The organism is Kandleria sp. (assembly GCF_017934775.1).
Lineage (GTDB): Bacteria > Bacillota_I > Bacilli_A > Erysipelotrichales > Coprobacillaceae > Kandleria > Kandleria vitulina.
The window spans coordinates 1-45538 of the sequence record NZ_JAGBIX010000008.1; the positions used below are offsets into that span (position 1 = coordinate 1).

Genomic DNA, 45538 nt, shown 5'->3' on the forward strand with positions numbered 1-45538 from the left:
ATAAGTCTGAAATGCGCTATAATTTTTATGGTTTAATGTTGTAGTTTTCATAATTACATTATACCAAAAAATGCGTCGGATTTATCCGGCGCATTTTATTTTTGAAAACTAATCCAGATTATCTATCCGGGTCAGCCCCTTATTCAATGTTATCAATCATATTCAACAGCAATTCTTTGTTGTAATCACCATCAATCAATAATTCATTATAACAGTTATAATAATATTCTAAATCTTCATCTGCTTCTTTTTTTGTTTCAAATAAAGCATAAGCATTTTCATCATCGTCACCATCCTGGTATTCTTCTTCAATCAAGGCATAGCGATACATCTGTTCACCAAAGGTGATAAGCTTTCTTAAAGAATTGTTATAGGCAGTGATGTTTTCTTCCAATAGATAATTACGACATTCTTCTTTTATTTCATTGATATCTAAGATGTCTTCTTCAAAAGGATATTCACTATATCCTTCATAGTCATTAAGTTCTTTTAATTGACTTGCGACTTCTTCAAAATGAGAAAGAGTATTGTCATAGAGTTCTACTTCCTCTTCATCTAGTGGAAATGATGAATATGTCAAAGATGCAATGAGCTCATTAATAGAAAAAATGGTTGCAAGATGTGCAGAATCATACTGTTCTAAAAAAGCATGCCCATAGATTGTCGCAATCTTTCCTGTCATTTCATATGCTTCCTTAAGCTGAATGGCAGTAAGTTTTTTTGATCTTATGGCTGTTTCTAGAAAACTTACAAACTGATTTCTAACATCCAATGCCATCTCTAAATAAACCATTTTTATTTTCCTGATGCAGGCGCCATCAAGGCACGAAGTGAAGAAATAGGCATTGTCTGAATAATGACATGACCTGGTCCTGTAATGACTGTATTAAAGAAGCCTTCTCCTCCAAGCATCTTGTTCTTTAAACCTTTGACAGTCTGGATGTCCATTGAACATGTGGCATCCATTGCTGCTAGATAACCACTATCAATGATAATCTGCTGACCTGGTTCAAGATCATATTCAATAGCTGAACCATCAATTTCCATAAACAATAATCCAGGTCCAGTATATTTGCTCATAATGAATCCTTCTCCACCGAATAATCCAGTAGACAAACGACGAGCTAAGAATGTTTCTCTTGCTACGCTATCTGTACTTGCTAAAAATGATGACTTCTGTAAAATGATGGACTGTCCAGGAGCAAGTTCAAGTGCTCTGATTTCACCTGCAAATGATGAAGAAAAAGCAATCATGCCATCATTTTGGGCAGTATATCTATTTAAGAATAAAGTTTCTCCAGAAAAAGCACGTCCTAAAGCCTTCCCAAGTCCTCCATTGCTTGTTGTTTCCATGTTGATGCCTGGTGACATATATGCCATTGCTCCCGCATCACTCAACATTGTTTCTCCTCTTTGAAGCTGCAATTCAACAACTGGAAATGGCTTTCCCTTAATTTCATATCTCATTGTCTATTCCTCCTCTTATAAATTAAGTTGCTCTAACGCTTTAGCTATACCATCCTGATCGGGATCATCAAATTGATATTGAGCAAGCTTTTTCAATTTATCCGATGCTTTCTTTGACACGACACCAATGTGACAAAGATCTATCATCTGATAATCGTTCATAGAATCTCCAAAAGCAATCGTATCTTCAACGCTTCCACCTAATTCATCAAGTACTCTTTTAATGCCATCGGCTTTTGTGCAATCTTTAAGAATGATTTCTCCATCAATGATTTCACTTCCCTTTTTAGAGAATGTTACGACATTAAAATGATCGACAAGATATTTCACTATGTCCAAGAATAAGTAACGATCCGTTGCTACAAAAGCAATCTTAGTTACCCCCGTTTCACTCACATTAAATGCGCTCATTGGCAAACGGTTTTCTTTTTGTCTTCTCACTTCAAAATATCTTTTCATTTCAGGATTATCGCCAAATTCCTTTTGATGTCTTGCATCAAAGTACTCATTAATTCCCGGTGTCTGATAAATAGCGTTTTCTGTTTCCAATGCAAAACGTACCTTATGGTTCATAAAGAGTGTCATAACTTCCTGTAGGACAGTTGTATCCATATAGTTCTTAAAGATATACTTCCCATTAACACTTACAAATCCACCTGCACTTGCAATAAAGCCATCAGCAGGTACACGTTCAAGATTCCCACCTACAATGGATACAGGGGCACGTCCTGTACATATAAATATCTTATGACCTTTCTTTTTTATTTTTTGCATTTCTTCAATCGTTCTTTCAGTAACGTAGCGTGATTTACCAAATAAGGTACCATCTACATCAAAAAACAGATACTTCATGTTTTATCCTCCTATATTCCCATTATACAAAAAATATGCTTTTTATTCACTTATTATCATTTTTTAAAAAAAACCAATTACAAAACGTAATTGGTTTATAATGTTTCTTCTACAATATTAGGCTTTTTAACAGTCTGACTTGTTAAATGATAAGCTGAAATAATCTCCTCTCTCAACTCATCACTCAATCCTGTATTGGTATAGACTGAAAGCAGTGATTCTCCTTGTTTGACATAATCTCCAATTTTCTTATGTAGAACAAGTCCCACTGAATGATCAATGACATCATCAACAGTAGCACGTCCTCCACCAAGTTTCATGGAAACAAGACCAAGTGTCAATGCTTCTAGATCTTCAATATATCCTTCTTTAGAAGAAGTCACTTCAATGACTTCTTTTACTTCTTTAAATTTACTTGGATCAGTAATGTAAGAACCATCTCCACCTTGTGCTTCAACCATCTTCTTAAAGACATTTAATGCACTCTTATCTTCAATGACTTTATGAAGCATCTCTTTCGCTTCTACTCTTGAAGAGGCCACATGTGCCATCATAAGCATTGTTTCTCCTTCTTCAAAACATAAGGATGTAAAATCTTCTGGTCCTTCTCCATTTAAAGTAGCGATAGCTTCCTTGACTTCCAAAGCATTGCCAATCGCATTTCCTAATGGCTGATTCATATTAGAAATAGTCGCTCTTGTATCTTTGCCAAGATGTTTTCCTATTTCAATCATTGTTTTAGCAAGAACTCTTGCATCTTCGATTGTTTTCATGAAGGCACCATCACCATATTTTACATCTAGCAAAATGCCATCAGCGCCCGCTGCAAGTTTCTTTGACATAATAGAAGAAGCAATAAGAGGAATAGAATTCACTGTTCCTGTTACATCTCTTAAGGCATACATCTTCTTGTCAGCTGGTACAAGACTGCCAGTCTGTCCAATGATAGAAAAATGCATTTCATTTACTTGCTCAATAAAATCTTTTTCTTCAATCGCAATACTTAATCCTGGGATAGATTCAAGCTTATCTAAAGTTCCTCCCGTATGGCCAAGTCCTCTACCGCTCATTTTAGCAACAGGGACTCCGCAGGCTGCCACCATTGGACCAACGGCTAATGATGTCTTGTCTCCTACTCCACCGGTTGAATGTTTATCAATCTTGATACCTTTTATTTCACTTAAGTCCAAGACATCACCACTATGCATCATTTCTAATGTCAATGTAGCAATTTCTTCAGCTGTCATTCCTTTAAAATAGACAGCCATCATCCAGGCACTCATCTGATAATCAGGAATGTCTCCTTTTACATAGCCATCAATAATGAAATGAATTTCATCTTTTGATAAAGCTTCTCCATTTTTCTTTTTTTCAATCAAGTCAACCATTCTCATATTATCACCTACTCAAATTTCTGGCCCACTTCAAAGATGCTTTTTCCGTTAAGGTAATCTTGTACACTCATACGTTTCTTTCCAGCTACCTGTAATTCAGTAATGAGATAGATTCCATCTTCCGCTTTCACACCAATGGCATCCTTAAATATTTTTACAATTGTACCATTGTCTTCTTGTCCATGATGTCTCATAGCATTTTCACACTGATGAATCTTACCACTCCATAATTTTACACGTGTACCCTGATAGGTAGTAAAGCATCCAGGCCATGGATTTAGTCCTCTCACTTTATTAAAAATATCTCTTGTGGAATGATTCCAATCCAGTCTTTCATCTTCTCTTGAAATAATTGGAGAAATAGTAACAAGTTCTGGATCTTGTGGAATTCTTTTATTTGTTCCTTCTAATATTGAAGGTAATGTCTCCTTTAACAGCTCTGCACCCATAACAGCCAAGCGATCATAAAGAACACCTACTGTATCTTCATCACTGATTGGTGTTTCACTTTGTGAGATAATATCTCCGGCATCCATTTTTTCTGCCATATACATAATTGTAACACCGGTCTTTTCATCATTTTCAATGATAGCACGATGTACTGGTGCCCCACCACGATGACGAGGCAACAATGAAGCATGCACATTGATACATCCTAATTCAGGGGCATCAAGTACTGCAGTTGGGACAATCTGTCCATAGGCAGCAGTGATGATAAGATCTGGTTTAAGATCTAATACACCCTGATAATCTTTCTTGATTCTTTCTGGCTGTACAACAGGAATATTATGTTCTAAAGCAACCGTCTTTACATCGCTTGGAGTAAGAATCTTTTTTCTTCCTACTGGACGATCTGGCTGTGTAACAACCCCGACAATATTATAGTTTTCCTTAATTAACATTTCTAAAACTTCTTTAGAAAAAGAAGCTGTACCCATAAATACAATTCTTTTATTCATATGACCCTCTCTTTCTGCACATTTCATTATAACATAAAGGTATTCTTTGAGAAGAGAATACGTGGAAATGAATATTTCTCAATGATATAATAAAAATAAAATTGAAAGGATGATGAAATTATGAATAATAGGCCTAGAAGTCGTGAAAAAAATGTAACGTCCGGAGGCGGTAATGCTTTTGAACGTACATCCTCACGCTCTTCTCTTCCCATTGGTGGAAAGAAATCACTGCCAGCCATTCTGATGGTTGTATTAGCCATGATACTAGGTGGCGGAGGTTTCTCTTTATCTTCTCTATTAGGTGGTACACAGCCCACTTACACTGACTCCTCTTCCACTACTTCATGGAGTCAAGGTGATGCTGATATGTCTAGCATCAATACAAATGTGGATCCCGCCTCTCGCAGCAAATATGCCAATATCATCGGTGGAGGACAGGACCAGGTAACAGTTATGGTCTATATGTGCGGTTCTGATCTTGAATCGAGAAGCGGTATGGCAACTAAGGATCTTCAGGAAATGGCAAATGCGACCTTAAGCAATAAGGTCAGATTGCTTGTCTATACCGGTGGGGCTTCACGTTGGCAAAACAATGTTGTGAGCAGCTCTACCAATCAGATCTATGAAGTCAAGAACGGTCAGTTCAGTCGTGTTGTTGATAATGATGGCAATCGCGCTATGAGTGATCCTGCTACATTAACACGTTTTATTAAATATGCCTCAACAAACTATAAAGCCAATCGCTATCAGCTGATCTTCTGGGATCATGGAGGAGGCTCTGTTTCTGGCTTTGGCTATGATGAAAAACATCAGCGTCCGGCTATGAATCTTGCAGAAATTGATTCAGCCTTAACTAATGCCAATGTGAAATTTGATTTCATTGGCTTTGATGCCTGTCTTATGGCTACTGTAGAAAATGCCCAGATGCTTTCTAAACATGCGGACTATCTTATTGGTTCTGAAGAAACAGAACCAGGTACAGGATGGTACTATACTGATTGGCTTACACGTCTTTCTACTAATTCATCTACAACTACATTAAATATTGGAAAAATGATTGCAGATGACTATATGAGTCATAATAAAGGCAACTATAATACAACATTATCCATTGTGGATCTCTCTGAATTATCTAAGACATTAACTTCCCCATTTAATGATTTTGCCAAGAGCATCAATTCAATGATGCAGACAGATAAAAAAACTGACGTCATGAATGCCCGTATGAAATCACGTGAGTTTGCCCAGGCCAATAGAATTGATCAGATTGATCTTAGTGATTTTGCTGGTCGTATTAATAATGATGAAGGCAGCAAGCTATCTTCTGTTATTAAAAGTGCAATCAAATATAATCGTACGAACATGATGAACGCCTATGGTCTTTCTATCTTCTTCCCACAAAGTCGTACCAACAAGATTGACAGCATGGTAGATACCTATTCCAAGATTGGCGTTAGCGATGAGTATTCAAAGGCCATCCAGAATGCTGGTACTCTTGTCAGTGCTGGACAGAGTGTCCAGGGTGGAGACAGCGGTTCCTTTGGACAATTGTTGCAAAGTCTTACTGGCAGTGAGACTTCTGGTCAATTGGCAATGCAAATGCTGACACAGATGCTAAGTGGACAGAATCTGAATATTTCTGGATTAAGCAATAAAAATACTAAATTTATTATGGAATCTACTTTATCTAAGGATAATTTAACGCAGTATGTGAAGTCCCATCAATTAGATAACAAGAAGCTTAACTGGGTCAATGAAGATGGCAAAAAGAAACTCAAGCTTTCTGAATCAGAATGGAAGATGATACAGAAGGTTGATCTTAATATCTTCTATAAGTACAATAATGGCTACTTTAATCTAGGAGAAGACAATATCTTCAAGTTTGATAATGATGGCAATATGATTGCTGATGAAGATGGTACATGGCTGGCAATTAACGGACAGGTTGTGCCTTATTATCATGTCTCTACGCAAGAGAAAGATGATGATTATACTATCATCGGATATGTGCCTTGTCGTATTAATGGAGTAAGAAACAACTTGATTCTTTCTTTTACTGATGAGAACCCTAAAGGAAAAATCATCGGTGCTTCTACAATCTATAATTCATCTACTACAGAAACGAATCCGAAGATAAATACAACGCTAAAACAAGGTGATCGTATTGATCTTCTTTGTGAATATATAGAAGGAAATAAAAAAAGCTTGAAAGTATTTGGCAATATGTTATCCTACTCAAAGGATATGAAAATATCCGATGTGAAAATAGGTGATAATAAGATGATTCGTACATATCATATTACTGATCTCTATAATCACTCTCATTACACGCAAAGCTATTAAAAAAAGCATGTATTTGGGAATCAAAAAAAGTATTGCATTCACATTATAATTTTGATAAAATACAAAAGCAAACGAAAGGACGAGGTGAATTAATATGGCAAACATGAAACAGCAGATTAAAAGATATAAAAATGCTGATAAGAAGCATGCAGTTAATGTAGCATTCAAGTCTTCTTTAAAAACTTCTATCAAGAAAACAGTTAATGCTATCGAAGCTGGCAACAAAGAAGAAGCAGTTGCATTATTCAACGCTACTGTAAGCAAATTAGATTCTTCAGTTTCTAAAGGCATCCATCATAAAAACTATGCTAGTAGACAGAAATCTAAATTACAGAAGAAAATCAACGCTCTTGGATAATTCCAAGAGTTTTTCTTTTTGACTCTTCTTTACCTCCATGTATACAATAGTATCAGGAGGTTTTTTTATGGAAAGACTAGATGTCCCAGTAAATGAGACTTGGGATCTTACACTGATTTATAAAAACAAGGATAAATTTTTTGAAGATGAAAAAAGAGCACAATCTCTTCTTTCTTCATTAAGAGAAAGAAAAGATTGTTTTACGAAGTCTAAAGAAGACTTCCACACCTTCTATGAAGATTATGTTACTCTTTCTCGTCTTTTATCTAAGATGTATGAGTATGCTCATCTTAATACTGATGTTGAACCTGGCAATCAGGATTATCAGCTATTGCTTTCACATATTTTGACTTTGTTTGATCAATTTGAGAATAATCTTGATTTTATGAATGTAGAGATCATTAAGAATAAAGAGGCAATTGAAAAATATCTAGAGGATAACTCTTTTGATCTTTATCGTTATCAAATTAAACAGATTCTTCGTGAAGAAAAGCATATGCTAAGTCAAGAGATGGAAACATTGCTTTCTAAGATGTCCCCTATTGCCAATACGGGAGAACAGATTTTTGATGCGCTTCGTCTTGAATATGAAGATGTGATTGTGGATGGTGAAAGAAAAACATTAAATAGTGCGACACTTAATGAATTTTTAAAGAACCCTTCTCAGGAAGTAAGAAAACAGGCTTATGAGAAGTTCTATAAGGAATATAAACGTTATGAGAATGTCTTTGCCTTAACGCTTGCTGATTGTATGAAGAAAGATGCATTCTATGCTGATGTGCGTCATTTTAATGATCCTCTTGACTATTCTTTATGGGATGATGATGTACCTAGAGAATTATTCTATAAGATCTTAGATAAAGCCAATAAGGACTATCGTCCTTTATTCCATCGTTATAATAAGCTTAAAAAAGAGTTGCTTAAATTAGATACTCTTTATAACTATGATTTATTTACTCCTTTAGTAAAGCCTAGTGTGAAACGTTATTCAATCGATGATTGTTTTCGTATTATTCTTGAAGTAACTTCTGTGTTTGGTGAAGAATATACTGATATTATCAAGAAAGCTCGTGATGAAAGATGGATTGATTATCATCCTACAAAAGGAAAAGCAACAGGTGCTTATTCTGCAGGATGCTATGATACGAAGCCTTATATTTTAACAAACTTTATCGGTGATTATGATTCACTTTCTACCTTGATTCATGAATTAGGTCACAGCTGTCATACTTATCTTTCTTGCAAGTACCAGGATCCTGCCAATAGTGATTATCGTATTTTTGTGGCAGAGGTGGCTTCTACTGTCAATGAAACTTTACTTATTAACCATATGATCAGCCATGCTAAAAGTGATGAAGAGAAAGCCTACTTCCTTTATGAATTCTTAGAAAACTGCGTTGGTCTTATTTTCCGTCAGCCAATGTATGCACAGTTTGAAGATACTCTTCATCAGTGGGCAAAAGATCATATTCCAATGAATGCTTCTAAGATTACTTCACTTTATGATAAAATAAATAAGGAATACTATGGAGAAGATGTAACCAATAATCAATATGTAGGTCATTCTTGCTTCTATATTCCTCATTTCTATTATAATTATTATGTCTATAAATATACGTTAGGCATGACTGTTGCTTTAGCAATTGTGTCTCGTATATTAAATCATGATTCTCAACAGGTTGAACAATACTTATCTTTCTTGAAATCAGGAGGATCTATGTCCCCTATTGATTTATTAAAGAAAGCTGGTGTTGATCCACTTGATGATAAGATCTATGATGATGCATTCCACTATTTCGAACATCTATTAAATATGTTTGAAGAGATTATGAAAAGAGGCGAAAAAGATGTTAAGGAATAAGACACGAAGTGTACGTGTAGGAAATTTAACAATCGGTGGCAATGATCATGTTGTCATCCAATCTATGTGCAATACGAAAACAAAAGATGTCAAGGCAACTGTTGAACAGATTAAACGTCTAGAAGATGCTGGATGTGAACTTGTAAGATTGGCTGTCTTTGATCAGACTGATGCTAAAGCAATTAAGAATATCAAGGAACAGGTTTCTATTCCCCTTGTTGCAGATATTCATTTTGATTATCGTTTAGCTCTTACAGCCATTGAATCTGGTATTGATAAGATTCGTATCAATCCTGGAAACATTGGGAATATTGACCATACAAGAGCTGTTGTAGAAGCCTGCAAAAAGAAACATATTCCCATTCGTATCGGTGTAAACAGCGGTTCTATTGAAAAAGATATTTTAAAAAAATATGGCAAGCCAACTGCAGAAGGCATGATTGAAAGTGCCATGAAGCATGTTCAGATTCTTGAAGATCTTGATTTCCATGATATTGTGATCTCATTGAAATCTTCTAATACATTAATGACTATTCAGGCCTATGAATTAGCAGCTAAGACTTTTGATTATCCTTTACATGTAGGTGTCACTGAAGCTGGAACTGCACTTGGTGGTACAATCAAGTCAGCTTTTGGTATTGGCAGCATTCTTTATCAGGGAATTGGCAATACGATCCGTGTTTCTTTAAGTGATGATCCAGTGGAAGAAATCAAGGTCGCTAAAACATTACTTAAAGAATTAGGTTTAGCAAAAAATGTTCCTACATTGGTATCTTGTCCAACATGTGGTCGTATTCAGTATGATATGATTCCTATTACAAGAGAGATTGAATCTTTCTTAAATGACATTCACGCTGATATAACAGTGGCTATCATGGGATGTGCAGTCAATGGTCCTGGGGAAGCAAAGAACGCTGATATCGCTATTGCTGGTGGTGTTGGTGAAGGTCTTTTAATTAAAAAAGGTGAAATTATTAGAAAAGTGAAACAAGAAGATATGGCAGAAGAACTTAAAAAAGAAATTCTTGCTATGGTAAAAGAGAAAGATTAATCTTTCTCTTTTTTAGTAATGTCCATTTTTTATTCGTATACATAAATTAGGAGGTGAAATTCTAACTATGAATTCTTATATTAGTGAAATCAACTATCATGACTTTCATGAATTATTAATAAGCAACCATATCCATGTTGATCAGTCTCTTGAACAAAGACTATTATCTGTTTTAAAAAATAATGTCTATGCCTTAGACAATGCGACTTATTCTTTTGTATTGGTGAAATATATGTCTAAGTTTACTCATCTTGAAAATGATTGTATACGTACTCTTATTTCTTCTATAAGAAAACAGTCATAGCAAGTACTATGACTGTTTTAATGTATCATTGAACGTGTTGTTTTCAAACATTTCAATTTCTTCTTTATAGGGTGCTTTACCATCAATATAAGGTGTTTCTAGGATCTTAGGAACATCTTTTAATCGTGGGTTATGAACAATCTTATTTAATGTTTCAAATCCGATTTCTCCATAGCCGATGTTTTCATGTCTATCTTTATGCGCACCTTGTACATTCTTTGAATCATTGATGTGAATTGCTAGTACACGATCTAATCCGATTGTTTCATCAACCATATCTAAGATATGATCAAAGTCTGTTAAATCGTATCCTGCATCATGAAGATGACATGTATCTAAACAGATTCCTAACTTATCACTAAGTTCTACATGTTCAATAATGTAGGCAAGCTGTTCAAATGTTGTACCAAGCTCTGACCCTTTTCCGGCCATTGTTTCAAGTAGAATTTTTACATTCTGATCTGGTGATAATACTTCATTTAATCCATCGATAATGGACTGTAGACCAGCTTCTTCCCCTGCTTTTACATGTGAACCAGGATGAAGAACTAAACGTGATGCTCCAATGGCTTCTACACGTTCAATTTCTGTCTTTAGAAAGCTTACTGCTAATTCATATGTTTCTTTCTTGATTGTATTAGCTAGATTAATAATATAGGGAGCATGAACGACCAGATTATCTAATGAGATATGATGTTCTTCCATCAAAGCTTTTGCTTCTTCTACTTTTAGTTCAGAAATAGGCTTTCTTCTTGTATTCTGAGGTGCACCAGTATAGAACATGAAGGTAGTCGCATTATAGGATAAAGCTTCTTTTACACTTCCTAAAAGCATATCTTTCCCCTTCATTCCTACGTGTGACCCAATTAATAATTTTGTCATTACCAGTTACCTTCTTCTGCTTTACGCTTTTCAATCTGCGCTTTTTTATAGCGTTCTTTTCTTTGACGTCTGATATCCTGCTGAATAATCTGTCTTTTCTGTTTACGATAAAGCTTTTCAATTTCTCTTTTTCTTTTCTTCTTATATCCTGGCTTAACTTTCTTAGGCTTCTTAATGATCTTCTGTACTTCTTTTTCTAATTCAGTAGGTTCATGTACACGCTTATTACGTTTATCTCTTTCACCCGCATCTACAAGTTTTCCACCTTTAATTTGTTTCATTTCAAAGTGAATATGTTTCTTTTCTAATGATTCAACCATTTCCTGGTTTGATGTATCATACATTGAGAAACATTCACCTGTATATTTACCACGTCCACAACGTCCTGAACGATGAATATAGAAATCTCTTTCAGTTGGGAATTCCATATTGATAACGTGAGATACACCATCAATATCTATACCACGAGCTGCAATATCTGTTGCGACAATATACTGATATTCATTGTTATGAATACGTCTCATCATCTGCTTACGTTCTCTTGGTTCAAGATCACCATGGATTTCTCCAATACGATAACCATCTTCACGTAAAGCTTTTGCGATTGCAGTAACTTCAGTTCTCTTGTTCGCAAAGATAATACAGATATAAGGATCAATCATTCCCATGATTGTCTTTAAGACATCATAGCGATCTCTATGTTTTGTTGGAATAAGATAATGCTTAACATTCGCAGAAGATGTCATTGACTGATTGATAGTAACCATCTCAGGATTTTTCATATATTTTCTTAAGAATGGTTTCATTGCTTCTGGAATTGTAGCTGAGAAAACAAGCATCTGTAAGTTTTCTTTCATTTTTCCAAGTACGATATCTAAGTCTTCAATATAACCGAATTCTAATGTCATATCTGCTTCATCAATGACAAAAATATCAGCAGTAGTGATCTTTAAGGCATTTTCATCAATAGCTAAATCCTTAATACGACCAGGTGTACCAATGATAATATGTGGCTGATTATTAAGTTTAGTAATAGTCTTCTGTTTATCACTTCCCCCAATAATCAAAGACACACGAAGATCCTTATTGAATCTTCTGAATTCTTTTGCATTCTGATAGATCTGCATAGCCAACTCTCTTGTTGGTGCTGCAACTACAGCCTGAATGCATTCTTTATTTGTATCAATTCTATCCATGATTGGCAATAAGAAAGCATGAGTCTTCCCTGTACCAGTCTGTGAAATACCTACTACATCTCTTCTTTTCTTTACAAGAGGAATAACCTTCTCCTGTATTTCTGTAGGTTTATTAAAGTTAATATGTTCAATTGTTTTATTAATATATTCTTTAAAAGAAAATTGATTGAAATTTGGCATATTTTTCGCCTCCTTTAGCTTATGAATTATAACATAAAACTTTAAAAGTGCAAAAAGATTTGTTACATTAAGAATATAAAAAGGAGATTTATAAAATGTTAGTGACTGGAATTATCCCTAGAGGATATTGTAAAGGTGTCGTTAGAGCCATCAATATTGCTAAAAAAGCTACAAAAGAAGTAGAAAAGAAACCTCTCTATATTCTTGGCATGATTGTTCATAATCAATATATCGTTAATGCCTTACGTGATTTAGGGGCCATTACCATTGAAGATAAAAACAAGACCAGAGAAGAGCTTCTTGATGAAATAGATGAAGGAACAGTTATCATCACTGCTCATGGAGCAGGTGATATTGTTACAGAGAAAGCCTTAAATAAAGGACTAGATGTTATCGATGCTTCTTGTCTTGATGTCATTAAGACCCATGATCTTATCAAAGCGAAGCTTAATGAAGGATTCGAGATTCTTTATATTGGTAAAGAACATCATCCTGAAGCAGAAGGTGCACTGCTTATTGATCCTTTACATATTCACCTTATTCAAAAGAAAGAAGACTTTGATCAGCTTGATCCTTCTAAAAAGTATTTATTGACGAATCAGACAACAATGTCATTATATGACATTTATGAATTAAGTGAATATGCAAAACAGAAACTTCCTCATGTAGAAATAGAACAGGAAATCTGTACTGCTACAAAAATCAGACAGGAAGCTATTAGAGATCTTCCTGATGATGTTGATCTTGTCATCATCGTTGGTGACCCTCATTCTAATAACACAAAGAAATTAGCCTCTATCTCAAGAGATCTCGCTCATAAGGATGTAAGAATGATTGGTTCAATTGAAGAACTTAATATTAATGATCTAAAAGGAAAGAAGCATGTAGCTGTCTCTTCTGGAGCCTCTACTCCTACTTCTCTTACTAATCAGATCATCAGCTATATTGAACAGTTTGATGAAAATGATCCTTCTACTTACCCACTACCAAAGATCGATTATGATAAAATTCTAAAATAGAAAAAGCGACAGAACGTCGCTTTTTCTTGTACATTTATTTCAAAAGGAATAAAATTGAAATAGGAGGGATTGTAATATGTTAGTCAAAAAAATTCTTTGTACATTTTTGTTTGCTTTTATGTGTTTTTCGACTGTTAACTCTGTTAATGCTGCTGGTAAAAATAAAATTCTCGTGGTAAAATCTCTTAGTAATTTTGAAGATGAAAGTTACGAACATGTCGCCTATTCTAAAAATGTAAGCAAAAAGAAAATCGCAAGTAGAGATAAGCGTATAAAGGGCATTTCCTACAATAATAAGACAAATACATTGACGCTTAAGAACTTTAAGGCAAAACGATATGGCTTATATATTGATGTATCACGCAATATGACAATCAAGCTGATTGGGAAATGTTCCATTAAAGATCTTGATATTTCAGGTATATATAATAAGCGTTATGTTGTTAAAGTAACAGCTTCTAAGAAAGCTACTTTGAAGTCGCAACATCTTCAGCTCGTTCAGTGTCGTCTTGCCCTTAAGAAGAAGGCCGTTATTAAAGTTCATAGTAAATCAAATTCAGCATCTATCGTTTCTTTAACGATGTCGCATGCTCAATCTAACATCATTGGGAAAATCAATGGCAAAAAGCCTTCTCGATTAATGAAGGTCTATACTGCTTATCGTGAAAATGACCCACATAAAGTAGATTTCTACGAACATTATTATAAAAAAAAGACAGCTACTATCACTAAATAGACAAACGAGGAGATTTAAATCTCCTCGTTTATTATTTTATAGATTGAATAAACGTATGTGTTATTCTTGCGGTAATGCCCCATATAACTTCTTTTTGAAATAAATAGAAGAGAATGTTGTCGGTCTTAGTCATCCATTTATATTCTTTTCCTCCTGGTATTAATTCAAAAGGAAAATGTTCTTCTGGAACAGTTGTTGTGGTAACAGAATATTTTTGTGGGACATTGCTTAATAAAAAGCCAACTGGAACTTTGAAGATATGGTGCACTTCATCACTAGAATAGGTATCATGATAATCATCAATAATACCAATAAATGGATAAATGACCATTCCTCTTGCCTCAATGGGATCCATCTGTGCAAGTATGTGAACTTGTTTCTTATCAATCAGAAGCTCTTCGCATACTTCACGTATACAGGCCTGTTTTCTTGTTTCTCCTTCATCTCTATGACCACCAGGGAAACATACATCACCAGGCTGATGTCTTAACTCATAAGATCTTACTTCATAAAGCAATGAATAATCATCATCATGCTTGATCAAAGGAATCATCACTACTGATTCTTTGGGACGATAATGACTTTGATGATCTCCCCAATTATTCTTGATAGTATCTATTAAATCCATCGCTATTCCTCACTATAGGAAACAAGGGTTCCATCATCATCGTATATAACTTTTGCCTGATGAAACTGATTGTCTTTTAGCCAATCTAAATAGTGATAATCGGCTGGCCATGAAGGGAGATCATAGAGTTCTTCATCCTTGATCCACTTGAGTTCTCCTTCATCGTTTCCATGAAGTTCCCCTTCAAAATGATGACTCTCATAGATGAACATCAGTTCATCTTCACCATTATGAAGACCAGGAAAAGTGACCATACCTACAAATCTGGCATCAATGATGTGATAGCCTGTTTCCTCAAATGTTTCTCTTATGGCACATTCAAAAGGGGATTCTCCCTTTTCCAGCTTTCCACCTACACCTATCCATTTGCCTTCATTGATGTCATTTTTCTTTTTTGTACGATGAAGCATCAATGTGTAGCCTTCTTTTCTTAGATAGATGGTTGTCGTAAGTATCATTATGCAAACCTGAAATAATCTGGAGAGGTACTGGTAATAATCTCAGCATCTATTTCTTCTTGTAGAAGTTCTTTTAGTTTTTCTACCATAATAACTTCTACATGATGACCAACATCAACTAAGACCATATCACAAATCGTACTATCTTCACCGGCATGATATTTAATATCTCCAGTAAGATAAGCATCCACATCAATATTGTGAATAAAGTCAGCGCCCGCACCGCCACACACTGCGACAGTGTGAATAGTTTCTTTATCTCCTGCAATGCGCACATAATCTAAGTGGAAAACATTTTTTACATGTTCTAGAAAGTCATTTAAAGACATTTCTTCTTGTAATTTACCGGCTTTTGCGATACCTGTTTCTTCACATTCACCAACTTCTATTAGTCCTAATTCTTCACATAGCCAATTGTTCATGGCTACTTTATCCAATGGTGTATGAGAACTGTAGATCACAAGATCATTCTTGATTGCTTCTTCTATACATGTACCAACATATCCAGATAAGTTAAGATCTAATCTTTTAAATAGAAAAGGATGATGTGTAATAAGCATATCGCATCCTTTTGCGATAGCTTCTCTAATTGTGCGTAAATCACAATCTAAAGCTATCATGATCTTATGAACTTCCTGTTCATAATGACCACATTGAAAACCACTTACATCCCATTCTTCCTGTAAAGATAATGGGAAATGTCTTTCCATGATTTCTACAATCTCTCCTGCTTTCATTCAATCACCTTCTTAATAAGATCAACCATATCTTTGACTTCCTGATACTTTTCATTGGTTTGAGGAAGTCCTTTTAAAATATTGCTTTGACTTACTAGCTGTTTTTGCCATTTTTCAATAAAGAGAGGGTCTTTCTTTTTCATAAGAACTGGTCCAAAGATCAGTTCTTCTTTAGTATAGGATACATCTTTTCCTTTTTCCACAATAATGATTTCATAGATATGATGTGCATCTTTTACGACATCTTCATCAATGATACGCATATCATGTTTCATTAAGTATTCTCTTAAAAGATCAATTGCGGTATTAGCCTGTAAAAAGAAACGTGCTGTTTCCATCTTTTCTGGATGACGATCTAAAATCTGTGTCATCAATAATCCACCCATACCACAGATTGATATCATGTCTACTTCTTTATCCACAATTGGTGCTAAACCATCACCTAATAATGGAATGACATGTCCTTCAACTTCTTCTTGTGCAATAGTTGCCATTGAACTATGAAGTGGGCCTTCCGCAACATCACATGCATAGGCATGTGAGATTGCTTTTTCTTTAAAAAGAAAACAAGGCAGATAGGCATGATCAGTGCCAATGTCTGCCAAGATATTTCCTTTTTTATAGTTTTTTATGCATTCTGCAATCTTTAGAAGTCGTTTTGATTTAAGTTTCATTAACGATCTAAGAAATCCTTTAGACGTTTAGAACGTGAAGGATGTTTTAACTTTCTTAAAGCTTTCGCTTCAATCTGTCTGATACGTTCACGTGTAACGTTAAATTCTTTACCCACTTCTTCTAGTGTTCTAGTACGTCCATCATCTAATCCGAAACGTAATCTTAGAACTTTTTCTTCTCTGTCTGTTAATTCAAGAAGAACTTCGTTTAATTCATCTTTTAACAATTCGTTAGATGCATAGTCATCTGGAGACATGGCACCTTCATCTTCGATAAAGTCTCCTAAATGAGAATCATCTTCTTCACCAATTGGTGTTTCAAGTGAAACTGGTTCAAGAGAAATCTTCTGAATTTCTCTTACTTTTTCTGGAGTCATACCTTCCATCTTACCAGCGATTTCTTCAGCAGTAGGTTCTCTACCTAATTCCTGAATAAGCTGTCTTTGAATTCTAGTAAGCTTATTGATTGTTTCTACCATGTGGACTGGAATACGAATAGTTCTTGCCTGATCCGCAATAGCTCTTGTGATAGCCTGTCTGATCCACCAAGTGGCATATGTAGAGAACTTGAATCCTTTTGTATAATCAAACTTTTCTACAGCCTTGATAAGACCCATGTTACCTTCCTGAATAAGATCAAGGAATAACATACCTCTACCTACATATCTCTTAGCGATAGAAACGACAAGACGTAAGTTGGCAGCTGCAAGTTTTTTCTTTGCTTCTTCTCCTACTTCTCCACCTTCAAGAATCTGTTTTGCTAAATCGATTTCCTGATCATGTGTTAATAAATCAACACGACCGATTTCTTTAAGATACATCTTGACTGGATCATTGATTTTAACATTAGAACCTAACTGGTTCATGTCATCATCTTTATCCTTATCATGCAACATGCTCATAGTGTCGCCCATATCAAGACTAGTACCAAAGTCTAGATCAGGTGTATCATCGTCATCATCGTCATCATCTAATCCTAAATCTAAAGATAATCCTTCTAAGCCGGCAAGATCATCGTCTCCACCGCCCATGATATCGTCTTCATCGATATCAAGATCATCTTCTGATAATAAGTCATTATCAGAGATAAATGATAATAACTCTTCTGATGTTTCATCATCTAATTCATATTTATCTAAAAATGCATCTAAATCATCCTGTGTCAACTGACCGCCTCTGATTTTTGCATTCTCTTTAATTAAATCTTTAAGATCTTCAAAAGTCATTGCCTGTGCTTTTTTCTTGGCCATTTTCAAGTCTCCTATTTATCTAAGTTAATCATTTCTTTAAGTATTTCTGCTTTTTGCTTTGGATCAAGAACATAGTGGAACTGCTCTTTGAGCTGTTCCTTCTTCATCTTCAATGCATTCTGAGAAATAATGCGTATATAATCATCAATTGCTTTCTCATCATAAGGAAGAGGAAGCTGTAATGTTGCAATTGTTGCCAACGTATGAATAAGTCTTTCCTGATCATGTCCGATGCGATCCATCAGATCCGCTTCATCCATGATGGCGTGATTTCTATAATAATCCACCACATAGCTTGCTAATACACGATAAGTATCATTGTACATAAAGCCGACTTTCTGTTCATACTTATCACTTACTGCCTTATCATTTAACATATAAAACAAAAGATTACGTTCAGCCTGATTATATTTGTCAAGAATACGTCTTGTATCTTTTACTTTAGTGACAATATCACCGAAGTCTACAACCGGTACTTCTTCACTCTTATGCTCAGCCATCAGTTCCCTGATTGTATTTTCTGGGAACTGTGATAAATCTGACAGCACCTTAATAAAGTGATCCTGTCCAGGCTTATCATTTAATTTAGCAATCTCTTTTGTAATACGATCCAGCAATGTACGTCGATCATTGTAATTGGCAAGATCCAGACGAGAGGATTCATATTTAATAAGGAACTCAAGATAAGTCTGTCTTCTGCCTAATGCTTCATCTAACCCATCCTGACCTTCACTTGTAAAGATTTCATCAGGGTCTCGTCCTTCTGGCAATGTGACAATCTGGACATCGAAGCCATTTTCCGAAAGGAACTGTGCTGTTTTTGCACTCGCTGCCTGCCCTGGGGCATCACCGTCAAGGCATACTACAATCGAGTGCGTCAAACGACCTAGCATGCGCAAATGCCCTTTCGTCAATGCGGTACCCATCAAGGCAATACAGTTGCCATGATTAGCACGCGTCATCGCAATGACATCCATAAATCCTTCATTAATATAGACAAAGCCTTCTTTTTTTACCATCTCTCTACAGCGATGATAATTGTAAAGGGTCTGTCCTTTTATAAAAATATCTGATTCCGGTGAATTCATGTATTTAGCGCCTTCTGCGCCATTTTTATAAATACGACCTGAGAATCCAATTATGCGTCCATTCTCATCATGCAATGGAAACATGATACGATCCTTGAAACGATCGTAATGACCTTGGGATTCTATAATCAGACCTGATTTCACCATATCTATTTCACTATATCCAAGCTTTTCAAAAGCGCTATGCAATACACCACGTTCTGGGGCATAGCCGATCTCAAATGTCTTGATCAGCTGTTCATCAAAGCCTCTTTGATGCAAGTAGTCTTTTGCGAGCGTTCCAGCTTTTGTGTTGAGATAGTAGCTATAGATTTTTTCTGCTTCAGTATGCATCTCATAAAGTGGCTTTAGCTCCTGCTTGATTGGGGCTTCTTTCTTTTCAAAAACATAGCCACCCATATCCACATGTCCCATCTCAGCCACCATCTTGACAGCTTCAAGATAAGATATATGCAAATACTCCTGAAGGAATGTAAATACATTTCCCCCGTTTCCACATACGAAACACTTATAGATCTGTTTTGACTGGGAAACAGACAAGGACGGATCATGGTCATCGTGAAACGGGCAAATTGCCATGTAGCCACTTCCTTTTTTATTTAAGGAAATATATTGTGAGATCACATCTACAATATCTACACTCTGTCTGATTTCATCGATTTTTTCACGAGGTATTCTCGCCATATCCGTCCTCCTCCATTAAAATTTCAATTTTTCTGCGATATATGATTTTAATTCAGAAATTGGTAAACGAACCTGTTCCATAGAATCACGATCACGTACAGTTACAGAACCATCTTCAGCTGTATCAAAGTCTACAGTTACACATAATGGTGTACCTATAGCATCCTGTCTTCTATAACGTTTACCGATTTTACCTGATAAATCGAATTCACAAGCGAAATCTTTTGAAAGATCCATGAATAATTTTTCAGCTTCATCCTTCTGTTTTTTGCTTAATGGCAATACCGCAACCTTAACTGGTGCTAAGGCAGGATGGAAATGCATTACAATTCTTGTATCATTTTCAAGCTGTTCTTCATCATATGCATCTGCAAGAACTGATAAGAATAAACGATCAGCACCTACTGATGGTTCAATAACATAAGGAACATACTTTTCATTAGTAGTTGGATCTAAGTAAGAAAGATCTTTCTTAGAATATTCCATATGTCTATTTAAATCGTAATCTGTTCTATCAGCGATACCCCAAAGTTCGCCCCATCCAAATGGATATTTGAATTCAATATCAGTTGTAGCCTTAGAGTAGAAAGATAACTCTTTCTGATCATGATCTCTAAAACGTAAGTTTTCTTCTTTTAATCCAATATCAGTTAAGAACTTCATACAGTTGCTTCTCCAATAATTGAACCATTCTAAATCAGTATCAGGTTTAGTAAAGAATTCTAATTCCATCTGTTCGAATTCTCTTGTTCTGAAGATGAAGTTACCAGGAGTAATTTCATTTCTGAATGATTTACCAATCTGACCAATACCAAATGGTACCTTCTTACGAGAAGATCTCTGTACATTCTTAAAGTTGACAAAAATACCCTGGGCAGTTTCAGGTCTTAAATAAACGGTGCTTTTAGCATCTCTTACAACACCCATTGATGTTTCAAACATTAATTCAAACTGTCTGATATCAGTGAAATCATGTCCACCACAATTAGGACATGCGATGTTATGTTCTTTAATGAACGCAGTCATTTCTGCAGGAGTCCATCCATCTGGATGAAGTTCTGGATCATAAGCTTCAATTAATTTATCAGCTCTATGTCTTGATTTACATTGTTTACAGTCAATAAGTGGATCATTGAAGTTACCAACATGTCCACTTGCTTGCCATACTCTTGGATTCATGAAGATGGCAGAATCAATACCGACATTGTATGGAGATTCCTGAATAAATCTCTTCCACCATGCCTGTTTGATATTATTCTTCAAATTAACCCCTAAAGGTCCATAATCCCAAGTATTAGCTAAACCGTCATAAATTTCAGATCCCTGGAATACGAATCCCTGTGATTTAGCATGTGCAATTAGTTTTTCCATATCTAAATTAGATGCCATAAGCCCTCCTATAATTGTTTAATAATACAAATGACCTAGCATCATAAATGCTAAGTCATTTCATTTAATTAATTCGAACCGATTGTACTCTTATAGTAGTATTTTGTCAACCAACTATAAGGGTGTTAGATGAAGGTTCTATCATTTAACCAGTTTCTTATTATCTTGTATACTTCTTCCTTATTAAGTTCCTTTAAAAGAACATGTCTTCCTTCTTTAATGATCTCCATAGACAAGTCTGTAATGCCAAGACTCTTATACATCTCATAGATTTCTTTAGTATCTTTTCCTTTATGTGTAATCGGATCTTCATCCCCTGAAAGAAGCAATATTGGAAGATAGGATGGTGTAGTGCGTAGTACATCAATCTGATTAGCCTGTCGATTGGTATCCACGAGATCTTTATACCCTTTTAATGTATAAGAAAAGTTAGAGAGCGTATCAACTTCAAAGCGTCTGATTTCTTTTTCATCATGAGTCATCCAAGCCAAAGGATCCCTACCTATTCCCTTAGAAAGATGTCTTCTTTCTTTACGAAGAAGTCTATCAGAATGATGCATAGGGCCCTTAAATCTTCGAACAATCTTATAACGCAAAGTGATAGAAAGCGGGAATGTAAAATTCTTTGGTTCCGATAGTAAGATCATACCTTGAATATAATCACCATAGCGACTTGCGAACACTTTTAATAAAGACGCCCCAAATCCTACACCGATACTGAAATATAAAGTATCACGATATCTATTAAATAACATCAGCTGGAGCTTGTGCATATCTTCAATGATACCTTCAAGCACATCTCCTTCACCAAAGTAGCCTTGTTCAAAATCAATGAGAGAACGTCCATGTCCAACAAGATCACTAACTACAACCACATATCCATTTTGTGATAAGTAATTTGCAAAATGAACATAGCTATGTGAGTTTTCAGAGACATCATGCCAGATCATCACAACACCTTTCACGCGAAGAATCACTTTTGGCTCATAAATTGTATAATGTATCCACGCGTGCATGCTTGATGCAAAAGACTCTTCCATGATCATCATGAACCCCTCCTTACTAATAATTTATTTTACAACATTATAACCCAAAGAAAAACAAATTGTTCGATTTTCAAACAATTTGTTTAACGAAAGTTTGTGTCTTAAGACGGATGCCTGCATATTCTTCTACATAATAAGAAAGAACCGGCATCAGCTTTGTGAGTTCCTCTTCTTCAATATGAAGCTTTCCAATCTCTTTCATCGGACATTTATAGATATGCCTTAAAGCCTTTAATGTCTGAATAGTAAAATCAGGAAGCTCATTTTCATTATGCATATGACAGACGAATCCACCATTGTTAATAGAAAATGATTCTACTTTCTTATTGCCACATATTGCACATCCATCTACTTCTAGATCAATACCGTTTCTTTTTAAAATAAAACAATTGATAAGCAGATATACTAATAAAAAGTGATAGCCCTGATCTAGTGCATCAAGAGTGTTCTTGATCATCATGAACATCTCTTCATCAGGATGATTCTCTTCTTCATAGCGATAAACATATTCAAGAAGATAATCAGCGACAATCTCACATTCAATCTGTTCCTTTATATGCCTGTAAAACTGCAATCCATTCCCTCTGATTAGCGCACTTATACCCTTTCGTGGTGTCAGCTCAAATTCACTAAGTGTAATAGATTGCACACTTGGTGCATTCTTGCTTGTCAATTTTCTGACACCTCTGGCATGGAGTGTCATTTTACCAAACTGCAAAGTGTAGACACTGACCAATTGTCCAGATTCTTTATAAGGCATTGCCTTTAAGACAATGCCTTGTGTTTTTTCACTATTATGAGTAGTCATCCTGATTATAGCCAAACTCTTTTAGATATTTTGCTTTATTGCGCCAATCTTTTTCAACCTTGACAAATAATTCAAGATTCACTTTTTTCCCTGAGAATCTCTTCATGTCTTTTCGTGCCTGTTGACGAATCTTCTTGATAAGACTTCCCTGTTTACCAATGATAATACCTTTCTGAGAAGGTCTATCTACAATAATCTGAGCCATGATATCAATAGAATCTTCATCTTCAATCCACTGTTCTACAACGATTGCGACATCATGAGGAACTTCATCATGAGTAAAGTATAAAATCTTTTCTCTGATAAACTCTGATAAAATAAACTGTTCTGGATGATCAGTGATCATTTCTTCTGGATAAATCATTCCACCCTCAGGAAGATCTTTCTTTAAAGTATTCATAAGATCATCAATATTAATACCTTTCAAGGCACTAATAGGAATAATTTCTTTAAATGGATACAACTGATTCCATTCAGTCAATTTCTTCATCATCTCTTCTTTAGAAAGAAGATCACATTTATTTAAAAGAAGATAGACGGGACATTCTGCTTCTCTCTTTAATCTTTCAATAATAAAGCGATCACCTTTTCCAATATGTTCATTTGCGGCTTCAATAAGCAAAATAACATCAGTTCCAGCCATTGAGCTTAAAGCTGTCGCATTCATAAACGATCCTAATCCATCCTGAGGTTTATGAATACCTGGTGTATCAAGGAAAATAATCTGTGCTTCATCGTCAGAATAAATTCCCTGCACTGTATTTCTTGTCGTCTGCGCTGTTGGCGAAGTGATAACAAGCTTTGTCTTCAATATATGATTGAGAAGTGTAGACTTCCCTACATTGGGCCTCCCAATGATACTTACAAATCCTGATTTATACATCTTACATATCCTTTTCTGTAAATGTTCGTGGTAATAGCTCTTTCATATTCGTCACTTCATAGCGATCTCTCGCTCCTAAAATGACTGGCGTATCTAGCTGCATCAATTCTCCAAGAACCTGTCGACAGGCTCCACATGGAGAAATTAATGTCGGTCCATCTCCAACAATAGCCAAGGCCTTAATATCTTCCTTATGATAACCTCGACAATAGGCCTGATAAACAGCATTTCTTTCTGCGCACATAGAAGAACCATAAGCCGCATTCTCAATATTGCATCCGCGAATGATTTCTCCATCATTTAAAAGCACTGCTGCTCCTACCTTAAAATGTGAATAAGGCGCATAGGCATTTTCTCTTCCTAAAAAAGCCTCATCCACAAGTTTTTGATAATCCATCTAGATTTCCTCCCTCGTCATATGGAGTTCTTTTAAAATTTCTTTCTGTAAAGTAAACATGACTTTTTCATCTTCTTCTTTCATATGATCATAACCTAAAAGATGAAGAAGTCCGTGTGTAAATAAGAAACACATTTCTCTTCTTAATGAATGACCATACTCTTCAGCCTGGCTTTTCGCATGATCCACTGAAATAAAGATATCCCCTAATTCTCTAGGCATACCTTCTACATAATATTGTTCACTATCTTCAAGTGCAAAACTGATAACATCAGTTGATCGATCAATTTGACGATAATCTCTATTGATTTCATGAATCTTCTGATCATCCACAAGGATTGCAGAAACCTCGATATCATCACTAATATGAAGATGATTCAATGTCCCTTCAATAATTGTAGAAAAATCTTTTTCATAGTTTTCATCAAATGATTCTACTTCATTAATATATGCGAAATCCACATTCATGCTTGACCACCCTTTACTACTATTCTCACTCGATTATAACATAATCATCATCACTATTCATTAAATTTCTTTGATGCGTCACAATCACAAATATCGCCTGTTTTTTATACGCTTTTATACGCTCAATCAGGCTTTTTGCCTGTTCTATTTCTAAACCAGAAAACAGCTCATCGAGAAGATAGACATCCGCATTCTTAAGCAGCGCTCTTGCAAGAATAACAAGGGTAGCTTCCCCTCTTGAAAAAGGTCTTCCATCCTGCTTTATTGGCATACTTAACTTTGTTAAATAATCACATCCAAGCACCTGAAATACCTCTTTAATTAAAGAGAGATCTTCACACATCAGATTCTCATAAAGAGTCCCGTTCATAAAGGCTTCTTTATTATCTACATATAAGACATGTTTCATTAAACTTGGCAGATAAATCTTTCTTAATGAAAGATCATTAATAAATATTTCTCCACTATAATGTCGATCAAATCCTGCCATAAGCTTTAATAATGTAGACTTTCCACATCCTGTCTTACCAAGCATAAAGAGAGAATGATCTATTTTTAAATCACGATGTTTGATCACATATTCTCCATAGCCATAGGAAAAAGAAACATTGGACAAGGTGATTTCCTGAACTCTATCAAGATGTTCACTGCCCATCTCTTCTTTACCCATAAACTCCTTATAGCGTTCATAAAGAAGCTGACACTGCTTATAGCTGCTCCATACACTTGCGATTCTAACTAGCGGTTCAACAAGCTGTCCATTGACTATGATATACATCATCAAGATTCCCATCGTGATGACTTTCATCTTATAAAACCACAATCCCAGTGAAAGAATACCAATCTGTGAGAGGACCATCATCATATTTAAAGAAAGACTCATAGCCATCTGGTCTTCTTCATAATCCTGACGCAAGGACTGATCTTGTTCATAATAATGCTCATATCTCTTCAACCATTTGATGCTTCCCATAAAACATTTCGCAACACGTCTTAATTGTAAATAATCAAAGAGCGCTTCACTATTATCATTATGTGCATGAAGACTAGCCTTATAGCTTTCTAATAAAGATGTATTCTTCATTTTCACATATATGCCAATCACAAAAAGTGAAATGACACTCACTAAAGTCAAGATAGGAGAAATGACTGATAATCCAACAAGAAGCAGAATAAGCATAATGGTATCACTATACATAATGCAACAGATTCGCACACATTCTTCACTTAAAGTGTAGAGATCAAAGAGTTTATCATGAATCATGCCGATAGAATAATAGAAGGCATCTTCAGGTAGATTCATCACGTTTCTTATACAAGAATAAACACAGTCCTTATCGATTGAACGTCTAAGATAGATACCTTTTTTCATATTAAAATAACGCATTAACTCCTTAATAACAGCCATAAATGCATATGTCCCAATAATAGCGCCACTAATAAATAAAGGGGTATTTCTTTTTAACATATCAATCATCATGGAGTAAAGATAGCTGACTAGATAAGTAAATATACTTATAAGAACACTGTACTTCACAATAACTCTGATTGTCTTTTTATAAAGACTTCTTAACTGCTTAAAGAATGTCTTAAATTGATGATCTTCATAATGATAATATCTTCCAATATGTTTAATATGAATAACACGTTCACTATAAAGAGCTTTAAGATCTTCTTTATTATAGACACTTATCCCTTTAGCAGGATCTCCAATGATATACGAGTCTCCCTTTATTTCATAAAGTACTACAAAGTGTCCTTGATCTTTTATAACAAAATGAAGAATACAAGGCATCGAAAGTTTCTTTTCAATATCTTCTAGTGATGCATGGTAGGCTGTTGCTTCAATATGATAAGACTTCAATGTTTCAATCAGTCCCTTAATGGTTGTTCCTGAAGCATCTACTCTTGCTTTCTTTTTCATCGTAATTGCATCTTCTTCAATGCCATAATATTTAAGTATCATCTTGATACAATACACACCACATGATGTTGCATCATCTTGCAGATAGATTGGGTATTTCTTCTTCATAGTGATTCCTCCTACCCATGTATTCACAAAATGATCTCTTTTTTCTAAAAAAAAGAGGCTGTTAAGCCTCAAATTCTTTTAATACTTTTCTGATGATTGTCATAGCAGCATCCACATGTTCTTTAGTAATAATAAGTGGTGGCAAGAAACGTAATACCTGAGGTCCAGCTGTGACAACGATCAATCCTTCTTTAATTAAAGCCTGATCCACTTTAGCTGCTGGTACATTTAATACAAGCCCCTGCATTAATCCAATACCTCTGTGTGATTCTACACATTTGAAGTCTTTTACAAGTTCATCAAACTGTGCAACTAAGTACTTTGATACTTCAGCTGCATTTTCTACAATCTTTTCTTCCTTAAGAATATCAAATACTGTAGATACAGCTCTTGTCACAAATGGATTTCCACCATATGTACTTCCGTGATCTCCTGGCTGCATAGCTTCTCCATAACGCTTATTTGCGACAAAGGCACCAACTGGTACACCACATCCGATACCTTTTGCTAAACAAACAATATCTGGAAGAATATCAAACTGGAAATAAGTCATAATAGTTCCAGTACGACCCATACCACACTGTACTTCATCTAAGATCAAACAGATATCTTCCTGATCACATAATGCTCTTAAGCCCTGCATGAATTCTTTTGTACAAGGATTAACGCCACCTTCACCTTGAACAGGTTCTACAATAATAGCAGCAGTTTTATCAGTAACTAATGCTTTTACACTATCTAAATCATTTAATGTGGCATATTTAACACCATCAATCAATGGTCCAAATGCTTCCTGATAATGTGGATTACCAGTCAACTTAACTGAACCAGTTGTACGTCCATGGAATGAATGGTGGAATGAGATAATTTCACTATCTGCTTTTCCTGTCTTTAAATAATAATACTTACGTGCAAGCTTTAAAGCCCCTTCAGTAGCCTCAGCTCCTGAGTTGCAGAAGAAGACTTTATCTAGGTGAGTAGCTTCTACTACTTTCTGGGCAGCTTCTACAGCTGGTACTGTATAGAAATAGTTAGAAACATGTGTTAATTTTTCAAGCTGATCTTTTAATGCGGCTACATAACGTGGATGATTATATCCTAATGAATTAACCCCAATCCCACTGTAGAAATCTAAATACTTATTACCTTCGGTATCATAAAGATAAACCCCTTCTCCATGATCCATGACTGGCAACATTCTTCCATAGGCATGAAGAAAATACTGTTCGCCTTTTTCATAATTTGTCATTTCTTAATCCCCCTTTTATTAAAAATAAGAGTAACAGTCTACGTTTTACTTGTAAAGTCCTCTAGTCTATTTTCTGTTTTCTTTTCATCATTACTAATACTCCAGCAAGTACAATTATGACTAGCACAATACCTGCTACAATCCCAGTATAATCTTCTTTCTCACACATAACATGAATACTTTTTACTTCTTTATTATTATATGCCAAATCAAGAAGATCCACCTTAACCTGCTTTCCATTCACTTTACCCACTGTCGATGTGGCAGAAGTTGGCATATTAACCACAATAGAAACTTCTCCTCCTAGTTTCTTAATAGATTTTAGCGACATATTAGGTAATCCGCTCTTTATAGAAGAAATAAGCGCATCTACAGGAATATCCACACTTATCTTTCCATCTTTTACCGTTGACTTAATTGACTTCGTCTTAATATTAGTAATAGACAACCCGTAGTATGTCTTATGATTAATCTCTTCCTTAATCTCCTTAACCGTTGCTTCTTCATTATTTCCAACCAAAGACTTTTTCATAGCACTAATTGCTTCATCTTTCGTCATATTTTGTGAAAGAAGCGCTTCTTCAGAAATCAATGACTTTAATGAAGCATCTACTTTACCATCTCCATCTACATTGACAACCATTTTATATTTAGCACATCCACAAAGCATAAACAGTGCCATAAATACCATTATTATCTTCTTCATAGCTAATCTCCTTTGCGCCTATTTTACCACGATTTCTTTTTATGTACAAAAAGCATAACTATATGCATGCTAATAAAACTAATTGTATTTTAGCAATCTCTTCTTCAAATAATGTTTTACCTAGCTCAAATGAACTGCCACATAAGATCATCTTGGCTGATCCACATAAACATAACCTTTCTATTCTTATATCAAAAAAAGACCACTGACTTGCCAGTAGTCTTTAAATTAAGAAATATCAATATCTCCTGCTTTAACTTCAATATCAATACGCTTAGCTGATCCTTCTTTTACATATCTCTTTGAATAAGATGTACCATTGACATCCAGATCACCAAATTTAACTTCTAGATTATAAGAATAATCTGAAAGATCTTCCTGACCTTTAATATCACAATCACCAGCCAAGAGATTACATTTAAGAGTTGTAAATAAAGTACGATCACAATCAATATCACCCGCACTGCTTTCAACCTTTATGTTTTGAATATTGCCTCGTGTAATATCAATATCTCCTGCTTTTGTATCTACAAACAGATTTTCTCCCTCACAATCTGCAATATCGATATCTCCCGCTTTTGTTTCTATCATCATATTTTTAGCTTTAATGGATTTAATATCAATATCACCTTGTTTACTGTTAAGAGTAATTGTATCTAAATCATCTTTGACAGTAATAGTAACAGCTAGTGCTCTTGCAAAGAAGAAACGTCTTTTCGAAGTATGTTCTTTAATAGTAAGACGACCATTAACCAAAGAAATCTCTGGCTTATATTTACTACGATAACTTACTTTATTCTCATTTCCTTTTTGAATAGTAACATCAAAGGCATCTCCATTTAATTCAATAGAATTCAATGTCCCCTCTAAAGATTGTGAGCCTTTCTTCGTAGGACCATCAAATGGTGTAAAATGACCTGTAAATCTCATGCTGCCAAAAACTATACATGCCAATGTAATTGTCCAAATGATCACAAGATAAACCTTTCTCATTATTCATCCTCTCCTTCAGTAAAGATTGCACGAATAAGAGCATTGATAACAGCCGCAATCGGCCAGATAATCCATGATCTATGCCATTCAAATGTAATAAAACTATAACTGATATAAAGACAAGTTACTGTTGTCCAATAAAGAGACATGATCTTTCTTACTGAAGGATTCTTATAAGAAGATTTCTTTTTCTTAACATTCTTCTTAAACAATTCATCATAAGCTCTTTTTTTAGCACCACTTATTATAATAAGACCAACTCCCACAGCTACAATAAACATGAAAATGGCAGCTGCCCAATCTGTATCAAATAAAATTGTTGGAACAAAACTTAGAACACATAACATAATACCACTTGCAAGAACAACAGCTTCAGTGTTTTTATATTCATTAAGCTCATCAGTCAATTTACGTCTTACTTCATCAGAAAGCTGAGCTGCTCCATTACTCATATCTGGCTTATCGATTCCAGACACAACAAATAAGCCAACACCTATTGCCCAAAATACAAACATCATTGCTGGACCTGTCGTATTCTCATTAAAAAGAATAGGAAAAATAAATGACATGATAATAAGAGTTACCCCTAAAGCAATCATGTATGTCCCACGAATTGAAGCACTCATAAAATGATCAATTTCTGCTTCATCATAATAATTAATTTGACCATCATCCTTAATACCAAGTGTCTCTTTTAATTCATCCATATTGCCAAATTCACTTATCACAATCGCAATAGCTTCATGTTCAGGCTTCCCTTCTTTTCTTAGTTCCTGAAACTTCTCTTCCATCATCTCGAGCATTTCTGCCTTTACATCTTCTACTGCCTGACTTTGTGGAAAACTGTTAAACGTTGTTTCTAGATAGTTTCTAATCGTATCCATTACTTATCCCTCTCTATAAAGTATTCAACTACTTCTTTTGTCAAAATCCACTCTTCACATTTTTCTTGATAATACTGTCTTCCTAGATCAGTAACACGATAATAAGTACGCCTCTTCCCATTTTCAGCATAGCCATCATATGATTCTACATAGCCATTCTTTTCCATTCGAGTCATCGCTGAATAAAGCGTTGTCTGCTTAATTACATATTTATCATGCGAATGTTGCTTAATCTTCTTGGAAATCTCATAAGCATAGGAAGGCTCCTGAATAAGGAAATACAAAATCATCGTATCATTATATCCACGAATAACATCACTACTAATATTTACCACGGGGTACCTCCTTAACTACAATATACTACGACTATCGTAATATGTCTATCGGAATATTTAAAAATATTTAATTTATTTTCTATCTTAATTCTAAGGCTTTTTTAACAATAAAAATATTTTCGTCAATTTTTTTCATTTTTCTCTTTACAAACCTACTCATATAAGATATAGTACTAATTGTCTTCGATGGCGGTTGTGGTGAAGTGGTTAACACACCGGATTGTGGCTCCGGCATGCGTGGGTTCGAACCCCATCAACCGCCCCATTTATTTTGGAGGCAAACACCATTTATAAAGGGTGTTCTGGATATATCAGAGGCTATCGCCGAACAAAAAAGACGACAAGATCATCATCCCATCGCCTTGTGATAGTCAATCGGATATGCTATATTAACATTGCGGGTATTTCAATCTTATGAAAATACCATCAATGTAATATATACATACGGTCTTATTCTATCTACTAAATAGGATGAGATCCATTTACGTGATGCTTGTATGCACCACGTTTTTTTGTTCCTGAATTACTATAACATATTATAGACCTTTTCATTTGTCTTTCAACACCATTTCATGAAAAAAATTCTGTTTTTTGTGCGATGGTGCTTTTTTTGACGAAAAATTCTACCTTTTTTGTTCTATACGGGCTGTTCTGTACTCTATCTTCCTGATTTCCTTGGCTATCGGATCAACAACAATCTTCCTTATACGCATCTCAGCATAGTGCTTCTTCTGCCTGTTCGTTTCGAGTCCAGCATACTTCTGTCCGCCTCCGCTCTTCATGGCCCGGAGCTTTTCCCTGAGCTCACAAGACCTCTCAGTAAGCGGCATGATGAGTTCAAGGTATTCTCTCTCGCTGAAGGAGCCGCTGATGTATCCTTCCCTGGCTCTCTGGATGCGCCCCTCGAGGGCGCTGATCGTGCTTCTGAGCGCCTTTTCTCTCTTTGCATCCTCTGCGTCCTTTCCCTCGTTCATCCCATGCTCGATGAAGTGCCTGTCGAGCGCTATCTGGGAGAACAGCTGTCCGCATGATGGACACTTGTAGTAGAAGTACTTCCTGTGGAACTTGTTGTATGCCATGGCGCACACCATGTCCTCATCGCAGAGGTCGCATCTGACGAGGCCGTCGAATATGTAGTCTGCGTTCTTGGCGGACTTCCTGCCGACTGTCTCCTGCGCCCTGGTGAACGTCTCATCTTCCACGATGGCGGGAATGGCGCCATCGTACTCCCTTCCCGCATATAGGTATCTTCCGGCATACCGTTCATTCTCTATGATATCCCTCACGACTCTTGTATCAAACCGTTTTCCGGGATCCATTGTTCCTGCTGCAGATGCAATCTCATGAAACGGGACTCCACTGCATGCCAGTTCAAAGATTTCCCTGACAACCGATGCTGTTCTATCGTCGATGACGAGACGCTTCTTGCCGTCTCTCGCATAGCCATATGGAGGCCTGCCTCCCGATGCGTACCTTCCGCCTTCCGCTATGCTTCTCAGCGAGTCTCTCGTTCTCTCCGATATCCTTTCTCTTTCATAGGAGTTGTTCAGGCTGGTGAGCCTGGTTCTGAACCTGTCGGTTGCCGTTTCCATTGAGACGTTCTCATACAGACATTTCAATGAGACGTTGTGTCTTTCCATGAGGCCAAGAAGACTCTCCGTGTCAAACATGTCTCTTGAGAGACGGCTCAGGTCATAGACATAGACCTCATCTAGGACATCTTTCCTGATGTCGCTGATCATTTTCTGCATTGCAGGCCTCTCCAGGGACTTTCCGGAAAATCCATCATCCACATAGAGGACTGTACTGATGCTCATGGTTCCCTTGCTTCCCTTTGTCGCCTCCCTTGTCAGCATATCTCTCTGCATGTCAAGCGAGACTCCAAGAGAGGCCTGCCTGTCCGTCGACACCCTGCAGTAGATTCCAATCTTCTTCATAAAAAAACCCCCTATCATCTGACAAGGAGTATTTTATCATTTTCATTTGCTGCCCGCCTTCTGCTTCCTTCTCCTGTTTCTTTCGATTGTCTGTCTTCGCAAGAGTTTTCTCATTCGCGCCTCGTTTGATTCTATCTTTTCGTATCTCTTCATGAGATTTCCGCGCGCCTTCTTGATGTCCTCGCATCGTCCCTCGAAGTCGAGGGATTCAGGAAACCTGTACAGCACGTAGGCGGTCGGTCTGTACGTGTCTATCATCTCGGATATGCTTCCTTCTGCAATGAAGTCGACTCTTCCAACGCCAAAGAACGACTTCCTGTAGCGTTCCGTCTTCCTCTGGTACTCGATGAGGACATAGTCGCCTTCTCTGACGCTGGCGAATGGGCAGATATAGTAATAGAGAGGCTGCGTGTCCTTTATCTTGGGGCGAATGCCCTTCTTGTGTCTTATCCCGACGATGCGCATCGTCGGCTTGGACTTCTTCTTTTCCATTAGCTTACCCCCTTTCTTTTCATTATATCATGTTTTTTTGCTTCTGGCGAAGTGAACGGACTGCTAATGAGGGTAATGTAAAGATAACTAATCGAATGATTAGATCTGACCAATATTGGCCAAATTCTGACCACCCGAATTGGAGAAAATTAAACCACCCAATTTGGGGAAATTTTCATTGACATCATTAGCAGCATTTCCTCATGTTCCACAGCTGTTCCAGTCTATCATCAATTCCTGTAGCATGTCTCCTGTCCATCCGTCAAGGTAGTACGAGTCTCCACCTGGACTCGTCCCTGATCCATGCCCCTGAAGGAAATGTAAGCTATACAGCTTACAGGTGCAGAAATCTTGAAAAAGGAGGAAAAAATATGGACAAGATGAAAAGCATACTGAGAGCTCTGTCAATAAAGTATGACGGAGACTTCTACAGAACACTCGAGGCACTCGAGAGAAAGGAAAGACTCGATGATGACGAGATAATAATTGCACTGAGTCTTCTCGGCGATGCGGACTACTCTTCAACGACAGTCATCGATGAAGACTATCCCCAGAGACTGAGGATGATAAACATTCCACCTATTGTCATCTATCATTCAGGAAGAATCGCAGAACATGACAGTGCTTGCATTGCGGTCGTCGGAGGGCTTGACCCTTCTCCTGAAGTCATGAAAGCGACAGAAATTCTTGTTTCACAGTTCATCGAGATGGGACATGTCATTGTGACTACATCAGATAAGGGCATCGCAGAGGTTGTCAGAAACACATGCATAGCCGAGAACGGACGTTGCATGGTCATTCTGGATGGAGGCATGGACATGTTCGACATGGACAGCAGACTCACGAAAATCAGTGAACATCCCGGAAAGGTTGAAACAAGCGACGAGAGAGAAGTATTCAGAAACAGACTCGTCATCGGACTTTCCGACAGGGTCTTCATAATCAATGAGGACAGTGCAGAGAGGACGGATATGATGACCTCTCTTGCCGAGGAACAGGAAAAGAACGTCTTTGTTGTCGAAAGCAGAGTTGTCACTATGACGCATGACGGAACTCACATGAAAGCTTCATGAATAGGCATAGCGAGGAGCAGGCATATCCTGCTCTCTCTTTTTCTGGCTCCTCTTCCTGCTGATGAAACGCTCAAGGCAATGATCTTTTCCAATGGCATGTCTCCTGTCCATCCGTCAAGGTAGTACAAGTCTCCACCTGGACTCGTCCCTGATCCATGCCCCTGAAGGAAATGTAAGCTATACAGCTTACAGTACAGAAAGCCTATGAAAAGGAGGAAATAATATGGGCAGAAAATACTATGACGATTTTGTGAAGGAACCTGTCGACAAAATGGCAAACTCAATCTCAAACATGACCTACTGCTATGAAAGAACAAGGGTTCCGAAGGAGCACTACAAGAAAATTCTGCAGAAGGAGATTGTAGAAATCATGAGCGAGGACACCAACATTGAGATGAATCTGCTGAGACCTTATCTTGACATGATTTCAGGCATGAAGAAGGAAAATGAGAAGTTCTTCTTCAAGGCTCTTCTCATTTCTGAGATGAAACTGAACATGAACAGGCTCAGCGCTGCTGACATTAACGGTCTTGACTTCGCATGGATGAGCCACACGCTGAACGGAAAGAAAAGTCTCCTCAGCGAAGACATCATCAGCAACTTCAAAAAAGGAGACATACAGAAAAGCGATGAAGATTAATGGGGTACAGGCTCAATGCCTGTACCCTTTTTTTCACGGAACGTGCATGCACCTGAACTCTCAGACGCATGCACTTCTCTTCCTGTTGATGAAACGCTCAAGGCCACGATCCTTTTCTCATGGCATGTCTCCTGTCCACCCGTCAAGGTAGTACGAGTCTCCACCTGGACTCGTCCCTGATCCATGCTCCTGAAGGAAATGTAAGCTATCTAGCTTACAGGTACAGAAAAATCTAGAAAAAGGAGGAAATGAAAAATGCTAGATTTAAAAAACTTTCAGAAAACAATGGAAAGGAGACTGACGGAGAGACTCCCAGCCAATGCGAGAGCGATAGCCACACATGTCAAGAAGAACAACGGAACCGTTCTTCACGGAATTACCGTCAGTCAAGAGGAAAGAGCGATTGCACCGAATATCTATCTTGAAGGCTTCTACGCAGACTACAGGAACGGAAGAGAACTGGACGACATCCTTGATGAGATTGAAAGGGAACTGAAAAGACTTTCGACTGTTCCGTCGGGGTTTGAGGAGATTGTAGAAAGATTCACGGACATTTCATTTGTAAGGGAACGAGTCATAATGGTGGCAGTAAACACCGAAAGAAATGAAAGTCTTCTTGCAGAGGTTCCACACAGGAATGTTGAAGACCTGTCTCTTATCTACAAGGTGGTCATTTCAATGGACGAGAACGGAACGGCAAGCATCACTGTCAGAAACGAGCACCTCGGCTTCTGGAAATTGACTCCGGATTCGCTCCATGAACTGGCAAGAGAGAATACCCCAAAAATCCTTCCGGCTCGTGTGAAGAGCATGAAGAACATGCTGCAGGGATTCATTGAAGACTTCGATAATGATTCTGCTGAATCCATGTACGTTATAACCAATACAAGCCAGAACTATGGTGCTGCAGTCATGTTCTATGATGATGTTCTTTCAGAAGTTGCTGAAACTCTTGGTGGCGACCTCGCAGTCATACCCTCTTCCATTCATGAGGTGCTTGCAGTAAGAATTGACAGGGTTCCACTGGAGATGCTTGAAGAAATCGTCCATGAAGTCAACACAACAGTTGTTGATGATGATGAAATACTGTCGGACAGCATCTACCGTTTTGATTCGGATACGAAGACACTTACCATGGAAAGCAGCAAAAAAAATAACTGATATATGGCTCAGAGGCAGGATATTTTCCTGCCTCTTTCTCTCCATGAAATCGGGCATGCACCTGAATCTTTCAGACGCATGCCATTTCTCCCATGCTGATATATGGCTCGGGATAATAATTTTTCCCGCCTGGCATGTGCTCCTCTTCCCGTCAAGGTAGTACAAGTCTCCACCTTGACGCATCGTGAAGCACATGCCCCTGAAGGAGATGCAGACACAAGTACTGCAGAAGAGGAGGACAGCATGAGAATAGTGACAGTTGACAAAGCAGTGGAAATTTGGGAAGAACTTTGGAAGGACATACGGAATGGACAGGTTACACAAGGCAGCATAGAGCATTATGCAAGCATCTGTGGATGGAGCAAAGCCAAATGCAGATTTATAAAAAGATGCCTTCTTCGCGATGACCTTTCAGCTTTCCTTATAGAAATTCTGCCGGATGAGTGCTTTGATAGGAACGAGTGCATTAAAGGCATTTAAATCCTGACTGACATATTCTGTATTAATATACAGTCTAAAAAGAAAAAAACCTCCCTTCTATCTAAGGGGAGGTTTTTATAGTCATCACTTAGATGTGAATAGTCTTAAAAATATCTGCATAAAAGTAAACCAATACATAGCATGAGAATGTTAACCCATTCTGTCCTATATTTGATCAAGGAAATTTAATCCACTCCATCGAGCAAAGAAGCCTACATTTTAGTAGTCCATTATAATCTCAACATTCTTAAGTTTCTGTTCATCTATATTGTTTTTCTTTTTAAGGCAATCCGCTATATAGCCAATCGACTCACTTTCTTTCACAAATCCCATCAGCTTTGTAGATATGCATCCTTTGCCCTCATCAACCACAAAACTATGTGTAGCTCTTAGATAGCCATAGGGCGCAGAGAGTTCCAATTCATCATTGATGATCAGGCCCCCACCTTCAAAAGCTTGCCGAAACATTTCCTCATAGCTATCGCAGACAACATCTTCATAGTGACGTGTATAGCGTTTGAAGCTATCGATGGAAACTGAACGTAGATGGATAAGCCTATTAGGGATTGTCTGCATACCTATATAGTCATAGATAGAGCAGACAGCCGAATCCTTCTTTATAAGTTCATTAGATAGGAATACCTCAGTATAGCGATTGATGAATTCAATGCATTCTGCAAAGTAGTACTTGAAACCTGCAGTCTTCATGTTACGCAGCAGCCGCTTCGCTACATTATAGACGATGAAGTCCTTATACTCTGTTTGCGCTTGCATGAGTTTCTCATAGGCTATAAAGATATCAAAGAGCCGCGGGTTCTTATAACTAGATGTTGTCGTATGACTATGCTTGAAATAATTGTAGAGACTTTCCTGCACATAGGAAATCTTCTGACAGTGACATATGATGATAGGAATTAAGGCAAGATCTTCATAGACCATCTTCTCATAATGATATTCTTGCCATAATTCACGTCTATAGATCTTATTCCAGGAATAGGCATTATTCTCCCCATAAGCAAGATATGTGCCAATGTCTATGCTAGATGCTGGCTCAGGTAGACTGATGACATCTTCTTCACGCTGCTCATCATCAAAGATCTTATGCACATCACAAACCACCATATCGCTATCATGAATGACAGCTTCTTCATAGAGGTGCTCGAACATATCTATTTCAACCCAGTCATCAGCATCCACAAAGCCAATATAGTCACCCGTAGCTTCTTCAATCCCACGATTTCTGGCCATGCCTTGCCCATTATTGGTTGTATGCAGAACTTTCAGGAAGTCATATTCCTCAGCATACTTGTCACATATCTCAGCTGTTTTATCAATACTGCCATCATTCACAACAATGATTTCTAAACCATCTCTCATTGTCTGATGGACAAGAGAATCGAGACATCGATGAATATTTTTCTCTTCATTATAGGCAGCCACAATTACAGATAGTTTCATAAGGCGCTCTCCTCTTCCAAACGAATTATATTAAAAATATTATTCTTCATGTCAACATCCATTATAAAAGGCCCTTCATTCTCTTCAAAGGTTAGGTATTTGATCACCACTAAACATTGCAGGCAACTTATCAATCCTACTCCAGCACCAAATGATGCTTTTTGTCTACAATCTGAAAGAGTCAATAACGAAAGTTATTGGCTCTTATTTTCTTTTATGTTTAGCAAGTTTTTCTAATGCATCCTTAGCTGCATGCTGTTCTGCTCGCTTTTTGCTTGTCCCTTTTCCTCTACCAAGAATAGTTTCTTCAGTCATTGCTTCAATTTCAAAGATTGGTGCATTGGCTGGTCCTGTTGCACTGACAAGACGATATTCTACAGACTTTCTTTCATCAGCCTGAATAAGTTCCTGAAGTCTTGTCTTGTAGTCTCTGATATCATCATAATCATCAAGATCTTTAACATGCTTAAAGACAGTTCTCTCTAATATCTTGATAACTTCATCTTTACCACAATCAAGATAGACAGCACCCACAAATGATTCAAAGATATCACATAGAACACTTGAACGTTTTCTTCCGCCAGTACGTTCTTCTCCTACACCAAGAAGAAGAAGGTCATCTAGTCCAAGTTCAACCGCAAAACGAGATAATGATTCTTCTCTTACAAGCTTACTACGCAATGTTGTTAGTGATCCTTCTGGATAAGAAGGAAACTTGTTAAAGATATAATCAGAAACATAAAGCTGTAAGACAGCATCACCCATGAACTCTAAACGTTCATAATCACGAATGTTTCTTGATGCTTCATTAGCATAGGATGAATGTGTGAAAGCTTCCTTATAAAGAGATAAACGCTTAAAAGGAATACCTTCTTTTTGCAAGAAATCTAATATTTTCACTTACTCCAATCCCTCTTTCATCTTTTCTACAACATCATTTTCTACCATTGTATAGGCAAGTTCCATCGCACTTCTAAATGCTTTAGCATCAGATCCACCATGCGCTTTTACGATAGCTTTAGTGAATCCCATCATTAAGGCTCCCCCTACTGATTTATAATCAAATTCTGATAGACTTGATTTTAATGAACCTTTTGCAAGAAGTGCCCCAATCTTGCTTAATGTAGAAGAAAGCAAGCCATTCTTGACAATCTTCATGACTGTAAGAGCTGTACCTTCCATTGATTTTAATGCGATATTGCCACTAAATCCATCTGTTACGACAACATCTACATCACCATCTAATAATTCTCTACCTTCAATATTGCCAACGAAGTTAAGTGATGAATCTTTAAGAAGCTTATAGGCTTCCTGATGCATTTCATCGCCCTTATGGTCTTCTGCACCAATGTTCAATAAGGCCACCTTTGGCTTATTAACACCTCTTACAAGTTCACTATATAAAGAACCCATAAGACCAAACTGCTTCAACTGTTCTGCAGTGTTTTCTGAGTTAGCACCTACATCTAGAAGACAAGTTCCTCTTTTATTTAAAGTAGGCAATGTGGCCATAAGACATGATTTTTCAACACCCGCAATTCTTTTTACAAAGAGCATCGCACCTGTATAGAAGGCACCTGTTGATCCACATGAGACAACCCCATCTACTTCATTATTACGTGCCATCATCAATGCCTTTACCATTGATGACTCTTTCTGTCTTCTTACACCAAGAGGACTATCTGTCATCTTAACAACATCTCTGGCATCTACAATTGTAATATTATCAAAAACACGCAATGCTTCTAATTCTTCTTTTTTTCCTGTCACAAAGAGTTCTACATCCTTGTGATCTTTTGCAAAACCTTCACAAGCTTCAATGACAGGTGCACACCCTAAGTCACCTGACATAGCATCAATAGCTAATTTCATTTGCATTCACCTCATTGGCGATTATACCACAGTTAATCGATATATTCATTACCTGTTTTTATATTTTGTTTTATGACTGAAAGATATTCACTATATTCATTATACTTATAATAGCTTTCAATCATCTCGATTGCATCGTTTCTTGCCATTCTCAATAGATCAAAGTCCTTGATTGCATCACCTAAAACAAACTGGTTAACTCCACTTTGTCTTTGCCCCAATACTTCCCCTGGACCTCTGATTTCTAGATCATACTGTGAAATCTCATAGCCATCCGTATGATTTTCCATAAACTGAAGACGATCAATCGCTTCCTTATTTGTCGCATTTGACAACAGGTAACAATAAGACTGTTCGCCTCCCCTGCCAACACGACCTCTTAACTGATGAATTGATGACAAGCCAAAACGCTCAGCATCATAGATGATCATCATATTTGCATTCTTTACATCAATACCTACCTCTACCACGGTAGTAGAAACAAGAATTTGGATCTTTCGATCATGAAAATCATTCATGACCTGTCTTTTTTCTTCTTCTTTCATGTTTCCATGCAATAATCCTACCTGATAATGACCTTTAAAATAACGACTCATTGCGTCATAGACCTGAGTTGCACTTTTTAATGGATAATCTTCATTATCTTCAATCATGGATGTAATGACGTAGACCTGTCCTCCTTCATTAAGATAAGAAATCAAATGAGAAAGAAAAGGCTTCATGCTGTTGCCTTTAAAATACTTCGTCTTCACCGGCAGTCTTCCTGCTGGCATAGAATGAATTTCTGATACATCCATATCTCCAAAGATAGCTAAAGCCAATGTACGCGGAATTGGTGTTGCTGACATTAACAGAAAATCCACATTCTTTCCTTTATTCTTTAAAGCCTGTCTTTGTCTTACACCAAAACGATGCTGTTCATCAGTGATGACTAATCCTAAGTTCTTATAATTGACCTTTTCTTGAAAAAGCGCATGTGTCCCAACAACTATATCTATTTCCCCTTGTTCGAGCTTTTCATAGATATCTTCTTTTTCCTTTATAGAAAGTGATCCAACAAGAAGCGCCAATGAAAGATCTGTATTTTTAAAGAAAGACTTCAATGTCTCATAATGCTGAGTGGCAAGCACTTCCGTCGGTGCCATCAATGCCCCTTGGTAATGTGACAAGTAGTTTGCATATAAAGCAAGTGAACATACAACCGTCTTTCCACTTCCTACATCTCCCTGTAAAAAGCGATACATCATGGCTGGCTTTTCAATGTCCGCAAAGATTTCTAGACAAGCTTTCTGCTGGTCGATAGTGAGCTTATATGGCAATGTCTTAATAAACGCATTCATCTCCTGATGTGAGAATATCTTGGCAATGCCTGCTTCTTGTTCTCTTTCTAATTTAATATACTGCATCGTCAATTGAAACTTGAGGAACTCTTCATATTTAAGATGCTTCATCCCCTCTATCATTTCTTCCTTGTTCTTAGGGAAATGGACTTTCATAAGAGATGCATATTTATCTTTAAAGCCATATTTTCTTTTATAGTCAAGTGGCACGAAATCTTCTAGTTTATCACCGATAAGCGATAAAGCCTTCTTTACATATCCAGAAAACATCTTATCCGTCATTCCTTCTTTTAAAGAATAGACAGGATGCATTCCTTTTTGTTCATCCAGCCCCTTTAATAAAAGCTGACTTGCGGTAATGCGATGACCTTCTTTTTTCCCAATGATAGTGACAATCTTTCCTAAAGAAAGATGCTGTCGTAAAAAGTGTCTATTGAAGATCGTCACAGTATATTCTTCATTCTTGATAAGAACCTTAACACTTAATCTAGATAATCTTCCTTTGAAGAACACTTTCGCATTTTCTAGCACTGTTGCTTCTACGATAACTTTATCATCCTCAAAGCATTCTTCTATTTCATCATATCTATAAGGAAGGTGCATCACGACATCCTGCAAGGTAGAAATACCCATTTCTAAAAGAAGAGATTTTCTCTTTTCACTTGTTGTAAGTTTCTTCAATTCATCCATATGCACACCTCCTTTTTCAACTATTATATATTATTTTGACAAGATTGAAAAATATACCTACACTATTGATAGGTGATTATATGAAAACAATTCTTTTTATCAGCATTCAGCTGCTTTTATCTACAGTACAATATTTTTCAATCTATCGTTTCTTCCCTTCTCTTGCAAAGCATGTTTCTTTGCATGAACTAGGTGAAATTGATTATCCTGAAAGCAGTGTTTTCAATAAGACATTGGGCTATGTTTTTATGATATTCACTTTTGTTTGTACTTGTCTTATTTTCATCTTATCAGGACTCAATGAGCATTCTTTCTTTACCATTGTATTTCGTATGCTTTCTATTTTTATTTGTGCTGAACTCTACGATGATTTTATTCTTGATGATCTTCTTATCAATAAAATATATCGATGGGTCTATAGAAGATATATGCATAAAGAGGCAACAGGAAGATGTCATCATCAAAGAAATGGACAGGAACTTATCCGTGTTCTTCTTGGAATCCCCGCCATTACCTTTCTCGCTTTGCTTATATCACTTATTTAGTTTGATTTATTGACATATTTTCATGAATTCATATAATTATAGTGTTTATAAGAAAGAGGGGATGAATTTGGTTTATTTAGATTATTGTGCAAACGCTCCAGTAGAACAACAGGTTCTAGATCGTTTCTATGAAGTTACTAAAAACATCTATGCAAATCCTAATTCTATTCATAAGCTGGGACGTGAAGCAGAGGATCTTTTAAATAAGAGCGCTGATCACATTGCGAGCTATTTCAATGTGACAAGGGATGAATTGATTTTTACTTCAGGCGCAACTGAATCCAACAACCTTGCGATTAAAGGAATTTGCGAGAGATACAGAAATAAAGGAAAACATATTATCATTGGTTCTATGGAACATAACTCACTTGTTTCTAGTGCTATGCGCATGCAGGAAATGGGATTTGAAGTAGAACTAGCTCCCGTCGATCAAGATGGACGTATTGATCGTGATGAACTAGAATGGATGATCAGAGATGATACCATCCTCGTAGCCATTGCGGCAGTAGATAGTGAACTTGGCATTAGACAGGATATTGAAGGATTAGCTTCATTCTTGAAGAATTATCCTCAGCTTTATTTTCATGTAGATGCTTCTCAGGCTATTGGGAAAGTTGATATCAACTATAATGATGTCGATCTCATCACCTTTACTCCTCATAAATTTGGTGGCATCAATGGTACTGGTGTTCTTGTCAAAAAGAAGAACATCGGCTTAAAGATCCAGATGGATGGCGGAAAGAGCACTTCCATCTATCGTAGTGGGACACCGATGCTTGCCAATGTTGTTGCATGTGATGTTGCATTAGATTTGGCAATGACTCATCAAAAAGAAAGAGAAGTCTATGTCAAGAAGCTACAGACCAAGATTTTAGAGTTCCTATCTTCTTATGAAATGATTCATATTAACAATACGCGCTATTCAGATGCGTATGTCGTCAATTTTTCTGTCAAATCAGTACGTGCTGAAGCTTTTAGTGAGATGCTTGAGCAACATGAAATCTATCTTTCTACAAAGACTTCATGTTGTCCTACAAATGCACCAAGCAAGATTGTCTTTGCTTTAACTAAAGATAAGAAGCTTGCTAGTACATCATTAAGATTAAGTCTTTCTTATATGACGACAGAAGAAGAACTTGATGCTTTCTTTAAAGCATTTACAATTTGTTATAAGGATATATTTGAAAATGGATAAGATTAAAGAAATAGAAAGAAGTATTATCAAAACATATCGTAAAGCCATCTGGAGACCTTTCTGTAAAGCTGTCACTGAATATGAACTGATTCAGGAAGGCGATAAGATTATGGTCTGCATCAGCGGTGGAAAAGATTCAATGCTTTTAGCGAAATGTATTCAGGAAATTCAAAGACATGGAAAGGTTCACTTTGAAGCCCATTTCGTCTGCATGGATCCTGGATATAATGAATACAACAGAGGAATCATCGAAGATAATGCCAAGCTTATGGGCATTCCACTAGAAGTCTTTGAAACAGATATCTTTGATTCTGTTTCCGGTGGTGCATTTAAACAGCCTTGTTACTTCTGTGCCAAGATGAGACGTGGCTATCTTTATAAGCATGCGCAATCTATTGGCTGCAATAAGATTGCCCTTGGTCATCATTTTGATGATGTTATTGAAACGACATTATTGTCAATGTTCTATGGTTCAGAAATCAAGACTATGATGCCTAAGCTTCATAGTGATCACTATGATGGATTAGAAGTTATTCGTCCTTTATTTAAGGTCAGAGAAGAAGCAATCATCAATTGGAGAAATGCCAATGACTTGACATTCATCAACTGTGCCTGCCGCTTTACTGAAGGCTGCTCACTTATTGATGATGGTACAAGCAAACGTAAAGAAATGAAGACACTTATCAAGCGCATGGAAAAGAAGAATCCAAAAGTAGCGCAGAATATCTTCATTGCGATGCATAATGTCAATCTTGACTGTGTGATGAACTGGAAAAAAGATGGTGAAACACACAGTTTCCTTGATGAATACTACGAAGAAGAAAAATATAAAGCTGTGGAAGAAATCGAAAGATTCTAATCCACAGCTTTTCTTTATGCTTTACGTGTATTTTTCCATATCAGCAATACCACTGGCAAGATGATCTGACTGATCGCTACAGCAACAATAGCAGCAATATTTAAGACAGATGTTCCATCTGTTGAAACAATACTAAATTGTGAAACCCAGTCAAACTTGATGACTAAGAATAATGAGAAGATGAAGGCAGCTACAGGAATAATGACATCAGTTGCAAAGTTCTTTGGAGCAGAGAGTACTTCTTCTTTATTAAGATTAAAGTAGAAAACAATGACACTTAATGGGACAACCAAGAACTGGATGAAACGAGAAAGTGAACTTAATATCATGATATTAGCCATATCTTGACACTCCACACGACTAAACTCGTGGGATTCTTGCTTCAACCACTACTGCGTTCCTAACAAGTCACCTTGTCGGCTCGTCTTACACAATGTCCACAAGCGTAAATTTCCGTATGTCCTACGGTATTTTTATATGTTAGG

General features: G+C 36.7%; 46 protein-coding genes and 1 tRNA gene. 15 read left to right on the plus strand and 32 right to left on the minus strand.

Going from position 1 to position 45538, the window contains the following annotated elements:
• Positions 1 to 139 precede the first annotated feature (139 nt).
• The 5 genes from J6L95_RS01615 to fmt all read right to left on the minus strand — a co-directional run bounded on the left by J6L95_RS01615 (position 140) and on the right by fmt (position 4672).
• Positions 140 to 793, minus strand: coding sequence for a hypothetical protein (locus tag J6L95_RS01615; RefSeq protein WP_074686605.1), 654 nt, complete (start codon positions 791 to 793; stop codon positions 140 to 142).
• A gap of 2 nt (positions 794 to 795) precedes the next feature.
• Complete coding sequence (locus tag J6L95_RS01620) at positions 796 to 1467, minus strand: TIGR00266 family protein (protein ID WP_029070047.1); 672 nt, start codon at positions 1465 to 1467, stop codon at positions 796 to 798.
• A gap of 15 nt (positions 1468 to 1482) precedes the next feature.
• Complete coding sequence (locus J6L95_RS01625; protein WP_029072731.1) at positions 1483 to 2319, minus strand: Cof-type HAD-IIB family hydrolase; 837 nt, start codon at positions 2317 to 2319, stop codon at positions 1483 to 1485.
• A 95-nt stretch (positions 2320 to 2414) separates the two neighbouring features.
• Positions 2415 to 3713: a pyrimidine-nucleoside phosphorylase gene (locus J6L95_RS01630; protein ID WP_287457900.1), complete on the minus strand. Its 1299-nt coding sequence runs from the start codon at positions 3711 to 3713 to the stop codon at positions 2415 to 2417.
• 8 nt (positions 3714 to 3721) lie between these two features.
• Complete coding sequence (fmt, locus tag J6L95_RS01635; RefSeq protein ID WP_287457901.1) at positions 3722 to 4672, minus strand: methionyl-tRNA formyltransferase; 951 nt, start codon at positions 4670 to 4672, stop codon at positions 3722 to 3724.
• 120 nt (positions 4673 to 4792) lie between these two features.
• Here fmt and J6L95_RS01640 point away from each other — a divergent pair, with 120 nt between their 5' ends.
• From J6L95_RS01640 to J6L95_RS01660, 5 genes are all read left to right on the plus strand, one after another.
• A complete protein-coding gene (locus J6L95_RS01640; RefSeq protein WP_287457903.1) occupies positions 4793 to 7015 on the plus strand; it encodes a clostripain-related cysteine peptidase in 2223 nt (740 codons plus the stop codon).
• 94 nt (positions 7016 to 7109) lie between these two features.
• Complete coding sequence (rpsT, locus tag J6L95_RS01645; protein WP_029070042.1) at positions 7110 to 7373, plus strand: 30S ribosomal protein S20; 264 nt, start codon at positions 7110 to 7112, stop codon at positions 7371 to 7373.
• A 67-nt stretch (positions 7374 to 7440) separates the two neighbouring features.
• Positions 7441 to 9234, plus strand: a complete 1794-nt coding sequence (gene pepF, locus J6L95_RS01650) for an oligoendopeptidase F (protein WP_287457904.1) — start codon at positions 7441 to 7443, stop codon at positions 9232 to 9234.
• The gene (gene ispG, locus J6L95_RS01655; protein WP_287457905.1) at positions 9221 to 10285 is read left to right on the plus strand and encodes a flavodoxin-dependent (E)-4-hydroxy-3-methylbut-2-enyl-diphosphate synthase; all 1065 of its coding nucleotides are present in this window, start codon (positions 9221 to 9223) and stop codon (positions 10283 to 10285) included. The genes pepF and ispG overlap by 14 nt, the downstream gene beginning before the upstream one ends.
• Positions 10286 to 10352: 67 nt before the next feature.
• Entirely contained in the window at positions 10353 to 10589 is a 237-nt protein-coding gene (locus J6L95_RS01660) for a hypothetical protein (RefSeq protein WP_287457906.1), read from the plus strand.
• Positions 10590 to 10595: 6 nt separating this feature from the next.
• Here the strand turns inward: J6L95_RS01660 and J6L95_RS01665 are convergent, their stop codons facing one another.
• On the minus strand, positions 10596 to 11471 hold the full coding sequence (locus J6L95_RS01665) for a deoxyribonuclease IV (protein WP_074623880.1): 876 nt from the start codon (positions 11469 to 11471) through the stop codon (positions 10596 to 10598).
• Positions 11471 to 12847 carry a DEAD/DEAH box helicase gene (locus J6L95_RS01670; RefSeq protein WP_029072724.1) on the minus strand — a complete coding sequence of 459 codons (1377 nt, stop codon included), beginning with the start codon at positions 12845 to 12847 and terminating at the stop codon, positions 11471 to 11473. Before J6L95_RS01670 ends, J6L95_RS01665 begins: the two co-directional genes overlap by 1 nt.
• Positions 12848 to 12942: 95 nt before the next feature.
• Between J6L95_RS01670 and J6L95_RS01675 the strand changes: the two genes are divergently transcribed.
• Positions 12943 to 13866, plus strand: coding sequence for a 4-hydroxy-3-methylbut-2-enyl diphosphate reductase (locus tag J6L95_RS01675; RefSeq protein WP_287457907.1), 924 nt, complete (start codon positions 12943 to 12945; stop codon positions 13864 to 13866).
• A gap of 76 nt (positions 13867 to 13942) precedes the next feature.
• Positions 13943 to 14602 (plus strand): hypothetical protein, encoded by a 660-nt coding sequence (locus J6L95_RS01680; protein ID WP_287457908.1) that lies wholly within the window; start codon positions 13943 to 13945, stop codon positions 14600 to 14602.
• Positions 14603 to 14633: 31 nt separating this feature from the next.
• On the opposite strand, the gene J6L95_RS01685 is transcribed toward J6L95_RS01680, so the two are convergent.
• The 18 genes from J6L95_RS01685 to J6L95_RS01770 all read right to left on the minus strand — a co-directional run bounded on the left by J6L95_RS01685 (position 14634) and on the right by J6L95_RS01770 (position 31311).
• Positions 14634 to 15230, minus strand: coding sequence for an NUDIX hydrolase (locus tag J6L95_RS01685; RefSeq protein ID WP_287457909.1), 597 nt, complete (start codon positions 15228 to 15230; stop codon positions 14634 to 14636).
• Positions 15231 to 15232: 2 nt separating this feature from the next.
• Positions 15233 to 15688 (minus strand): NUDIX hydrolase, encoded by a 456-nt coding sequence (locus J6L95_RS01690; protein ID WP_029070033.1) that lies wholly within the window; start codon positions 15686 to 15688, stop codon positions 15233 to 15235.
• Positions 15688 to 16425: a Nif3-like dinuclear metal center hexameric protein gene (locus J6L95_RS01695; RefSeq protein ID WP_287457910.1), complete on the minus strand. Its 738-nt coding sequence runs from the start codon at positions 16423 to 16425 to the stop codon at positions 15688 to 15690. The genes J6L95_RS01690 and J6L95_RS01695 overlap by 1 nt, the downstream gene beginning before the upstream one ends.
• Positions 16422 to 17099, minus strand: coding sequence for a tRNA (adenine(22)-N(1))-methyltransferase (locus J6L95_RS01700; protein WP_074685631.1), 678 nt, complete (start codon positions 17097 to 17099; stop codon positions 16422 to 16424). The genes J6L95_RS01695 and J6L95_RS01700 overlap by 4 nt, the downstream gene beginning before the upstream one ends.
• Positions 17099 to 18349, minus strand: a complete 1251-nt coding sequence (gene rpoD, locus J6L95_RS01705; RefSeq protein ID WP_287457911.1) for an RNA polymerase sigma factor RpoD — start codon at positions 18347 to 18349, stop codon at positions 17099 to 17101. The genes J6L95_RS01700 and rpoD overlap by 1 nt, the downstream gene beginning before the upstream one ends.
• An 11-nt stretch (positions 18350 to 18360) precedes the next feature.
• Positions 18361 to 20121, minus strand: coding sequence for a DNA primase (gene dnaG / locus J6L95_RS01710; protein WP_029072717.1), 1761 nt, complete (start codon positions 20119 to 20121; stop codon positions 18361 to 18363).
• Positions 20122 to 20136: 15 nt separating this feature from the next.
• Positions 20137 to 21510 carry a glycine--tRNA ligase gene (locus J6L95_RS01715; protein WP_031589655.1) on the minus strand — a complete coding sequence of 458 codons (1374 nt, stop codon included), beginning with the start codon at positions 21508 to 21510 and terminating at the stop codon, positions 20137 to 20139.
• A 125-nt stretch (positions 21511 to 21635) separates the two neighbouring features.
• On the minus strand, positions 21636 to 22559 hold the full coding sequence (locus J6L95_RS01720; protein WP_287457913.1) for an alpha/beta hydrolase: 924 nt from the start codon (positions 22557 to 22559) through the stop codon (positions 21636 to 21638).
• A 67-nt stretch (positions 22560 to 22626) separates the two neighbouring features.
• Complete coding sequence (gene recO, locus J6L95_RS01725; RefSeq protein WP_287457914.1) at positions 22627 to 23379, minus strand: DNA repair protein RecO; 753 nt, start codon at positions 23377 to 23379, stop codon at positions 22627 to 22629.
• Positions 23351 to 24247: a GTPase Era gene (gene era, locus J6L95_RS01730; RefSeq protein ID WP_287457915.1), complete on the minus strand. Its 897-nt coding sequence runs from the start codon at positions 24245 to 24247 to the stop codon at positions 23351 to 23353. The genes recO and era overlap by 29 nt, the downstream gene beginning before the upstream one ends.
• 1 nt (position 24248) lies before the next feature.
• On the minus strand, positions 24249 to 24644 hold the full coding sequence (locus J6L95_RS01735; protein WP_029070024.1) for a cytidine deaminase: 396 nt from the start codon (positions 24642 to 24644) through the stop codon (positions 24249 to 24251).
• Positions 24645 to 25112 carry an rRNA maturation RNase YbeY gene (gene ybeY / locus J6L95_RS01740; protein WP_029072714.1) on the minus strand — a complete coding sequence of 156 codons (468 nt, stop codon included), beginning with the start codon at positions 25110 to 25112 and terminating at the stop codon, positions 24645 to 24647. It abuts the gene before it with no gap.
• Positions 25113 to 25137: 25 nt separating this feature from the next.
• Entirely contained in the window at positions 25138 to 27144 is a 2007-nt protein-coding gene (locus J6L95_RS01745) for a cysteine peptidase family C39 domain-containing protein (protein ID WP_287457916.1), read from the minus strand.
• Positions 27145 to 27205: 61 nt separating this feature from the next.
• Entirely contained in the window at positions 27206 to 28393 is a 1188-nt protein-coding gene (locus J6L95_RS01750) for an aspartate aminotransferase family protein (RefSeq protein ID WP_074685621.1), read from the minus strand.
• 61 nt (positions 28394 to 28454) lie between these two features.
• Positions 28455 to 29099, minus strand: a complete 645-nt coding sequence (locus J6L95_RS01755; protein ID WP_287457917.1) for a hypothetical protein — start codon at positions 29097 to 29099, stop codon at positions 28455 to 28457.
• A 228-nt stretch (positions 29100 to 29327) separates the two neighbouring features.
• Complete coding sequence (locus tag J6L95_RS01760; protein ID WP_287457918.1) at positions 29328 to 30092, minus strand: DUF4097 family beta strand repeat-containing protein; 765 nt, start codon at positions 30090 to 30092, stop codon at positions 29328 to 29330.
• A complete protein-coding gene (locus J6L95_RS01765; RefSeq protein WP_287457919.1) occupies positions 30092 to 30976 on the minus strand; it encodes a permease prefix domain 1-containing protein in 885 nt (294 codons plus the stop codon). The genes J6L95_RS01760 and J6L95_RS01765 overlap by 1 nt, the downstream gene beginning before the upstream one ends.
• Positions 30976 to 31311: a PadR family transcriptional regulator gene (locus J6L95_RS01770; RefSeq protein WP_074685613.1), complete on the minus strand. Its 336-nt coding sequence runs from the start codon at positions 31309 to 31311 to the stop codon at positions 30976 to 30978. Before J6L95_RS01770 ends, J6L95_RS01765 begins: the two co-directional genes overlap by 1 nt.
• 189 nt (positions 31312 to 31500) lie before the next feature.
• Between J6L95_RS01770 and J6L95_RS01775 the strand changes: the two genes are divergently transcribed.
• A tRNA-His gene (locus J6L95_RS01775) sits at positions 31501 to 31576 on the plus strand.
• 358 nt (positions 31577 to 31934) lie between these two features.
• Here J6L95_RS01775 and J6L95_RS01780 read toward each other — a convergent pair.
• A complete protein-coding gene (locus J6L95_RS01780; protein ID WP_287457921.1) occupies positions 31935 to 33248 on the minus strand; it encodes a recombinase family protein in 1314 nt (437 codons plus the stop codon).
• 42 nt (positions 33249 to 33290) lie between these two features.
• Positions 33291 to 33740: a hypothetical protein gene (locus J6L95_RS01785; RefSeq protein WP_287457922.1), complete on the minus strand. Its 450-nt coding sequence runs from the start codon at positions 33738 to 33740 to the stop codon at positions 33291 to 33293.
• A 371-nt stretch (positions 33741 to 34111) separates the two neighbouring features.
• Between J6L95_RS01785 and J6L95_RS01790 the strand changes: the two genes are divergently transcribed.
• From J6L95_RS01790 to J6L95_RS01805, 4 genes are all read left to right on the plus strand, one after another.
• Positions 34112 to 34813, plus strand: a complete 702-nt coding sequence (locus J6L95_RS01790; protein WP_287457923.1) for a DNA-processing protein DprA — start codon at positions 34112 to 34114, stop codon at positions 34811 to 34813.
• A gap of 223 nt (positions 34814 to 35036) precedes the next feature.
• Positions 35037 to 35453 carry a hypothetical protein gene (locus tag J6L95_RS01795; protein ID WP_287457924.1) on the plus strand — a complete coding sequence of 139 codons (417 nt, stop codon included), beginning with the start codon at positions 35037 to 35039 and terminating at the stop codon, positions 35451 to 35453.
• 255 nt (positions 35454 to 35708) lie between these two features.
• The gene (locus J6L95_RS01800) at positions 35709 to 36614 is read left to right on the plus strand and encodes a DUF5688 family protein (RefSeq protein ID WP_287457925.1); all 906 of its coding nucleotides are present in this window, start codon (positions 35709 to 35711) and stop codon (positions 36612 to 36614) included.
• 243 nt (positions 36615 to 36857) lie between these two features.
• Positions 36858 to 37094: a hypothetical protein gene (locus J6L95_RS01805; protein ID WP_287457926.1), complete on the plus strand. Its 237-nt coding sequence runs from the start codon at positions 36858 to 36860 to the stop codon at positions 37092 to 37094.
• Between the two features lie 219 nt (positions 37095 to 37313).
• Here J6L95_RS01805 and J6L95_RS01810 read toward each other — a convergent pair whose 3' ends face one another.
• The 4 genes from J6L95_RS01810 to recG form a co-directional block, all read right to left on the minus strand.
• Complete coding sequence (locus J6L95_RS01810; RefSeq protein ID WP_287457928.1) at positions 37314 to 38552, minus strand: glycosyltransferase family 2 protein; 1239 nt, start codon at positions 38550 to 38552, stop codon at positions 37314 to 37316.
• A gap of 204 nt (positions 38553 to 38756) precedes the next feature.
• Complete coding sequence (gene rnc, locus J6L95_RS01815) at positions 38757 to 39452, minus strand: ribonuclease III (RefSeq protein WP_074686193.1); 696 nt, start codon at positions 39450 to 39452, stop codon at positions 38757 to 38759.
• Positions 39453 to 40424 (minus strand): phosphate acyltransferase PlsX, encoded by a 972-nt coding sequence (gene plsX / locus J6L95_RS01820; RefSeq protein ID WP_029070634.1) that lies wholly within the window; start codon positions 40422 to 40424, stop codon positions 39453 to 39455.
• Between the two features lie 32 nt (positions 40425 to 40456).
• Entirely contained in the window at positions 40457 to 42454 is a 1998-nt protein-coding gene (gene recG / locus J6L95_RS01825; RefSeq protein WP_287457929.1) for an ATP-dependent DNA helicase RecG, read from the minus strand.
• Between the two features lie 80 nt (positions 42455 to 42534).
• On the opposite strand from recG, the gene J6L95_RS01830 reads away from it, so the two are divergent.
• The 3 genes from J6L95_RS01830 to J6L95_RS01840 all read left to right on the plus strand — a co-directional run bounded on the left by J6L95_RS01830 (position 42535) and on the right by J6L95_RS01840 (position 45053).
• Positions 42535 to 42999: a hypothetical protein gene (locus tag J6L95_RS01830; protein WP_287457930.1), complete on the plus strand. Its 465-nt coding sequence runs from the start codon at positions 42535 to 42537 to the stop codon at positions 42997 to 42999.
• Positions 43000 to 43066: 67 nt separating this feature from the next.
• Positions 43067 to 44194: a cysteine desulfurase family protein gene (locus J6L95_RS01835; protein WP_287457931.1), complete on the plus strand. Its 1128-nt coding sequence runs from the start codon at positions 43067 to 43069 to the stop codon at positions 44192 to 44194.
• A complete protein-coding gene (locus J6L95_RS01840; RefSeq protein ID WP_029072188.1) occupies positions 44187 to 45053 on the plus strand; it encodes a tRNA 2-thiocytidine biosynthesis TtcA family protein in 867 nt (288 codons plus the stop codon). The genes J6L95_RS01835 and J6L95_RS01840 overlap by 8 nt, the downstream gene beginning before the upstream one ends.
• A 14-nt stretch (positions 45054 to 45067) precedes the next feature.
• Here J6L95_RS01840 and J6L95_RS01845 read toward each other — a convergent pair whose 3' ends face one another.
• Positions 45068 to 45394: a hypothetical protein gene (locus J6L95_RS01845; RefSeq protein ID WP_287457932.1), complete on the minus strand. Its 327-nt coding sequence runs from the start codon at positions 45392 to 45394 to the stop codon at positions 45068 to 45070.
• Positions 45395 to 45538 lie beyond the last annotated feature (144 nt).

Bases quoted from the DNA above. Each gene is read 5' to 3' on its own strand.
- J6L95_RS01615 (WP_074686605.1), bottom strand. From the start codon at position 793: ATGGTTTATTTAGAGATGGCATTGGATGTTAGAAATCAGTTTGTAAGT.
- J6L95_RS01620 (WP_029070047.1), bottom strand. From the start codon at position 1,467: ATGAGATATGAAATTAAGGGAAAGCCATTTCCAGTTGTTGAATTGCAG.
- J6L95_RS01625 (WP_029072731.1), bottom strand. From the start codon at position 2,319: ATGAAGTATCTGTTTTTTGATGTAGATGGTACCTTATTTGGTAAATCA.
- J6L95_RS01630 (WP_287457900.1), bottom strand. From the start codon at position 3,713: ATGAGAATGGTTGACTTGATTGAAAAAAAGAAAAATGGAGAAGCTTTA.
- fmt (WP_287457901.1), bottom strand. From the start codon at position 4,672: ATGAATAAAAGAATTGTATTTATGGGTACAGCTTCTTTTTCTAAAGAA.
- J6L95_RS01640 (WP_287457903.1), top strand. From the start codon at position 4,793: ATGAATAATAGGCCTAGAAGTCGTGAAAAAAATGTAACGTCCGGAGGC.
- rpsT (WP_029070042.1), top strand. From the start codon at position 7,110: ATGGCAAACATGAAACAGCAGATTAAAAGATATAAAAATGCTGATAAG.
- pepF (WP_287457904.1), top strand. From the start codon at position 7,441: ATGGAAAGACTAGATGTCCCAGTAAATGAGACTTGGGATCTTACACTG.
- ispG (WP_287457905.1), top strand. From the start codon at position 9,221: ATGTTAAGGAATAAGACACGAAGTGTACGTGTAGGAAATTTAACAATC.
- J6L95_RS01660 (WP_287457906.1), top strand. From the start codon at position 10,353: ATGAATTCTTATATTAGTGAAATCAACTATCATGACTTTCATGAATTA.
- J6L95_RS01665 (WP_074623880.1), bottom strand. From the start codon at position 11,471: ATGACAAAATTATTAATTGGGTCACACGTAGGAATGAAGGGGAAAGAT.
- J6L95_RS01670 (WP_029072724.1), bottom strand. From the start codon at position 12,847: ATGCCAAATTTCAATCAATTTTCTTTTAAAGAATATATTAATAAAACA.
- J6L95_RS01675 (WP_287457907.1), top strand. From the start codon at position 12,943: ATGTTAGTGACTGGAATTATCCCTAGAGGATATTGTAAAGGTGTCGTT.
- J6L95_RS01680 (WP_287457908.1), top strand. From the start codon at position 13,943: ATGTTAGTCAAAAAAATTCTTTGTACATTTTTGTTTGCTTTTATGTGT.
- J6L95_RS01685 (WP_287457909.1), bottom strand. From the start codon at position 15,230: ATGGATTTAATAGATACTATCAAGAATAATTGGGGAGATCATCAAAGT.
- J6L95_RS01690 (WP_029070033.1), bottom strand. From the start codon at position 15,688: ATGATACTTACGACAACCATCTATCTAAGAAAAGAAGGCTACACATTG.
- J6L95_RS01695 (WP_287457910.1), bottom strand. From the start codon at position 16,425: ATGAAAGCAGGAGAGATTGTAGAAATCATGGAAAGACATTTCCCATTA.
- J6L95_RS01700 (WP_074685631.1), bottom strand. From the start codon at position 17,099: ATGAAACTTAAATCAAAACGACTTCTAAAGATTGCAGAATGCATAAAA.
- rpoD (WP_287457911.1), bottom strand. From the start codon at position 18,349: ATGGCCAAGAAAAAAGCACAGGCAATGACTTTTGAAGATCTTAAAGAT.
- dnaG (WP_029072717.1), bottom strand. From the start codon at position 20,121: ATGGCGAGAATACCTCGTGAAAAAATCGATGAAATCAGACAGAGTGTA.
- J6L95_RS01715 (WP_031589655.1), bottom strand. From the start codon at position 21,510: ATGGCATCTAATTTAGATATGGAAAAACTAATTGCACATGCTAAATCA.
- J6L95_RS01720 (WP_287457913.1), bottom strand. From the start codon at position 22,559: ATGATGATCATGGAAGAGTCTTTTGCATCAAGCATGCACGCGTGGATA.
- era (WP_287457915.1), bottom strand. From the start codon at position 24,247: ATGTATAAATCAGGATTTGTAAGTATCATTGGGAGGCCCAATGTAGGG.
- J6L95_RS01735 (WP_029070024.1), bottom strand. From the start codon at position 24,644: ATGGATTATCAAAAACTTGTGGATGAGGCTTTTTTAGGAAGAGAAAAT.
- ybeY (WP_029072714.1), bottom strand. From the start codon at position 25,112: ATGAATGTGGATTTCGCATATATTAATGAAGTAGAATCATTTGATGAA.
- J6L95_RS01745 (WP_287457916.1), bottom strand. From the start codon at position 27,144: ATGAAGAAGAAATACCCAATCTATCTGCAAGATGATGCAACATCATGT.
- J6L95_RS01750 (WP_074685621.1), bottom strand. From the start codon at position 28,393: ATGACAAATTATGAAAAAGGCGAACAGTATTTTCTTCATGCCTATGGA.
- J6L95_RS01755 (WP_287457917.1), bottom strand. From the start codon at position 29,099: ATGAAGAAGATAATAATGGTATTTATGGCACTGTTTATGCTTTGTGGA.
- J6L95_RS01760 (WP_287457918.1), bottom strand. From the start codon at position 30,092: ATGAGAAAGGTTTATCTTGTGATCATTTGGACAATTACATTGGCATGT.
- J6L95_RS01765 (WP_287457919.1), bottom strand. From the start codon at position 30,976: ATGGATACGATTAGAAACTATCTAGAAACAACGTTTAACAGTTTTCCA.
- J6L95_RS01780 (WP_287457921.1), bottom strand. From the start codon at position 33,248: ATGAAGAAGATTGGAATCTACTGCAGGGTGTCGACGGACAGGCAGGCC.
- J6L95_RS01785 (WP_287457922.1), bottom strand. From the start codon at position 33,740: ATGGAAAAGAAGAAGTCCAAGCCGACGATGCGCATCGTCGGGATAAGA.
- J6L95_RS01790 (WP_287457923.1), top strand. From the start codon at position 34,112: ATGGACAAGATGAAAAGCATACTGAGAGCTCTGTCAATAAAGTATGAC.
- J6L95_RS01795 (WP_287457924.1), top strand. From the start codon at position 35,037: ATGGGCAGAAAATACTATGACGATTTTGTGAAGGAACCTGTCGACAAA.
- J6L95_RS01800 (WP_287457925.1), top strand. From the start codon at position 35,709: ATGCTAGATTTAAAAAACTTTCAGAAAACAATGGAAAGGAGACTGACG.
- J6L95_RS01805 (WP_287457926.1), top strand. From the start codon at position 36,858: ATGAGAATAGTGACAGTTGACAAAGCAGTGGAAATTTGGGAAGAACTT.
- J6L95_RS01810 (WP_287457928.1), bottom strand. From the start codon at position 38,552: ATGAAACTATCTGTAATTGTGGCTGCCTATAATGAAGAGAAAAATATT.
- plsX (WP_029070634.1), bottom strand. From the start codon at position 40,424: ATGAAATTAGCTATTGATGCTATGTCAGGTGACTTAGGGTGTGCACCT.
- recG (WP_287457929.1), bottom strand. From the start codon at position 42,454: ATGGATGAATTGAAGAAACTTACAACAAGTGAAAAGAGAAAATCTCTT.
- J6L95_RS01830 (WP_287457930.1), top strand. From the start codon at position 42,535: ATGAAAACAATTCTTTTTATCAGCATTCAGCTGCTTTTATCTACAGTA.
- J6L95_RS01840 (WP_029072188.1), top strand. From the start codon at position 44,187: ATGGATAAGATTAAAGAAATAGAAAGAAGTATTATCAAAACATATCGT.
- J6L95_RS01845 (WP_287457932.1), bottom strand. From the start codon at position 45,394: ATGGCTAATATCATGATATTAAGTTCACTTTCTCGTTTCATCCAGTTC.